Below are 57,671 nucleotides of genomic sequence, written 5' to 3' on the forward strand. Positions count from 1 at the left end.
TGCCTGCGATCAATTCGGGATTGGCTGATGATGCATATTGCGCCAAATTGCGTGATCCGGGAAAGCCGTTGCCTTCGGGGTTGCGCAACGCGCCAAGCGACACAGAGATCATGATTTGCTCGGCGAAATAGACCAGCATCAGCGAGACCAGAATTTCTGGCGCGTTGAATTTTGTCTTGCACAACGCAGGGATTAACCCCCAAAGAAAACCGCCCAAAGCCCCCGCGATGACCATCAACGGAAAGATGTACCAAGCCTCCATGGGGTAAAACGCAAGGCCCACAGAGGCACCGGTGATCGCGCCAATGATATATTGGCCTTCCGCGCCGATGTTCCAGATGCCCGCCTTGAACCCAAGGGACAATCCGATGGCGATTAATATCAGCGGGGCCGCTTTGACGAGTAATTGTGGGCGCGAATAGGCCGCAAAATCAGGGTTAAATAGCGGGTCCCAAAAAATTGTGCGGATCGCCACAAATGGGTCTTTGCCCATGGCCGCAAACAACAGCCCGCCCAAAATCATCGTGACGATCACGGCCAAAATTGGCGTTGCGACAACCCATGTTTTGGAAGGTTGCGGGCGTTTGACCAAAGAAATCATGCAGGCACTCCTTCAGTCGTCTGTGTGTTGCTTGCGGTGTCACTGCCACCCATCATCAGGCCAATTTCGTCGATGCTCAACCCTTTGGCGGCACGTGGCGTGCTCAGGCGGCCTTCGTTGAGCGCTGCGAAATGGTCGGATATTTCCATGAGCTCATCCAAATCTTGCGAAATACAAATGACAGCCGCGCCACCTGCTGCCAAATCCAGCAACGCTTGGCGAATACTAGCCGCAGCCGAGGCATCGACGCCCCAAGTCGGTTGGTTAACCACAAGCACTTTGGGATCTTGCATCACCTCGCGGCCAATGACGAATTTTTGCAAGTTGCCGCCCGACAAAGATCGCGCCGCCGCCGTGGCACTTGGGGTGCGCACATCAAAAGTTGCGATGATGTCGTTGGCGAAGTTTTCGGTCTTGGTCCAATTGATAAAGCTGTTTTTGCTCAGGTCTTTGCGAATGATCGCCGTGAGCGCTGTGTTCTCGATCAAGCTCATATTAGGGGCGGCAGCGTGGCCCAAACGTTCTTCGGGCGCAGCCAAAAGCCCAAGGGCACGGCGCGCATTTGGACCAAGCTTGCTGATCTCTTTGCCTTCAAGCGTCACGGTCCCTGTTTGGGCCCGCGCTTCACCTGACAGCACAGACAAGAGTTCGTCTTGACCATTGCCCGCCACGCCGCCGATGCCCAAAACTTCGCCTGCGTGCACAGTCAATGACAGGTTTTTCAACCGCGTGCCAAAGGGGTTTTTGGGGGCATAGTTCAAGTCTTTGATCGCGAGCAGTTCGGCGCCGCTGGTCTTGGCGTCGCGGGTCGGAATATGTAGTGTTTCGCCGACCATCAATTCGGCCATGTCGCGCGCACTGGTGGTGCGTGGATCACAGGTGCCGACGACTTTTCCCAATCGCAAAATGGTGGCGCCGTCACAGAGACTGCGAATTTCTTCGAGCTTATGCGAAATGTATAGGATCGAAGTGCCTTCAGATTGCAATTGGCGCAGGGTTTTGAACAGGATCTCAACCTCTTGCGGGGTCAGCACCGATGTCGGTTCATCCATGATCAACAGCTTGGGGTCTTGCAAAAGACAGCGAATAATTTCGACGCGCTGACGTTCGCCTGCGGACAGATCGCCCACGGTACGATCAGGGTCCAGCGGCAGGCCGTAAGCCTGTGATACATCGCGGATCGATTTGGCCAAGTCTTTCATCTTGGGTGGATTTTCCATCCCAAGAGCGACATTTTCGGCGACGTTCAAGGCCTCAAACAGTGAGAAGTGTTGAAACACCATCGCAACGCCCGCAGCGCGTGCGGCTTGAGGCGATGTGGGCACATAGGTTTCACCATGCAGCGTCATCGTGCCGCTGTCAGGTTTCGTCAGACCATAAATCATCTTGACCAAAGTGGACTTTCCCGCGCCATTTTCGCCCAAAAGCGCATGGACTTCACCTTTGGCAATCGAGAACCCGACATCATCATTGGCGATTACACCAGGGTAGGCTTTGGTCAGCCCTTGCAGTTTAAGAAGTTCCGTCACTTAGGCGCCCCCAGCATGTGTTTTCAGTGTCTCGATCTGCTCATTCATTGAGATTAGGCTTGCAGCAACCCCAACCGCAATGGCCTGTGGGTGTTTACCAAGCTTTGGTTGCCCAATTGGGCAGCATATGCGGTCTATTTGAGCGGCTGTGTGGCCCAAATCCGCAAGACGCGACCGAAAACGCGCCCATTTCGTATCTGACCCGATCAGGCCAGCAAAAACAAAAGGGTGCGATAAAATTTGGTGGCACAACTCTAAGTCGAGCGCATGAGAATAGGTCAGCACCAAATGTTCTGCGTCACTGGGCGCATGGGCGACCAAATGGGCCGGATTGGTTGCGATAAGCTGCTCTGTGCGTGCAGGTAAAACATCAGGAAAGCGATCCGCATGAGTGTCTATCCATGTCACCGAAAATTGCGGCAGGGGGGCCAAAACACTTGCAATAGCACGTCCCACATGACCCGCACCCCACAGCCAAATGGGGCGCGTGAGCGGGCTGACGGGCTCGATCATCCAGTCTTGGATCAAGCGCGGTGATACGATCCCCTCGCGACGGACCCCTTTGAGTGCCTTTTGCACAGCCATAGGCATTATATTTGGCCCGCGCGCATAAACGTCAGTTGGAATATCATCGGCTGTTTCGAACACTTCGGTCAGCAGCGTGACAGCACCGCCGCAACATTGGCCCATACTTGGACCCAGCGGAATGCGTTGCAGGCGTGGCGCTGAAAACGCTGATTTCATTGCCTCAAATTCCAAGGTGCCGCCGCCAATCGTGCCCGATTGTTCAAGCCCATTTGGGCCTTTCCACACAAGCATCGAAGCGCTAACTTCACGCGGTGCTGACCCTTTTACATCCGCCACAACGATGCGTGCGACCGGTCCGTGTGCGGCGATGGCCCGCTCTAATGAGTGTCGATCAAAGCTCATGCGCGGGCTCGCGAAATGGCGTTCAACAGTTCTTCTGGAGTGGCGGGGGCGTTGAGGGCAGGGTAGGACGGCCCACAAGAACTGACTGCGTTTGAGAGTGCCAAAAGTGCTGAAATTCCAAGATTAAACGGGGGCTCGCCCACGGCTTTGGACCGATAGACTGTTTTCTCAGGGTTGGGAGCATCCCAAAGCCTGACGTTGAACACATCTGGTGCATCGGACGCCGTTGGGATTTTATAGGTCGAGGGCGCATGTGTGCGCAGACGACCCGATGCGTCCCACACCAGTTCTTCGGTGGTCAGCCAGCCTGCGCCTTGCACATATCCGCCCTCGATCTGGCCGATGTCCAAAATTGGGTTCAATGAGGCGCCTGCATCGTGCAAAATATCCGTGCGCAAAATACGGTTTTCGCCGGTTAAGGTATCAAGAACAACCTCGGTCACGGCCATGCCATAAGCGAAATAATAGAATGGGCGGCCCGTGCCTTTGATCCGATCCCATACGATATCTGGCGTCTTGTAAAATCCGGTAGACGACAGGCTGATCCGGTTTTGATAGGCAAGTTGTGCTGCATCACTAAAAGTCAAACTATGCTCACCTGCCGTGACCATATTTGCGGCAAAGGTCACTGTATCGACGCCGTAGTAGTCTTTTAGAAACTCTGACATGCGCGTGCGGATTGTGGTGCAAGCAGCCTTCACCGCCATGCCGTTGAGGTCCGCCCCCGATGAGGCCGCTGTGGCGGACGTATTGGGCACCTTGGCTGTATCTGTCGCAGTGATTTTGATCGCGTCCATGCTGACGCCAAACTCACTGGCCGCGACTTGCGCGACCTTTTGGAACAGGCCTTGGCCCATTTCTGTGCCGCCATGATTGAGCTGGATCGAGCCGTCTTGATAGATATGCACCAAAGCGCCGGCTTGGTTCAGATGGGTGAGCGTGAATGAGATGCCAAATTTGATGGGAGAAATCCCGATGCCTTTTTTCAAGATTGGATTTGCATCATTCCAAGCGCGGACCGCATCGCGGCGCGCCTTATAGTTTGCATCTGCTAAAAGCTTGGCGGACAGGGCGTGCATGATCCCATCGGTGACAGGCATACCATATGGCGTGGTTTGCCCGCTCTGCGGCTCGTCGCCCATATCGGCATAGTAATTGACGCGGCGCACTTCGGCAGGATCAAGGGCCAAGTCGGCTGCGATATGATCCATGACACGTTCGATTCCCAACACGCCCTGCGGTCCGCCAAACCCGCGATAGGCGGTGGCGCTTTGGGTGTTGGTGCGCAAGCGGTGGCTCTCAATGCGCGCATGTTCTAACAGATACGCATTATCAGCGTGCAGCATCGCGCGATCGGCCACTGGAATGCTAAGATCGATCGACCAGCCACAGCGCGTCATTTGCACAAATTCGATCCCTGCGATTTTCCCCGTGTCGTCATAGCCGACAGTATAGGAAATGCGAAAATCGTGACGTTTGCCGGTGACCATCATATCGTCATCGCGGTCATAGCGCATTTTACAGGGCTGTCCGGTGTCGCGCGCTGCTATCGCGCAAGCAATCGCCAACCAGTTGCCTTGGCTTTCTTTGCCGCCAAATCCCCCCCCCATACGACGGGTTTCAACGCGCACAGCATGCATCGGAATATGCAGAGCATGGGCGACTTTGTGTTGAATTTCCGTCGGGTGCTGAGTTGACGAATTCACCAGCATATCGCCGCCCTCAAGGGGTGTGACCAAAGCCACTTGTCCTTCAAGATAAAAATGTTCCTGCCCGCCCATATCAATTTGGCCGCGTGTCACATGTGCAGCGGTGTCAATTGCTTTGGCCGGATCGCCTTTTGTATAAATCCGTGGACCTTCTTCAAAACGAGCGTTGGCGGCCATCGCGTCTTCATAGCTGAAGATTGCGGGCTTTTCGTCATAGGTAATGTCACCCAAACGCGCCGCTTTGCGGGCGGCCAAATGCGATGTGGCCACAACCAAGAACACAGGTTGCCCAAGAAAATGCACTGTGCCTGTCGATAGCAAGGGTTCGTCTTCCAGCGGGGTTGGCGAACAGTCAGGCACGTGATCAAAATCATCCGCCGCATAGACCGCGACCACACCATCAGCACTGCGCACGGCGTCCAAATCCATCGCTGTGATATCGCCATGGGCCACGTCGGATAGACCAAAGGCCAGATGCAATGTGCCGTTTGGCGTGGGAATGTCATCGATATAGCGCGCTTGACCCGTGACGTGCAGGCGGGCGGAATCATGGGGAAGGGGCTTGCCAACACTCACAACGCGTCTCCCCGTACATCCAGAACTGATACGTTATGGCCTTTAGACTCGGCAAAGACGCGTTTTAACATGTTTTGCGCTGTTGTTTGGCGGTATGTGGCCGAGGCGCGCATGTCCGTCATCGGTTGATAATCTTGATCGAAGGCAGGCAAGGCGGCATCAATCGTCGTGTTTGTCCAAGGCTTGCCGATAAGTGCCGCCTCAACACAGGTCGCGCGTTTGGGCGTGCCTGCCATGCCGCCAAAGGCGATGCAGGCGTTGGTGACAGTACCATCTGTGACGGTGATATTGAATGCGCCGCAAACGGCGGAAATGTCTTGATCAAAGCGTTTGGACAATTTGTAGACACGCAGATCAGTCAAGCCAGCTTTGGGCACTGTGATATGAGTTACAAACTCAGAGGCGGCACGGTCTTGTTTGCCGTATTCAATAAAGAAATCTTCCAGCGCAATCGTGCGACTGTCTTCACCGCAGCGCAGCGTGATGGTCGCTCCCAAAGCGATCAGCGGCGGTGGGCTGTCACCGATGGGCGATCCGTTGGCGATATTACCGCCAAGGGTCGCTGCCGCGCGCACTTGTTTCGATGAAAACCGGCGGAACATTTCAGATAAGGAGGGGCAAGATTGCGCGAAAAGCGGTCCTAAGTCTGCGATTGGGGTCATGGCGCCAATCACATAGGACTCGGGTGTTTCAGTGATCCCCTTGAGGTCACGCACGCCGCCGAGAAAAATCACGTCGTCTAAGTTGCGTAATTGCTTCGTCACCCATAGGCCCACGTCTGTCGCGCCTGCAATCAAGGTCGCGTTGGGATGCATCGCGTAAACTGCGGCCAATTCGTCAACAGATTCGGGCCGTTCGGCCAAAGCAGGAACATCAAACGGGACAGGCTGAGGTTTCGGGGCAGGAGCGATCTGTGCCGCTTTCTCAGCCGCGCGCAAAATGGGCGCATAGCCTGTGCAACGACACAAGTTTCCTGCCAAAGCATCCTCAATATCCGTGTCCCCCGCAGCGTGCGCCGCAGCCAAAGACATGACGATACCGGGGGTGCAAAAACCGCATTGTGACCCGTGCTCATCAATCATCGCTTGTTGCACTGGATGCAATGCGCCTTTGGGGGCAAGCCCTTCGACCGTTGTGATGGATTTGCCGTGCAGTTGCGGCATAAGCAAAATACAGGCGTTCAGGGCCTTTGGTCCGGCTTCATCTTCCACAATCACCGTACAGGCCCCGCAGTCGCCCTCGTTACAGCCTTCTTTGGTGCCTGTCAGTTTGCGCGTTTCGCGCAAATAGTCCAGCAATGTGTCCGTCGCGTTTTGCGATGTGGTCACACGTGTTCCGTTGAGGTTGAAAGTGATCTCCATGTGGTCGACCTGCCGCTTTCTTTTGATATGAAGCGCATCCGATGCGGCGGAAAATGCGGCTCTTTTGTACAGCAAACGTGCGCTTTGGTCTTTTTGCAAGGGATTCGGTTAAACATTTCGCTCAATGATTGTCCTTTTGGTCAAATAATGAGCGAAATTGCAGAATGTCACGAGAGTGATTTTACACTTGGCCCCGCCTGCCTGCTTCATGTACCTTGCCCAAATGAGCACACCCACATTTATTCATTTGCGCACCCATACCGAATATTCGCTTCTTGAGGGCGCATTGCGGTTGAAGAAACTCAGCGGCATGGTCGCTGAAATGGGGATGCCCGCCGTCGCTGTTACGGACACCAACAATCTATTTTGCGCGTTGGAGTTTTCCGAATATGCCTCTGGCGCGGGCGTGCAACCCATCGTTGGCTGTCAGGTGGATCTGGCCTTTGATAAGCCTGCCCCCGGTGAACAACTTCGCGCCCCTGCGCCCGTTGTTTTATTGGCCAAAAACGAGACGGGGTATGAGCATCTGATGAAGCTCAATTCCTGTTTGTATGTCGACAACAAAGACCAGTTGCCACAGGTCACAGTGGAGGAGCTGGAGCAATACTCAGGTGGATTGATTTGTCTGACTGGCGGTGCAGATGGTCCTTTGGGGCAATTGATCCAAGCCAGCCAGTTGCCAAAAGCAAAGGCGTTGGTTGACCGCTTGAAGGCGATTTTTGGTGATCGCTTGTATATGGAATTGCAGCGCCATCCAGGCGAAAATGGCCAATATACACTGGGTGAAATGGCGACAGAGCAATGGTTCGTCGAGACGGCCTATGCGATGGACATCCCGCTTGTGGCGACCAACGATGTGTATTTTCCCAAAACCGAAATGTTCGAGGCCCATGACGCCTTGATCTGTATCGGCGCTGGCGCTTATGTGGATCAATCAGAGCCGCGCCGCCGTTTGACGCCGCAGCATTATTTCAAAAGCCCTGCTGAAATGGCGGCCCTGTTTGCCGATCTACCTGAGGCGATTGAAAACACGGTAGAGATTGCCAAACGCTGCGCGTTCAAAACCTATAAACGCGATCCGATTTTGCCGAAATTTGCCGATGACGAGGTCGCCGAATTGCGCCGTCAGGCCGAAGAAGGCTTGCGCAATCGCTTGGCCATTATTCCTCACGCCGTTGAGGTCTCTGAATACGAAGCGCGTTTGGATTTCGAACTTAAAATCATCGAGGGCATGGGCTTTCCGGGGTATTTCTTGATCGTTGCCGACTTTATCAAATGGGCGAAAGATCAGGGCATTCCTGTTGGACCGGGCCGTGGGTCTGGTGCGGGGTCGCTTGTGGCTTATGCGCTGCTGATCACTGACCTTGATCCTTTGCGCTATTCTTTGCTGTTCGAACGGTTCTTGAACCCTGAACGTGTGTCCATGCCCGATTTCGATATCGACTTTTGCATGGATCGCCGCGAAGAGGTGATCCGCTATGTGCAAGAAAAATATGGCCGCGACAAAGTTGGTCAGATCATCACGTTTGGTGCGCTGTTGTCGAAAGCTGCTGTGCGTGACATCGGTCGTGTATTGCAGATGCCATACGGGCAGGTGGATCGCCTGTCGAAATTGATTCCCGTTGAGGGCGTCAAACCTGTCTCGATTGAGCAGGCACTCAAAGACGAACCGCGTTTGCGTGAAGAGGCGAAAAACGAAGAGGTTGTGGACCGCCTTTTGACATACGGCCAACAGGTCGAAGGCTTGCTGCGCAACGCGTCAACCCACGCGGCGGGTGTTGTGATCGCGGACCGACCCACAGATCAACTGGTGCCGCTTTATCAAGACCCGCGCTCTGACATGCCTGCCACCCAGTTCAACATGAAATGGGTCGAGCAAGCCGGTCTGGTGAAGTTTGACTTTTTGGGCCTGAAGACCCTCACAGTCATTCAGTCAGCGATGAACCTGATTTTCAAAAACGGACGCCCCTTGCATGTCGATGCGGCAGGCAACACGCTTTACGAGCCAGCGAAGGGTGGTGAAAATCAAATCAACTTGATTCCGCTGGACGACGAGAAAACCTATAAGCTCTATTCTGACGCCAAAACCGTGGCTGTGTTTCAGGTGGAAAGCTCTGGCATGATGTCCGCATTGCGCCAAATGAAACCCACCTGTATCGAAGACGTCGTGGCGCTTGTGGCGCTTTATCGGCCTGGTCCGATGGAAAACATTCCAACCTACTGTGAAGTGAAAAACGGCACCAAAGAACTTGAGTCCGTTCATCCGTCGATTGATCACATTCTGGCCGAAACCCAAGGAATCATCGTCTACCAAGAACAGGTGATGCAGATCGCGCAGGTCATGGCGGGCTATTCCCTTGGTGGTGCGGATTTGCTGCGGCGTGCGATGGGTAAAAAGATCAAGGAGGCGATGGACGCAGAGCGTCCGAAATTCGAGGCCGGTGCCGCCAAAAACGGTGTGCCTGCCAAGAAGGCCTCTGAGGTCTTCGATCTTTTGGAGAAATTCGCCAACTACGGATTCAACAAATCCCACGCGGCGGCCTATGCGGTTGTGTCCTACCAAACGGGCTGGCTGAAAGCGAACCATCCGGTTGAATTTATGGCCGGTGTGATGAACTGCGATATCCACTTGACGGACAAACTGTCCGTCTTTGCCGAAGAGGTGAAGCGCGGTTTGAATGTCGAAATCATTCCGCCGTGTATCAACCGCTCTTTGGCGACATTCGATGTGGTGGATCAAAAGCTGGTCTACGCGCTGGGCGCTTTGAAAAACGTCGGCGGCGATGCGATGCAATTGATTGTCGATGCGCGTGTGGAAGGTGGCAAGGACTTCGTTACCCTGTTCGATTTCGCCCGTAGGGTGGACATCAAACGGGTCGGCAAGCGCCCGCTGGAAATGCTGGCGCGGGCTGGCGCTTTTGACCAGCTTGATAGCAATCGTCGCCGTGTGTTCGACAGTCTTGATGGTCTGGTGCAATATTCCGCTGCGATCCACGAACAAAAGGCCTCAAATCAGGTGTCTTTGTTTGGGGAAGCGGGGGATGATTTGCCAGAGCCACGCCTGTCGCCTGTCAATGATTGGGTGTCGTCCGAACGTCTGATGGAAGAACAAAAAGCCATCGGGTTCTTCTTGTCTGGTCACCCGCTGGATGATTACGCTGCAGCTTTAAAGCGTAAAAAGGTCAAAACCATAGCCGAAGCTGAAGCCCAAGCGCAGCGTGACGGTGCGGCTGTGGTGCAGGTTGGCGTCATGGTGTCGGGTTTCCGCGAGATGAAGTCGTCCAAGGGCAATCGTTATTTCCGGATGAATATTTCGGACAGCACCGGACAGATTTCGGGCATCGCTATGTTCGCGCGCAAGGTCGAAGATTTGATGGCGGCCCGCGCGGTGTTTGAGCAAACGGATAAAGTCGTGGCCACATTGGAAGCCAAGTTCAATGACGGACAATTTGATCCGACGATTCGCTCTGTCGCTGTAATGGAAACCGTGGTGGCCGATGCCGGTGCGGCGGGGCTTAAGATTTTCTGTGACGAAGTGAATGCGGTCAGCACCGTGAACGATTTGTTAACCCGCGTGACCGCTGAGGCCAAATCCCGCCCCAAAGGCATGATCAGTTTTTGCTTGATGGGCGATGGTCTGCCCGGCGAAGTGGACATTGACGTTGATCAACCATTCCATATAACCCCCGAGATTAAAGGCGCCATAAAGTCGCTGGACGGGGTTGTCATGGTGGAGGACTATTGATGCGCGCATTGGGGGCTATTGCAGTCGTTGTGGTGTTGCCGGCGTGCCAAATGGGCCTGCCTGTCGCGCAAAGCAGTGTCGAGAGTAAAGCACTTGTTGCTGTGGATGATTCCACTGTCGAAACCGATTTAGCTGCGGCTTTTGAACAGGCAGCACTGGCCGCGCAAACCGATGCAGCACCTGAGAGAAAAAGCTTTTTGGGGTTTTTAAAGCCTAAGCCGCAACCCGCACTCGCGGTTCTGGCTGGAACGGATATCGAGGTTGTGGATGGGGCCTCGGCTGCGGATGAAAACGCGAAACCGGATGCGATAACAGTCGCAGAGAATACGCCTCAATCGCAAGGCAGCGATCCTATTCTTGAGACCACAACGCCTGTTAAATCGGGTCTGGGTGGGTTGTTCGGATTTTTGAAACCCAAGGCCACTGACGGTGTGACGCAGGCAGCGCTTAAGGCCCCTGTGCCGGATACGCCGCAAGATTTAAATGAAGCGCCGAGCCTTGCGCCTGATGATCTAACTGACGTGATCCCACAGGCAGAGACGGTGATTGAACCTGAATTGGCCCCCGACACACAAGCATTGCCTAGAAAACCACTATTCGGCTTTCTAAAGCCCAAAGATGGATCGACGAAGGCCAATAAATCGCATTCGACAGTCGCAGTCGGCGAAGTTTTGCCCTTTGGGACCGTTGGTATTTCCTGCGAAGCGCGCCCAAAGGACATGGGCAAACAGGTGGACCAGTTCCCCAGTTCAGGGGCACCCACTTGGCAAATTTTTGATACAGACCCCTCAAGCACCGCCCCGCGTACGCAGTTCATTACTGGGTTCAAAGATGGCTGTGCGCGTCAAGTGACCGCCGCATTGATCTTGTTTGGCTCGCCCAGTCTGCACGAAGTCCATCGCTATTCCAAAGCGCGCTCGAAAGTGTCTTGGTCAAAGGCTGACAACAGTTATGAGACTATAAAATCAAAAGTTTGCAGCGTTGGACGCAAAACCCCGTGCCCGTCAGGCAAAGTGGATAAACTTGAAAAGCATATGGCGTTTGTTTCCGTTTACAAACAGTTTGGCGATGCCAAAGGTTGGCTTGAACTGCTGCTGCATGACGGAAAAATAGAAACCAAAGAGCTGCGATAGGGTCTGAGAACCGCCAATGGGCTTACCAATGCGGCGGGCGTTGATCGGCCAAGGCCACGGTGCCGCCGCCATCTGCTTCGCGGCCTGCTTCACGTTGCATCAACATGGCCAAACGACGGGTCGAGACCTCGATCACCTGCTCTTGGCGCGCGACGACATCTGACAATTCCTCGACGGTTTTGGTCAAATGCGCGACCTGTTCCTCGAGCGCCATCATGCGGATCTCGGATGTGTCTGTATCGCTTGCGTGCTCAGTCATCTGTGTCGTCCTTTGAGGATCGTGGGTTTGAACATTGTGTAACTTAGGTGAAATCATCAGGGATTTCACCCCCAATTCGCGCCAATTGCTTGCTCTGATCCCCCCCTTGGGCTATGCCGCGCGCAAGTGCAACCACAAGTGCAGTAAGCAACGCTGCGCCGTGAGACCTCAGGAGCTGCCCCATGGCAAAGCCCAAAAAGACCCCACGCCCCAAGGCCATTACGCCAAAGGGCTTTCGTGATTACTTTGGCGTAGAAGTGAGCGAGCGCAAAGCGATGCTCGATCAGATTGCCGAAGTGTATCATTTATACGGGTTTGAGGCGCTGGAAACCTCTGCCGTTGAAACGGTCGAGGCCTTGGGGAAATTCTTGCCCGACGTAGACCGCCCCAACGAGGGCGTGTTCGCGTGGCAAGAGGATGCGGATCTTGAAAAGCCCGGCGATTGGATGGCCTTGCGCTACGATATGACTGCGCCGCTTGCGCGCGTCGCGGCGCAATACCGCAATGATTTGCCGTCGCCTTACCGCCGTTTTGCGATGGGCCCTGTGTGGCGCAATGAAAAACCTGGACCCGGTCGGTTCCGTCAGTTTTACCAATGTGATGCGGACACAGTTGGTGCGCCGAGTGTGGCTGCCGATGCCGAGATTTGTTCCATGCTGGCGGACACCTTGGAAAAAGTTGGCATTCCGCGCGGGGATTACATTATTCGCGTGAACAACCGCAAAGTTCTGGATGGTGTGCTTGAGGCCGCTGGCCTGCCTGATACAGAAGAATTTGCCTCTGTGCGCGGCATCGTTCTGCGCACAATCGACAAACACGACAAATTTGGCGACGCGGGCGTTATGGCGCTTTTGACCGACGGTCGTAAAGATGACAGTGGCGATTTTACCGAAGGTGCCGGACTTGAGCGCGCACAGGTCGAATTGATCTTGGGCTTTGTGAATGGTCGCCAAGACGACAACGCGGGCACCATCGCGCGGCTTGCAACCTTGGTTGAGGGCTCGCAAACGGGTGTGACAGGTGTTGATGAATTGCGCCAGATTGCGGACCTTCTTGAGGGGCAGGGCTATGGTCCTGATCGCATCGTGATCGACCCGTCTGTTGTGCGCGGTCTTGGGTACTACACTGGGCCTGTCTACGAGGCCGAGCTGACGTTCCAAATTGAGGACGAAAAAGGCCGCGTGCGTGATTTTGGCTCTGTCGCGGGGGGCGGTCGTTATGACGATCTGGTCAAACGTTTCACGGGACAAGAAGTGCCAGCTACGGGCGTTTCGATTGGGGTTGATCGCCTGCTGGCCGCTCTGCGCGCCAAAGGCCGTATGAATGACGCGCCGGCTGGGCCTGTTGTGGTCACGGTGATGGATAAAGCGCGTATGGGCGATTACATGCAGATGGTGCGTGAATTGCGTGATGCGGGTATTCGCGCTGAGGTTTACTTGGGCAACCCCAAGAACTTTGGCAACCAGTTGAAATACGCGGACAAACGCATGAGCCCCGTTGCGATCATCCAAGGTGGTGACGAACAAGAACGCGGCGTCATCCAAATCAAAGACCTGATCTTGGGCGCGAAACTGGCTGAAAACGCCACGCTTGAAGAATGGAAAGAACGTCCCTCGCAATATGAAGTGCCGTGCGGCGACATGATCGCTAAGGTCCGTGAAATCATCGAGATGTATTCCTAATGCCGTTGAAAACGATGCCAAAGTCCCGCGTTCGGGTCGAAGCTGCCCGCCTTAAGGCCTACTTTGAAACTCTGGGCGCTATAGATGTCGAAACCGATATCTTGCTGCCTGCTGAGGTTCTGCTGGATCTCTACGGCGAAGACATTCGTCACCGCGCTTATGTGACCAATGACCCTGCGCGCGGCGAAATGATGTTGCGCCCCGATTTCACCGTGCCTGTGGTGCAAACGCATATGGACAGCGGCGCTGATCCTGCACGTTATACCTATGCAGGCGAAGTGTTTCGCAAGCAAGACGATCTGCTGGATCGCGCTGCTGAATACATTCAAGTCGGCTATGAGGTGTTTGACGGCAGCAATCCTGCGGCTGCCGATGCTGAAGTGTTCGCGGCTTTCTCTGACATTCTATCACCGCTAGGTTTGCGTGCAGCGACTGGCGATATCGGGATTTTGATGGCGGCTGTGCGCGGTCTTAAAACCACCGAAACCCGTCGCAATGCTTTGCTGCGCCATATCTGGCGTCCGCGCCGTTTTCGCGCGCTGATGAACCGATATTCAGATAAAGGCGCCGAGATGCGCGAAGAAAACTTTGCCCGTGTGCGCGCCAATATGGCGGCCAACAATGCGCCAGCGATTGGATTGCGGACCGAAACCGAAATTTTGGATCGGGTTATGGCGCTGTCGACAGATGCGGCTGAACCCTCAATATCATCTAGCGAAATTGAACTGCTCAACGATATTCTGTCCCTCAAAGAAACCGTGCCCCATGTTTTGTCAGCCTTGCGTGATATCGCTGTGGATATGGACGCGATCTTACCCGCAGTGAATCAATTGCGCGCCCGCGTCGATGCGCTGGATGCACGCGGTGTTGATGTTGAAAATCTTGAGTTTGAAACAGCTTATGGGCGCACATCGATGGAATATTACGATGGATTTGTCTTCGGGTTCTACGCCGAAGGTCGCGCCGATCTGCCCCCTGTGGCTACAGGCGGACGCTATGATGCTTTGACCTCGGTTCTGGGGCATGGGCGGTCTATTCCGGCAGTGGGGGGCGTGATGCGACCCGCGATGATTTTGGCTGTTCAGGAGGGTGCATTATGACCATAAAACTTGGTATCCCGTCCAAAGGCCGCTTGATGGACAAGACCTTTGATTGGTTTGCTGCGCGTGGAATCACGCTGAAACAAACCGGTGCAGAACGCGAATATTCTGGTGCTGTCGAAGGCATCGATGGGGTCGAGCTTGTGTTGCTTTCTGCCTCAGAAATCCCACGCGAACTGGCCGCTGGGCGTATCCATTTGGGTGTGACTGGGTCGGATTTGGTGCGTGACAAACTTGTAGGCTGGGACACTAAAATTGGTGAAATGTCAGTCATGGGTTTTGGCCACGCAGACTTGATTATTGCTGTGCCAAAAGCTTGGGTTGATGTGGATAATCTGGATGATCTGGATGCCGCCGCTTCGGCATTTCGCAAGCGTCACGGATTTCGCCTGCGCATTGCGACCAAGTATCACCACCTCGTGCACGAGTTTTTGAAAGCCAATGGCGTGGCTGATTATCAGCTGGTGGATTCTCAAGGGGCCACTGAGGGCACAGTGAAAAATCTAACCGCTGAAGCTGTGGCGGACATCACGTCGACAGGGGAAACCTTGCGGGCGAACCATCTTAAAATTCTGACTTGTGAACCTGTGCATAAATCTCAGGCGACTTTGTTTAAAAGCCGCACCGCGCCGTGGTCTGACGCGGATCGTGCAACAATGTTTGAATTGAAGCAAAAGCTGGAATTGGGTGACTGATTGGATTAAAACAGACCTTAGAACAGGCCGAGGTCCGCTAAGGTTTGTGCCAATTCTGTCGGCAGCTCGTCTTCATGTTCGCGGCCCTTTGGCATATCGGCAGGTGCGTCTTCGGGTTTGAGGTAGCGCCAGCCTTGGAACGCACGACGGGGCGCGTTTTGCGTGCGGATCAAGGGCTTGGCCAAAACAATACGACAACGTTTGATGCCATCGCCGCCATTGTATTCATCAAGGGCCAAGACCTCTTGTCGCGCTTGAATAACGCCTTTGATCACCCAATACAGCGAGCCGCCGTTTAACAACTGTGCCTCTTGTTTGGGCCGCATGCGCGTCACGTGGCCCGTGGCATCGCCCGATGTGGCCGAAATGTGTCTATCGAGATCATCAAAAGAATCGATGCCGACACAAAGCTTCACAAGATGTATGTGTTCTGGCATTGTTAACCCCTAGGTATAGTGATTTTTCTTATTTTTCACCTCGACTCTTAGCATGGTGCTAGGGTAAATCACAGGCCTTCCAATAACGACTCGCACAAGATCGGACCGACCATATGACGCGCTTTGCTGCCCCCATCGCTGAACAAATCTGGGACATGAAATACCGTTTGAAAGACGCAGATGGGACTGTCGTTGACCAAAGTGTCGAAGACAGCTGGCGTCGCGTGGCGCGCGCTTTGGCCGCCGTTGAAAAAGATTCCGAGGCGTGGGAAGCAAAGTTTTACGATGCATTAGAAGGCTTTAAATACCTACCAGCGGGCCGCATTTTGGCAGGCGCGGGCACTGGACGCGCAGTGACTTTGTTCAACTGTTTCGTTATGGGCACCGTGCCAGATTCTATGGGCGGCATTTTCGATATGCTCAAAGAAGCCGCGCTGACCATGCAGCAAGGCGGCGGCATCGGCTATGATTTCTCGACCATACGTCCAAAAGGCGCAGGCGTCTCTGGTGTGGCGGCGGATGCCTCAGGGCCATTGTCCTTTATGGATGTGTGGGACGCGATGTGCCGCACGATCATGTCCGCAGGGTCGCGCCGTGGTGCAATGATGGCGACGATGCGTTGTGACCACCCCGATGTGTTGCAATTCATTGAAGCCAAACAAGATTCCGCGCGTTTGCGTATGTTCAACCTGTCCGTATTGATCACTGATGACTTCATGGAAGCTGTGAAAGCGGGCGGGTCATGGGATTTGAAATTCGACGGCAAAATTTATCACACTGTAGATGCGCAAGATCTTTGGAATAAGATCATGAAAGGCACCTATGAGTATGCCGAACCCGGTGTGATTTTTATCGACCGTATCAACAAACTCAACAACTTGAACTATGTTGAAACCATCGCCGCGACCAACCCCTGTGGTGAACAACCATTGCCGCCTTACGGTGCGTGTTTGCTTGGCTCTATCAACTTGGCAACTTTGGTCAAAGACCCGTTTGAGGCGGGTGCCGAGATGGATGAGGACGCCCTGTATGATCTTGTCGGCACAGCTGTACGGATGATGGACAATGTGGTTGATGCGTCTCGTTTCCCACTTGAGGCGCAGCGCCAAGAAGCCCAAGCCAAGCGTCGCATCGGTCTTGGTGTGACCGGCCTTGCGGATGCTTTGCTGATGGTCGGGCAGCGTTATGGTTCCGAAGAGGCCGCGGCCACTTGTGAAAAATGGCTCAAAATGATCGCGCGGGCGTCTTACATGGGGTCTGCGTTATTGGCCAAAGAAAAGGGCGCTTTCCCACTCTTTGACAAAGACAAATACCTCGCCTCTGGGTCTTTGAAGGATATGGACCAAGACGTCAAAGACGCCATCGCAGAACACGGCATTCGCAACGCTTTGCTGACATCTATCGCGCCAACAGGCACGATTTCTTTGTACGCGGGCAACGTGTCATCGGGCATCGAGCCAGTGTTCGCCTATGCCTATACCCGCAAAGTTTTGCAAAAAGACGGATCACGCACAGAAGAAGAAGTCGTTGATTACGCTGTCAAAATGTATCGCGAAAAGTTCGGTGTTGACGCGGAACTGCCTGACCACTTCGTCAACGCACAAACGCTTGCGCCGCTCGATCACGTGCGTATGCAGGCGGCCGCGCAAAAATGGGTCGACAGTTCGATTTCCAAAACCATCAACTGCCCAGAAGACATTTCATTTGACGATTTCAAAGAGGTCTACATGGCTGCTTGGGATCAAGGCTGTAAGGGCTGCACAACCTACCGTCCAAACGATGTGACGGGCTCTGTTTTGTCGGTGTCTGAGACATCTGAGAAGACACCAGAAGCGGAAACCGGCGCGGAAGTTGTGTACTTGGCCGAGCCACTGGAGCGTCCACAACAGCTTGAGGGCAACACCTACAAGCTGAAATGGCCTGACTCTGAGCACGCGATTTACGTGACAATCAACGACACTATCCACGGGGGGCATCGCCGTCCGTTCGAGATTTTCATCAACTCGAAAAACATGGAACATTTCGCATGGACCGTGGCTTTGACACGGATGATTTCTGCCGTGTTCCGCCGTGGCGGTGATGTGTCTTTTGTGGTGGAAGAACTCAAAGCGGTGTTCGACCCACGCGGTGGCGCTTGGATTCAAGGCAAATACATTCCGTCCATCTTGGCGGCCATCGGTGGCGTGATCGAAACACATCTGATCGAGACGGGCTTTATCGCAGGCGAGGGCATGGGACTGAAAGCTGATCCTCACGCTGAAGTCGTGGCGATGGATGCCGGTCAAAGCAAACCCAAAGGCAAAGCGTGCTCATCTTGCGGCCAATACACATTGCGCATGGTCGAAGGCTGCATGACCTGTTCGTCTTGTGGCCATTCTAAATGCGGCTAGAGGTGGCTGGGCCCGATGTTGTTGACGTCCGACATCTAAATTGCGCTTTTGCGACAAAAAGCGCATTTTTAGAATGGCTTTAGGAACAGGCTGAAAACCCGATCCTCAATGAACAAAGGGCGGTGCAAATGCATCGCCCTTCTTGTTTTTTACGGATTTTGGGGAGGCTCACTCTCAGAGGTCCATCACGTCCTCCTTCAGGTAGACGTAACCGTAATCGACTCCATCCGGTGAAAACGGAGAAATGTTGGCCTGCCGTAACTGGGCAGAAAGCCTTTGCCACGTCGTTCCTTTAGCCTTCGACAAGGTCCGCAATGTCACGAACTTCGCGTGAAACGCCCTTGCATCGTCGTCTGTGATGTAGCGTTGACGTGCTTTCGTTTTTGGGTTCCGGATCTGTGTTGCCGGTACGTGGCCATTTTTTACAAGCCGGTTCAGGAATACTGGCTGACCCAGACCGATTGCTTTGGAAAAGAGATGCAGCGACATCGCCGCCGGTTCTTCGGAGCCAAGAGCTTGGGCGACCTCTTCGTGGTAGACATGAACCGATCGGTATCCTTCAAATTGGACATTTCGTCCTACGCGCTGGATGCGGCCATCGGAGAGCGCTCGAATAATGTCTCCTGGTCCGCACTTCAGCCGATTGGCGGACTTCGAGATATGCTCCCAACCGTGTTGCGCTTGATAAAGCGTCTCGGCACCATCCAAGATACTTTCTAGGAATTTTTGACCTTCTCGAGGATCCCAGACGTGTTTCGTGTTGGCGCCCGACAAACTTGGGGTCAGGACACCGTCTTTCACGAGCAAATCGAATTGAGAACGGGACATACCATGAGCTGTAGCAAAACCCTTTGCGGTCATGAATTGTGTGAGGGGCGCCAGTATCTGCTCGGCGTGCCGGGCATCAAAGACAGCCCATGCATCTGGCATGGTGGGATCAATCAGGTCTTGGGCTTCGAGCATTTTGCGTAGTCTACGACTGTCGACACCAGTTGCTGCAGAGGCTGTCGCTACTGAATGCAAGCACCTCTCCGTCACCGGCTCGCCCATTAGTTCGTCGCCGGGACCCAAAGGCCATGTTTGCTTCAAATGTGTAGCTAAAAGGGACCGGAACTTCGCATAATCCGGTTCATCAACATAGTCGTGGCTCAACCTGTCATAAAGAATTGGGAAGACCGCCTTGGGACCAAGCCTTGGCTCTGCCGTTCGGTTTAGCTTTAGAAAGGCGTCGAGAATTGCCTGCTCACCACGAGAGACAACTTCAAACCCCATTTGATAACATGCCCAGTCAGATTCATGGGCTACTTGCTGCGGGGAGATTCCCTCGAGACGTAATAACGCATACCCCAAAAGGCGGCAGAAGTTGCTGGCGGCATGGAGTGGGAACTGGTTGATCCAAAGGGCTTCAGGTTTTGCGCCACTAAGCCTGCCCTCGAACCAAACGTCAAAATCGGTAGGGTCTCGGTGTTCGCTGTCCGGTCGCCCCTTCTGAACTTCTACGGCAATATCCAGAAAGCGCGCAGATGTGTCGTAGCGAAGGGTAGGCTTTGGCTCAACCCAAAGGGTGACAAGTGCCTGATTGTGTTTCTGGCAAAGTGATACGTGCGGGATAAGCCAGTTAGCTCGGTAGGTCATCGCCCGGTGAGCAGGTAGCTGAGATTGTTCGATGTCTTCTTTTAGGCACGCGATGCACCCACGCACATGGGAGGTCAGCAGATATCGACTTGGAAAAAGATGCCCAGCAAGGTTCCTTCGCGACGTCGATGCCGCCGTCTTACGAGGTTGCCATACTTCAAGCTGGTCTCTCGTTGTACCGGTCACCTCTGCAAGAGCATCAAGGGCCTCCGATGCGCCTTCCAAAACCTTTGGAAAAAGCGCCCCTATATCCTTCCCGAAATCGACAGCACTGGATCCACCGATAGCAGCCACCCGGGATAGGAAAGCAAAAGCAGGTTCTCTCGGAGCGGGATTGAGGTGAAGAGGTGAACTTGTGTGGCTGGGCATTGCGTCAATATTAGCCTTTTTGTTTAAGAACGCGATTTGATGCTCGCAGTTCCAACTGAACTATGTGTCTGATTTTGCCCTGAAGTGATCCAACTTCTCCGGGCAACTTGGCTGCGATTTGCTGATACTCACATCGTTTATCCAGCCGGAGCCAGTCTACACCCTTGTCTGCATCGGTCTATATTGAACAGCGGGCACCTCTGTTGTCCAATGTTTTCCACCGCTTCGAGCTGGCTTGGTAGCCTGGAGCTCACGGCAAACGTCTTTATGCGATGCTTGGAATCGTAGACAGCGTCCGTTTCGTCCTCTTGTAGCGTTTTCGCAATCTGCAGTCTGGCGTCCGCGCCTCGGATATCTCCAGACTCAAAACTCTTGGGGCACGTGTTCAAGCGGAGTAGTTGCTCCGGGCGTCGTGTGTTGCAGTCATTGCGCAATGTTGGTTATTCATTAGCTTTGAGAATCACCCTTGCTAGAAGCACTCCAAGTCTTGTTTTCGCACACACGCTTGGCGCGGCATCTCGAGCGGCAAATTCACGAATATAGTCATAATACGTCTATCTGGCCGCAAAAACGGGTATCAGATCAGTGCATTGCCTGCGAAGCTTCACCGGGCTGATTTGAAATATATTCCTTTTTTCGCAATAACTTAGCGCCCGGAATGTCTATTTTTGGGGTTTTGCAGGCCGAACTGGCGCGGTATGTTCTCCCTATGTTCCGACGCTCAGCGGCCACCATAATAACCATAACCAAAACGCACGCGGATTACGCGAACGATGCCGTGTGCCTCGGAGAACGATATGCAAACGCAAACACGACATGAAACAGATTGGCGCCAAGCCGTATATGATGCCCTGGCTCGATATTGCGCCATAGCAAATACGCCTGAAGAAACCACAACCACCGAGAGTTCGTCGGCGAGCGGTGCCGCTCAAGCTGAATTCAGCGATGCCGATTTCCGTGCGTTTGCAGAAGAGGAACTGCCTCTAACACAGGTCGCGGCTCTTTGCCTTGTCGCAAAAGCATGCGCGCAGAACGGCAATATAGAGAGAATCTGGCAGCAAGGAGCCACGGTGATACTGCACACAGCAATAGAAAGCAGCCGGATCTCTTGGGCTTTGAAGCGTCTTCTACCGGACCGTTTTGAGTTCGGTTGGGATTATAGAAGCGAGGCGCAACCAATGTTTCGGATGGTCCGTACTGCAAGCGTGGATCCGCGCGGTCCAACTTACGATTACAGTATCGTAGACGCATTGACGCGTAATGACGACCCAATGATCTTTCTTGCACCGTCGCTTGACGATCTACATCCTGCCGTCGCAATGTTTGATGCCAATCTTTTGTGCATTGACGGGATCGACCGCGATGTTCTGCCGGTCCTGTTTGCGCTGCGGTATCCTGCGCTTACGGATGAACAGATCAATCTCCTGGTAACTCAGGTGCCAGACCTAAGGGGGGTGTCACTGGCGGACCTAGATTGTGTGATCCTGGTATTTCGAAATAACGACCACCGCGCCATCCCGACTATGATCGCCCGGTTCCTGAAGGAAAGTGTGGACGCTGAGGGCTCAGCCAAATCTCAGTCTTGGCAGCCCCGTTCCATTGTGCCCTTGGCGGATCTCGTCGGGCTTGGGGCGGCAAAGTTGGCTGCGCAAGACGCTGTTACGTCTCTGCGTGATTGGAAGGCGGGCACACTGCCGTGGAGTGCTGTGCCGCGTGGCTTGCTGCTGTCTGGTCCCGCTGGGACCGGAAAGACTGAGCTGGCGAGATCTTTGGCAGGTGAGGCCGGAATTCAACTTGTTACCGCCAGCTATAGCCACTGGCAAAAGGCAGGGAGTTTGAGCCACTTTCTTGCCGCGATGGACCGCAGTTTCAAAGACGCGATGCGGCAGGCCCCGACCGTCCTCTTCATAGATGAAATCGACGCGTTCTATACGCGAACCGACTTCCGTGGTGACGGCCGCAATGACTCCTACGATGTCAAAGCCATCGCCGGTTTGCTCGAGAAGCTCGACGGCATCTCCGATCGTGAAGGTGTTATCGTTGTCGGAGCTTGCAACCACTTGAAATTCGTTGATCCGGCGATCCGTCGGGCGGGTCGTTTCGATGTTGTTGCCGAGATTGGCTTGCCCACACTTGAGGAGCTGGGGGTCATTCTTGGGCAGCATCTTGGTGAGCGTTCGTTGGGGATTGATCTGACTGTGTGTGCCGCGACAGCCCTTGGGCGCACGGGTGCCGACTGTGCCGCCGCAGTTCGCACAGCTGGCGCAACGGCGCGGCGAGAGAGCCGAGCGCTAACAACCGATGATGTCATTGCCGCTCTTGAAGGAGACGCGCCCAAACTTTCGGATGAAGAATGGTTCCGGCTCGCCGTACATGAATGTGGGCATGCACTTGTCGCGACTGCGCTGAATGTAGGGGCAGTAGAGTATGCTCGTATTGGCAGTTCAGGTGGTGAATGTAAGATTATCAACACGGGCGTGCTGCAGACTGAGAATGACCTTCACATCTCTCGTTGCGTTGCATTGGCTGGCCGCGAAGCTGAGCGCTTGGTTTTTGGGTCAATTATTGCGGGGTCTGGAGGAGAGGTCGACAGTGACATTGCAAAGGCGACACGTACAGCTTCTGACCAGATATGTTCATTTGGAATGGGAAGTCTCGGGCCGATTTGGCTTGCGTCTGCTGGCTCTCAAACATCTGTGCGCGAAGCAGTTTCCAGTCATTTGCCCGAGGTGGCTGAGTTGCTTCACGCGGCAGAGCTAGATGCCCGAAATGTCCTCATTGCACATCGGGATTTGTTGGTTGAGATGGCTATGCGACTGTCCGAAAAGAAAGTACTCCATGGGGATACTCTTGAAGGTTATCTCTCTCAGATTGCTTCGAGCGATGGAGTTGTCTGATCGCGGGGATCTTCTCGGTTTGGATCGATGTGCGGACCTGCACTATTATGACCAGCACGGCAACGGATGCCATGGCCAGGATCCACAATCGGATGCAAGTTATCCTCAACTCTGCTGAGCGCGAGGCATGGATCAGAGGATCTTGATATCTGCATAGCGGCAGCGCTTAAGAGTTGGCCCGTCGTACGCATTGGGCTGGTAGGCGAAGGAGCAAGCTGCATTGAGCGCGCCGAATATCGGTACGCTTATGTTCTCAGTTAACGAAATGAGTCGCTTCCAATTTCATTGGGTTGCCTATGGCCCAAACCTGCCATTGGTCGTTCCTATCGTCGCTGCATTGCAGCTTCCCCGAAGCAGACATTGACCCGTTAGCGCAGCATCTTGACGTGCGGGACGGCGGCATCGCGGGACGAAGCTGCCTTTGAGAGTTTTCTCATCAATGACCGCATCCAGCCCAAAGCGGCTGTGGCGCTTCAGGGATGAATTGACAAAGCCGACATTCATGGCAATGTGTCCCAGCGACGAGAGTGCGGACAAAGCAGGCCTTAGAAAATTGTTTTTCAATGTCTGCTTTACACATTCCCTTCGTAACGAAGAATGCTTTATCTTATTGAAAACGATCCGAGGAATTTGACCGCATGGATACAATGGCTTGCGCAGAGGCGACCTCGACCTATCCTGTGGTTCTTTTCTCGATTGGGATGGTAGCAATGGCCTTCCTAGTAAGGTCAAATGAGAACCTGACTGTCATGCAGACGGTGTCTGCGATGATCGGTATTCGTCGAACGCAAAGAAATCTTCTCATCAACGCCTTACACGCAGCGACATTGATCATCCCACTGGCTCTCTGGGTGCTTCTAATTCAGGGTTGCAATGTACCGCCATCTTAAAAGCAGACACTCATGTTACCCGCAGCGATATATACATCGGGCTCACACCTGCCGTTAGCTGCATCTTTGCCGAATGGCGGCTTTGGCGCAACGGCGAAAGTTTGCAAAGGTCACAATCTGCGCATAGCTGACCTTGATGGCTGGCGCAGCATTGTTGGTTAGGCTTTCGCGGTCTGGAATAACCGCTTTCACCGATCTGCAAAAAGAGGTGTGTAGGTGCAGCTAAGGTCCGGTTTCCGCCCAAGAGTCCCCGTAACTCAGACCCTTATGCAATTTAAAGCCAAGCCAAGAGAAGAAAAGTTTGCTTTGGGTTGCCCTCGATGCGATCCTGCGCTGATAGCATAATTCTCCAAGGGGCTTAAAATGTGTGGACGTTTCGTTGATCCCAACCTGCGAAATACGGAGATTGATATGTCGCAGATTAAGATCGATCCGATCCAGAGGCGCTTCAACGTTAAGCCAACCAACCCCATTCTGATATTCGCCGATCAGCCGTTGGAAGGTGTCGCAGCGCGTTGGGGGCTTATCCCGTCCTGGTTCAAAGGAAATGATCCCAAGGAATGGAAAGCGACCACATTCAATGCTCGGATCGAAGAGGCGCGTGAAAAGCCAACCTTCCGCGCTGCCTGGCGATATGGACGGTGTTTGATCCCCGCTGGAGGGTTCTATGAATGGACAGGCCCCAAGGGAAATCGTAGGCCCAACTTCTTTGCACCGGCGGGCAACGATGCCAATTTCTATTTTGCTGGGCTGTTCTCGATTTGGAATGATATGCGGACCTGCACCATCATGACCCGTGCGGCAACGGATGCGATGGTAGGGATCCACAATCGTATGCCTGTGATCTTGAACTCGGAAGAGCGTGAGGCATGGCTAGAGGGTTCTGCGGACCTCAATATCGGGATCAGGGCAGCACTAAAGACATGGCCCGTCGAGCGGTTTGGATTGATGGATGAAGGGGTCAGTCTCATCGAAGCCGCTGAATAGCCATGCCCAAATTTTACCTGTCAACGAAATGGGCGGACCAAGTTTTAATTTGAGGCGCTCATATTATGGGAAAACTGCCATTCATATGTCGCAGTCTGGACCCGTCACGCTTTAGTGCCACCCCAAGTGCTCGTTTAAGCCACCTTGCGTTCGAAAGCGACCGGGCTTTTCCAACCCAATGCTGAGTGTCGGCGGCGCGGATTGTAAAAGCCGTTTATCCTGATTATAACGCCCGTTCCAAATGTTTCAGATATCGTTTTAGCGCCAGCTGAACTAATGGGATGAACTGCCTCCCGACCAAACCACTGTTATTGTGGCGGGCATGAAAGTGGGGATTTCGCACTCTGAATTAACCTGTAGGATCAGGGCCGCGAAACTCGCGCCGGCCCCCGCCGGAGGAGGCGCGAGTATTTATTACCGTCAGGTTTGTCTTAAGCTGTGAGCTTCATGCCGCAGCCTACATAGTGTAATTCAACAAATATCTTTCAGAGCTATGCCATCAATACGGGCGCGGGTCAGATCACCATTTCTGCATCAACGACACGTTGTCTTTTTCGGCTGAATGAGCCGACTTTCGCAAAAAACCCTCAATGACCGATTTCGAGGTAGGCAGAACAATTTCTTGCGTTCGTATGTTCGCTTACCCGCGTGTTTGAGGCGCACAGATAGAAAGGCCGATCATGCGCTGGTTTCAGCGCCGGGGCCACTGGTTCGGAGCGACCTTGCCAGGGGCGGTTGTTGCGTTGCAATGATACCAGTACCCACAATTGTTTTGATGGGCTATAGCGGTGATATGCCGCTCGCTTTCGAACGACATATCACCGGCTTGCATCACTGAATCGGCCTAGGCAGTTTCGAGCAGATCGACATGGTCAGTCAGAATCGACGTAACACCAGCGCTCAGGAATTTCTCTGCAACGGCTGCGTCATTGATCGTCGCCACACCAATTTCGATATCTTTGAAGGGAATGATTTCAGACGGATCGGTGACCTCGGATTGGACATGTAGAATGTGGCATTTGGCCTCTTTAAGGCGCGTGTGGGGATCGGCGGGCAAGAATTCTGTAGCAAGAGCACGGGGCACTTCCGGCAATGCGGCGGCGCAGCCCACGGTGATCCGCTCGGAAAATCCAGACAAGAACAAGCCTCTGTCGCCCAATGGCCAAGTGAGTTCCAATTCTTTGACAACAGCCGCGATCAGTTCGGCTTCGCGGCCAGAGTTTTCCTTCAATTCAAGCTGGAGCGACAGGCCACAGTCGAGAACGCATTGCAAATAGGCGCGTAGGTTCGGCACCTGTTCACCGGCGAATTCCGGTGAGAACCAAGACCCGGCGTCGCAGGCACAGACCTCTTGTTCCGACATCGACATAACCCGCCCTTTTCCTGACGTTGTCCGCTCAAGGGTTGCATCATGGATCATCGCCAAGCCGCCATTTGCGGTCAAGCGCACGTCCGTTTCAATCCAGCGCGCGCCCATTTTTGCGGCCAGTTCAACGGCAGCAAGTGTGTTTTCAGGAGCAAAGGCGGATGCGCCACGGTGTGCAATAAGAGGGCTATCTACGATCGTCATGTCTCGCGTACTTTCATAAGTTTGGTTTGATTTGGTGTGGTTGCAGGCCCATCTGGGAGGACGTGGGCCTGCAACTTTTGCGGTTTAGAGCGGACTAGCGTTCTAAGACGACGTCTTCTATGAAGCGTTCGACCATGGCGTCACCAAACGGATTTGGAGCCCAAGCACGCTGACGATCGCGCATGCTGTTTGGGATCAAAGCCGCGCTATCGTCCGCATTTGCGTTCATTGGCATGCTACCAAATGTCTGATTGAACTGGGTCTGTATCTCAGGCGATGTGAGCCATGCCATAAAGAGCTGCGCTGCCGCTGGATGTGGGGCGTTCTTGGGAATGCCGACAAAGTTGCCGCCGCCATTCATACCCATCTCAGGGATGTAGAACGCAAGGTCAGACCGGATTTCACCGCTGCGCTGCAAGCCTGCCATGTGGTCTTCCCAAGCCGGGACGAGCATGAATTCTCCATCTGAGAGCCGTGTAAGGCTGTCGGCGTTGGATGCTGTGATTTCGTAGTTCGCGGCGTTCTCATTAAAGAAATCAACGCCTGCATCAAGCATAGCCATTTTTTCGTCGCTAACGGCGCCATCGGTGAAATCAGCATCAGACAGATTGCGGAAAATGTTGCGCAAGAATGAGGGGCCCGATCCGCCGTTTTCGTAATTGAACCCCATTTGTCCAGGATTGGCGGACCAATAGGCTGCGAAGTCTTCGACGGATTGAGGCAGATCATCAGCCGAGATTTTGGCAGGGTCATATGCGATACCCGTTTGGTTGCCCCAGAACCCAAGTGCGGCCCCGTCTTTGCCAATCCCAACGATTTCCGAAATGCGGCCATCGTCGGCAGGCAGAGCATCAAGCGCCATCAACATATCCGTGGGGATGCTGTCTGCACGGTCGTTGCCGAACGCAAGCACGTCGATATCACCGGCCTCGCGACCTGCCTCAGCAAGGAACTTGTCGATATTGGTGCCGTGGTCGCCGTCAGGGATCGTGACGGTAATGCCTGTCTCGTCGGTGAACTGCTGGGAAAACTCGCGGAACCTGTCCTCAAAATACCAAACGAACCATGTCACTTCACCTTCGGCTTTCGCTTGGGTTTCAATGTCGGTCCAGTCAGCGGCGTGGCTGTCAGCCAGCAGCGGAGTTGTTGCAAGTGCAAAGACACTCGCCGTGATAAGGGTCTTGATCATAACTGTTTCCTCTGGGTTGGTTTAATCATCTCGTTACCCCTTGCCTGATGACAATGCAGGATTGGCCGACTTCAACAGTCTTTCCAAAAACAGCATCAAGATCACGTTGGGGACAGCGAGAATGAGGGACAACACAGCCGCATTGGGCCGGTTGAAATCTTGTCCGAGCGAGGCATACACAAGTGTCGGTACGGTCACGAAACCGGGTTGGCCGACAATGTAGGCGATGGCGAATTCCTCGACGGATTTAATGAAAACGATCAACAACGTGGCCAGAACACCCGGCTTGAGCGCTGGCCAATACGCAACCCGAAAGACCGCCCAAGCAGAGGCCCCCAAGTCGCGTGCCGCGTTGATGTGATCTTGGCGCACCTGCTCGAAACTGACGGACATGATGCGAATGGCGTAAGGCAGGAACAAGACGGTGTGGGCAAACAAAATGGCCGAAAACCGATATTGAGCTAAACCGATTTGATACAGGATCGACGTGAAGAAGATCGCCGTCACAAATGTTGGCACGACCAAAGGCAAGAGTGCGGCAATCTTGGCAATTTCCTTGCCGCGAAACTCATAGCGCCCCAAGGCGAATGCGGTTGGCATGGCAATCACAAACGTCACAAGTGCAGCCAAAGGGGCCAACGTATAGGAATTCAGCAAGGCTGGTTTCAGCAATGAGTTTTCCCACATGAATTCCCAGCGATACGCAGACATGACAGGGGGCAACAGATGGTCTGGCGTCCAAGGCGCAGCAGGATCAACAAACGACCATAGGATTGCCATAGTGAACGGGATCACCAACCACAACGTGGCGACTGTCATCAGCAGGATCATCAAGGCCCGGTTCAAGGTGTGTGGCGTAATCATGACCGAGCCTCCTTGTTGCGGATTTCATACCACGCGAGCACGCGGCCAATAGGCCGTTTGCGAAAGATCAGGCGGGCAGTGACGGCCAACACAATGGCCCCTGCTAGTGACAAGGCCATCAATGTGACACCGACACCTGCCGCTTCGTTCCAACGGCCACGGCTGCGGAAAAAGTCCATATATTGCGCAAGAGATTGGCGGTTGGTTGGGCCTACCGTTGTTTGGAATGTGAAGTCTGCCAACGCATCGATAAAGATGATGATTAAGGCCGCTTGCATTGCGGAGACCGTCAGCGGGGCGATCACGCGCCGGAACCGCTCAATCGCGCCTGCGCCCAAGTCTTGGGCCGCGTTTAACGTGTCTTGCGAGATGGATTGTACTGCACCCGTCAAAAGCAACAGGGCGAATGGCATGTTTTTCCAGACCTGTAAGAACAACAGCCCCCAAGCGCCGCTGTCGTTTTGCAAGCGGCGGGGCGCATCGAACAAGCCGGTCCAGATCATGAACTGATTCACGATGCCATTGAAGCTGATGATGTTGAGAAACAAGAACGCCGCAACAATCCCGTGGATCATCAAAGGCGCCTTTAGGAGCGCTGAAACCGTCAGCGACCCTTTGAATGGTTTGCGTAGCCACAGTGCGATTGGGTAAGCGGCAGCGACGGACAGCACAGCAGCCCAAAATCCGATGAATAAGGAATAGCGCACGGCGGTCCAATAGGACTTTCGGGCCAACAGTTTATCCCAAGATTCAAGGGTAAATCCGCTTTCCCCGCTTAGATTGTAGAACCCTATGCTTTGCGCAATCGCAATATAGATAACCGCGCCGATAAACACGACAATCAAGCCGATACCCGGCAGTAAAAGCAATGTAATCAACCAAGGAGAAGGACGGATCATGACGCGACCTGTGACACTGTATCCGACAGGAAAACAATGTTGTCTGGTAGAATGTGAAAGGACATTTCGTCGCCCGCGACCAAAGTCGTGCGGGTTTGCTGAACGCGGAATGTCTCTCCGTCTGCGTCGAAAAACAGATCGGTATAAGCCCCCTCAAACGACCGACGCCCCACTTGGGTTGTTACGATGTTTGCAGGCCCCATCCCCATCACTGCGGCTTCTGCGCGCCATGCGATAAGGACCGTATCGGCGACAGGTGCGGTGTCAGAGCGGACCATCAACTGGCCTAGCGGCGTTTCAACCTGCCACATGCTGGCGTCTGGCTGAGCGATCACCCGCGCCTGCATCACATTCGCAGAGCCCACAAAGTCGGCGACAAAACGGGTCCGAGGACGGTGATATAGATCTTCGGGTGTTCCCGCCTGTTCAAGTTGGCCTTCGTTCAGGACGAAAATCTTGTCCGACATGGCAAGCGCTTCGTTTTGATCATGGGTCACGTATACAGCCGTCAAACCAAACTTTTGCTGGATCGAGCGGATTTCATGTCGAACGCTTTCGCGCAGCTTGGCATCCAAATTCGACAGAGGTTCGTCAAAAAGGATGACAGAAGGGCGAACGGTCAAAGCACGGCCCAAAGACACTCGCTGTTGTTGGCCACCCGACAGCTGGTTTGGCAATTTCGCCAAATGAGCACCAAGATCGAGCTGCTGGACAACATCGCGCAAACGCTCGGCCCGTTCGGACGGGGGCATGCCTTGCTGACGCAAACCAAAGACGAGGTTTTCTTCAACGCTCAGGTGCGGAAACAGCGCATAGGATTGAAAGCACAAAGCGGTATCGCGCTGTTCTGGTGGCATCTCTGTGACGTCTTTAGCGTCAATAAAGACCCGACCTTCGGTCGGTTTCAGAAACCCCGAAATGACATTGAGAAGTGTTGTCTTCCCGCACCCTGACGGCCCTAGAAGGGTCAAAAATGACCCAGTAGGCACGTCAAGATCAATGCTCTTGAGCGCTTCAACCTCGCCGAAACGAACGACGATATCCTTTGCAGCCAAACCCAGCATACATCCTCCTAAACGATTTTGCTGCATACTCGATGGACAGCTTTATTATTACACTTTGTGTGCATTGATTTAGTACGCTTTATGTGTAAAATTGATGACGCTAACAGATTTATTCTCGCCGCCGTTCCGAAAATTTCTGGAATTTGGCGAGAAAACGTAGGAAACATAATGAAAAAAGACGTTTCGACCATCGAAGCCCTAAGCGACAATCAACGCGATTTGTTGAGCTTGATCCGTCAAAATCAGCCGGTTCGCCGCTCAAAGTTGACCGATCGGACGAATCTGACACAGCAATCGGTGCATCGAATCGTCACGTCACTAGAGGATATGGGCTTGATCGCTTCGGCCATCGGTGAGGTATCCGGCCGGGGCAAGCCAAGCCCGCTTATATCATTGGTTGACCGTGCGCGATTTGGCCTTGGTATTCTGGTCAATACTGACTCTGTCGTGATTTCGGTTGTGGGCTTGAATTGCGAACCCTTGGCATCGCGCCATTGCGACATCGACGTCAGCAGACGGGGGCCTGCTTTGGATGCGATAAAAACGCAGGTCGATATCCTTCTGGATGAAAATAACATCGACCCAAATGATCTGGTTGGGATCGGCTTTACCTTGCCAGGTTTCTTTGTCGAAAGTCATGCGCAATTGAATGCGCCTGAAATCCTAAGCGATTGGTCTCTTGTGGATTTCCGCCCCGAAATTCAAGCGCTGTTCAATTTACCCGTTATACTTGAAAACAGTGCGAACGCGCGTGCGAATGGCGAAATACTGGGGCCGATCGGCAAGACGTACCGCGATTTCGTTTATCTTGGGTTCGACTACGGGTTTGGTGGATCAATCGTCATTGACGGTCGTCTGCATGCGGGGCGTGCTGGCAACGCGGGCGAGCTGTCGGCCATTTGGACCGGCGAAGAAATTCAACAACGACCAGCACTTGGTATGCTTCTTAAGCATCTTAAGAAACACGGGATAGATTTAAGTGGTATCGAACAGTTACGCCGAGAATTCGATCCGGCGTGGCCCGGTTTGTCCGAATGGATTGATCAAACCATGCCGCATTTGAACCGGCTGATCTTTGGATTGACCGGAATTATCGATCCCGAAGCCATCGTGTTCGGCGGGCAAATCGCCCCAGAGCTGGCGCAGATTCTGATGGACAGCGTCGCCTTCCCAACTGAGTTTCGCTACGGGCGTCCGCCGCCACTGCCAGATCTGGTACTCGGGTCCACCATCGACACACCCGCAGCGAACGGCGCCGCACAACTTCCATTGAAACAACTCTACTTTAGGTAAAATAATGCACTCCAATGAACTAAATGCGCGACGCTGGGCCTGCGAAGCTATCCTGCGCACCACAGGACAAGCGGCCCGCGCAAGGTTTATCGCAGGCGATTTCAAGACAGACCTAAAGGGCGCGCAGGATTTTGTGTCAGAGGTCGATCGCACAACCGAACACAGCATCAAGCATGCCTTACAAGAGCATTTCCCCACCGACAGTTTCCTCGGCGAGGAAAGCGGCGGCGGTCTTGGCGACAGTACTTGGATCGTTGACCCTATTGACGGAACATCAAATTTCGTGCGCGGAACGGCGTATTGGTGTTTATCTGCAGCTTTGGTCGTGGACGGTGTACCCGTCATTGGTGTGATCTATGATCCGATGCTGGACGAGATGTTTTCGTGTCAGGCAGGCAAAGGCGCGACTGTGAATGGCCGACCAATGTCGGTTACAAAGAACTCTGCGCCAACGGACGCCGTTTTAGGCCTCAGTTTCAATTTTCAAACAAAACCAACAACCGTGAGCCGTGTCATTGGTGATCTGCTCTCAAACGGGACTAGCTTTCGCATGATGGGGGCTGGGGCACTATCGCTTGCCCATTGCGCGGCGGGCCGCACGGACGGCTTTTGGGAGGAGTTCATGAAACCATGGGACGCCGCTGCCGGATTGCTTTTGATTGCCGAGGCCGGAGGCATTGTGTGCGACTACGGAGCTGACGATGGCTATAGTAAAGGCAACGCCGTCCTTGGCGCGACGCCCTTGCTGGCAGATTACTTTTCCGAATTGACAGGGGTGCCGCTAGCAAGTTCCAAAGCAATCGCGCCGTGAGTATCCATGGCTAGCTGCGCAATGCACCAAGGTCCGGTTTGGACCGTCCAGCGGCACTAAATCTGAGATGCCTATTGAGTACAGAATGGGCGGGTTCCAGTCTTGCCCGAAATAGGTTTCAATTCATTTAGTGCTTCCGAAATAAAGGGATTCTTGATCAAACACTTAACTTTTCTTAAGGTTCCAACCCTCACCGGACGCCACATCTAATTATGATGTTCGGTCAAAATTGGAACCTAACCGGTCCAAGTTGAAACCTTGACCGGGAAAGACTGGGGTCTTGGGCTAGACTGGCCATTCTCTTTTATTAATTGTTGAGTTTCTGCCGTACTTAGGTGAAATACCAAAATTCACACATTCTGAATTCAAGCTACCGCGCGCTCAGCTTAAATTGCGCAGCCTTACGACAATCACAAACCTCTACCGCCCTGAGCCCTTCAGGCAACCAATTGAACCTGTAGAGCCGTTTCGACACCACATAGATCGCTAAGTTTCTCTTCAGTGCGTCACTCACGGCCATAAGCAGACATTGGCTTATAGCGCAGCCAACGGCAGTTTTTGTGCATCACCACTGTAAAACAGTTATCATCCTAAATAGCTAATAATCGGACAATCTGGCCGGTGGTCTCCACGGCATGATGTCACCAAATGTGCCAATTCGTCGTGCAGGGATTGTAATTCGCGTTGTTTGATTTCGATTTCTTCCAAGCGTTTTGACGCGATGCGTTTGACCTCGGCACTTGTGCGCGCTTGATCTTGATATAGCCCTAAAAGTTCGCGGCATTCTTCGATGGAAAAACCAAAGGCGCGTGATCTGCGGATGAATACCAGCTTACGAACAGAGACTTCGTCATAAGTGCGGTAGCCTGCATCAGATCGTGCAGGCGCTTTGACCAATCCGATATCAGCATAATAGCGCACCGTTTTGACGGATAACCCCGCCGCTTTTGCTGCCGATGAAATATTCATAAAACCGCCCTTGACCTTCCAGTTACAGGAGACCCTATGTTGTGTGCAAAGGACAATCAAGGGCGCATCGCGTCCGCAAAAGGACATGCAAAATGATCGCTAAAAAAACGAATAAAACCGCCATACTTTATCGCATGGTTATGACAGATCACATGTGTCCCTACGGTCTCAAATCCAAAGACCTGTTAGAGCGCAACGGCTTTGTTGTTGAGGATCGGCACTTGACCTCGCGCGATGAAGTGGAGGCATTCAAGGCCGAACATGATGTCGAAACAACGCCACAGGTTTTTATTGATGGCAAACGCATTGGTGGCTTTGATGACCTAAGCGCATACTTTGGCACAGCAACGAAACCCAAAAATGCGACAACTTATAAACCCGTGATTGCACTTTTTAGCATCGCAGCGCTGTTGGCCGTTTGCGTGACATGGCTGTCTCTTGGGACCGTTGTCGCGGGGCGCACCTTGGAGTGGTTCATCTCGATTTCAATGGTGTTGTTGGGCCTTCAAAAACTGCAAGATGTCGAACGCTTTGCAACGATGTTTTTGAATTACGATTTATTGGCACAGCGCTGGGTTCGCTACGGTTACATTTATCCTTTTGTTGAAACTGGCGCGGGCCTTTTGATGATGGCAGGCCTATTGACTTGGCTTTCCGCACCCGCTGCGCTGTTTGTTGCAAGCATCGGGGCGATAAGCGTCTTCAAGGCCGTCTACATCGACAAACGTGAATTGAAATGCGCCTGCGTTGGCGGGGACAGTAATGTTCCGTTGGGATTCGTCTCACTGACTGAAAACGTGATGATGGTGGGCATGGCTGTCTGGATGCTCTCTAAACTGTGATGCGCAATGGTTTGACCTTCCACCTAGGGGAAGCTGTAGCACAGTTAAAAATGATGGAAACGAGAGGCTTTAATGAAACATAAACTCGCAATTGGCGCACTTATTATTGTGGGTGGGATAGCCTATCTGACCTCGCCAAAAGATGTGCCAAGCGCATCATCCGCGCCTCAGTCCAATGCTACACAAGGTGCGTTGGCACAAGTCCTCATACCAGAGGTACTGTCGCAAAATGCTCAAATTGGAAAACGTGCGTTTGATGCCACCTGTGCCGCGTGTCACGGGACAAACGCGGCAGGGCAAGTCGGGGTTGCACCACCTTTGGTTCATAAAATCTATGAACCAAGTCATCATGGTGATGATGCCTTTCAAAGGGCTGCAGCCTCAGGCGTGCGCGCACATCATTGGCGGTTTGGAGATATGCCTCCAGTTGACGGTGTGACGCGCGGCGACGTGACCATGATCATCGCTTATATTCGCGAACTACAGCGCGCAAATGGAATCAACTGATGACTTTGAATAGACGGCAGTTTTTAGCTACGGCATCGGCATTCTCAATGCTGCCAATGCCCCTTTGGGCCGCGACAAGCACGGCTCATTTGCGTGCAGAGCCGGTAACGCAACAAATCTTGCCCAATGGTGGCCCAGCAACACAGATGCTTGGGTTTAACGGGTCCACACCTGGTCCAACAGTGCGCCTGCCGCGTGGCAAGCGCGCAAACATTAAGGTTGAGAATGGCTTGGATGAGGGGACTTCAGTCCACTGGCATGGCATTCGCTTAGAAAACCGGATGGACGGAGTGCCCGAGTTGACACAAGAACTCATCCTTCCGAATGACAGCAAAACCTATAGCTTTACGCCGCCTGATGCCGGCACCTTTTGGTATCACTCGCACTACATTTCGCAAGAGCAAGTGGCGCGGGGCATGATGGGGGTTTTGATCGTCGAAGACGATACGCCACCAGACGTAGATTACGACATCAGCGTGCTCATTTCGGATTGGCTGATGCAAGATGATGGCAGCTTGAACGACGCGTTTAGCGACATGCACTCCATGGCTCATGGTGGATATATGGGAAATTTCGCACGTGCGTTTTTATCACAAACGCAGGTCAAGCTAGGGGATCGCGTGCGCTTTCGCCTGATCAATGGCGCTACAAATCGAATATTTCCAATGGCGATTGGCGGCATCAACGGTAAAATCGTTGCACTTGATGGTATGGCTTTAAACGCTCCACGCCCGATAACCGAACTGGTTCTTGCGCCAGCACAGCGCGTTGATGTGATCGCTGATATCAACGGCCCCGTCAGCTTTGATATGGTGTCACGCCAAGGCGCGTTTAAATTGGCGGATTTGGTTGTTGAAGGCACTAATACAGTCCGTCAAATAGCTCAAATTGAACCTCTGGAACCGCATGGTCTTTCTCGTCCAGATGAGCCCAGGCAACACCTGACCTTGCAAATGCAAGGCGGAGCCATGAGCGGGCGGCATGGAGGCGACAATATCTGGGCTTTCAACGATACCTCAGATTTACCGCAAACGCCCTTTGGCACCTTTCAACGTGGTGAGACGGTGAAAATCACGATGGTCAATGACACAGCATTTGCCCACGGCATTCACCTACATGGGCATCATTTCTATGAGGTTGAAGCGGATGGCAGCTTAGGTGACTTGCGTGATACCACGCTTGTAAATGCTGGTGAAAGCAAAGATATCATCTGCGTTTTCGACAATCCTGGCCGCTGGCTGTTGCACTGCCATATGCTTAGTCATGCCATCGGAGGAATGCGCACTTGGGTCAATGTCCTATGAAAATACTTACATCGTTCTTAATCGTTTTCGCATCAAGTGCTGCGGCAGATCACGAACTTGACGCACGCGACTTAAATAAGGGTCGCGAGCTTTATGTCGAATCTTGTGCTGCCTGCCATGGCCCTGATTTAAGGGGGCAGCCCGATTGGAAAATCCCAAACGATGAGGGCATTTTGCCAGCACCGCCGCATGACCGGACAGGGCACACATGGCATCACGATAACGCTTTGCTGTTTGACTACACAAAATTTGGTGGAAGCGGAACTTTGGCTTTGCGAGGCATCAACGACTTCAAAAGCGGAATGCCGGCATTCAAAAACACGCTGTCAGACGACGATATCTGGACCATATTGGCCTATATAAAATCAACTTGGCCAGAGAGGGAGCAGCAAGTCCAAGCCAGCCGCAATCCACCCCATTAATACGTAAACTTCAGACATCAATATGTAACATGTCAGGCCTTCAATTTCAATTTTTTAGCATAGCTGACATTGGCACATGCTGCAGCGAAAGGCAGCTCTCCGCCAATTCTGTTGAAAAACTCTGTCACGGCACCTGATAGGCAATTTTTGTAGGAAAATGTTCTGAAGGCGTTGCAAAGCAGCCGAAGACTCGGCATTTGGCTCGTGAATTTAGAACATTGTTCTGCATTTCGAAGAGCGCTGAGAGCTTCAAGGACTTTTTCAACACAATCCGCCAGAAGTGTAGATCGATGCGAATGGCCCAGAGCCGACCTTCGTGAGGGAAGCAGCCGCTGCGGTGTGGATTACCGAAAGCCGACGTTCGAACGTTGCATCCCTGTATCCGGTATCAATGTTGTCCACGTAAGTGTTTAGCCTGACAGGTCTGATAGGTTGGGGGTCAATTCCCCTTCATGTTCTCTGTCTCGGTGGCTTTCTGGAATACGTCTCGATCAAGCCAATCTCGTCACTCAGTTTAATTTTGCTTTGATAGGGTGTTAACGAGGCAAATGAATTTTCGCGTGATTGCATTAATGAAAACTTTTGGCGGCTTGCTTTTTATCGGCATTCCGGTGACGGTCGGACATCGGATTTTGGTTAGGGTAAGTGCATGGCGAGTTTTCTCAAAAGGTTATTCCGCCGCGCTCCCAAGTATCGCGCCCAATCAGATCCTGAACTTCTTCCAAGCTCCCCTCAGCCTGGAAGGGATATTGCGTTCTGGAACACACCCGGCTCCAAAAACGCAGAAAGCGATACATTTCAGCAGGAGAATATGAATCGCAGTCTCTCTGATGGTTCATTGCCCGACCAGCCATATTTCACACAAATGGAACACCTCAGAAGTGAAGTCACCGCGAAGGATTATCAAAAGGCGGCTGCGGCGGCGCGTGCAAGCCTGCCTTGGATTCGGAAATGGTTAGAGAACCCCCGCGGAGGTGAAGACAGGCTCGTGCTGTCAATTCCGGCATTGTCTCAGGGCGGGACAATGATGGCCTTCGTTGGCGACGAAGATGGACTCATGGAGCTTCGCAAGCTGGTTCAGGAATTTGACCATCTGGAACCTTTTAGGAATGAGGCCGAAAACCATTTCACTGATATGGATCTGTTCAATCAGCTCCGGCATACGATCACGGCCAAGCCTGGCCTGCTGCAGAACCGTTTGAAAACGGAACTGGATGTCTCTGACGGTCGCAAAATCAGCCGTCTTGTTGCATATCTCGACAAGGCTGGTGAGATCCATCGCGCCAAAAGCGGCAACACCTATGCCCTTTTCATGCAAGGCGCGGATATTCCGGATGTGGTCGCCGCAACCATCTACGCCGAGCCCCTCTTGCCAAGCTCTCACCGCCATGAAAAAAGTGCTACCAAAGCACGCGAAATTAGCCTTGATAATGTCAAATTTTTCCCGCTGCCACCATCCCCGCCCAGTTGGGATCATTCGGTAGAGCTCCCACTATCGGGCGAGGACTTTGAGGATCCACAGGGTGCATGGGCGCAAATTGTAGTTGAAAAGATTGAAAAAGCGAGCCGACCCGACCCAGCATTCCGCAAACATTACACCACCGCTTGCGGGTCGATCTCCTTTGATGATTTGGCAAAATCACAAGCAAGTTTGGGCAAGGCGGGCGCAGTGGTTCTTTCGGACACCGCAGGTTGCATGGGGACGCCGTCAGCTCTTATACGGGATGTGGCGTGGATTTCGACCCATCCAGATGGTGAAGGCTTTGCATCGCGTTCCAAGAGCGGCGTCCTGACGGTCTATAATGGCGATCTCGATGTCGACTTCGAGACCAATCTGGGGCTGGCTCCGGAGGTCATCGCTAATGCCGCGCGCCTCGATCATGTGGTTGCCACTTCTGGGTTGCGATGTATCGCCCTGACCCCGGATCGAAGCCAATATATGTTCACTCATATTGACGAGGCGTGGTGTATCAGCCGCGAGGGCAAGATGGTTTGGGGCGTCAGGGTTCCTCAAAACGAGCCCCGGACCGTGGACCTTGGCAGCATTCGCGTTGGCACTTCGTCCCAGATCTCTGATGCGCTCAAGACCATGTCTCTTGAAATGCCCATATCACATGAAATGATCCGAAAGAGGTATAGGGAACTCGCTCGCAAATCCCACCCCGACATCAACCCAGGAGGCGAGGCAGTCATGAAGAAGCTGAACGTATCCTACGAGCTCCTTACAGGCATTGATCCTTCCGAATTGGAAAGGATCAATGACGCTTCCGATGACCGCGTTGAATTCATATTTACTATGACATATGCGGGCTATCCGGACCGGATCAGCGAGATAGCGTTTTCGGGTTCTGGCGATGCGGCTCTAATTGCCACATCCTCAGGTCGCGTCATTCGTGTGGATGGTCAGGGCATCCCAGAGGTAGTTTATGAGCTCGGGGCCTACCCGCATCGGATCATTGAAACCGAGTCGTATCTTTACCTTAAGACCTTCAGTCGATTGTATGTGCTGGACAACGATAAGCTCGTGGCTCTCGAAGACTGTCCTGTCAAATGTGACTTTCTGGTCAGCAAAGGGCTGCTCCTACTCGTCGAGAACAAGGGGATCAGGGTCTTTACCGAAGATGGCCGCCCGCTGGGCGTAGCCTTGACTAAGTCACCCATTCGCAGAGCTTACATAGACAGAACGGATCTTGTTATTGAGACACGGACGCAGCGCGCTCGGTTCTCGGGCCTAAAAGCCCCTTAACCTTTTGCGACCCGCCGCGAATATCTAGTTCCCAGCCCTTGTGTCGATTGACGCGAACGGCCCAAAGCTGCCATCCGTACACATCATTGACGCTGCAATGCAGCTTCCCCGAAGCGGACGTTACATGCTAGTATGCGGAGATTGTATTTTGGAGTTTAGATAGTGACGAAACTGCCTGTAAGAGCTCTCCCACCCAACGATACTGGACGTCTGTTGGTTCGCATAAACAGTAAGCACCGATCTGGTATCCCGCGTTATGGCATTGCGCAACTAATGAACACCGACAATGATAAATCTGTAAAAGCCCTTGTTCTTGGCCATGATGATGACACTGCCATCTTCATGCCGTACGACATCAGAAAAGCCCTCGGCACAGACAAGGGTGCAGACCTCGAATTTACAGTCCAGAAAACTGGTTGGTTCGGCAAGATTTGTTGGCTTCTCGGGACCCCTGATCCATCGGTTCATGTACCGGCATGGCTTGCACTAATATCTGTGTGTTTGGGTGTCTTAGGAGTCGCAATCGCCATTTGCAGTTGACGGCCCAAAGCCGCCGTTGGCTGGATACCCATACGCTGCGCTGCAGCTTCACGGAAGCAGACATTGGAATCGAAATGCAGCATTTTTGTTGATTATAAATCGGCTGTGCGGAAAAGCGACACATCCGGCAAATTGTCCTAAGGCTGCTTCGCGACAAAGACCTCTACTGGCACAAGCAACAAAGGGTTATTCGCTTTTGGATCGGTGTTCAGCGGGCGTGGACGCAGTATCGGGTCTTCGCGTGTTTTTATACCAACCGAACCCCACGCCGCAGGTCAACCCGATGCCGGCAGGCAAGATCGCGAATATAGCGATAATCACCAGTCCGATACCCTCCCAGCCTGTGCCCTGAGCGGCATATTGCAGATATCCGAGAAGCAGCGCGATGCAGGCGATAACGGCAACAGGCTTCCACCAGTAATGCTTGCGCATCGCGTAGCCGATGGACACCGAGATGGCGAAAATCACGAAAGAGCCCAATGGAAGCAGAATTTCATTCATAGCAGATTGCCCTCTTTCAATGTGATGCGTGGTGTCTATCAGGTAACTTGCGCCATGAAAATTCACTTCCTGTCCCTATGCGCCCCGCCATAGACGTTACTGCGAATGGCGGGGCGATATGACCCCGTAAATATGATCGCAAAATCCACCAACACCTGCAATGATGGGGCGATTTTGTAAGAGATGAGATCGTATGCCTATGCCCTACCCGTTGCTTTATGACGATGGAATCGCCGCTTTGCCCGCGTTTCGGACGCTTGCATATTTGGATGGCACGCCCGATGATCCACAGATTGCTTTAGCTGTCGGCGAGATGTTCGAAGCGTTCGTCGCGCGATTTGGGGACGATCTGGGGTTGCTGTCCATGCGTCTTGTGGGCCGTTCGGGAAAGCCGTCGAAGGTCACGCCAAAGGCGCTGCACGCCCTACGCGATTGGATCTCGGCGCCGGATCGGTTGGACTCTGGCGCGGGGGTGCGTCTGGGCTCGCTCAACACCGAAGACCTGCCCCCCGCCATGCCGTGGTTTCGCCTTGAGCAGCGCTACGATGATCAAACGCTCGTGGAAATCTCGGTCGCGCCGGACGCGCCCGATCTGCTGGGTTTTGCAGATGAGATCGCAGCCGCATTGGCCACGGCGCCGATGATCTGTGCAGCGCAGGGCTTTGGGTTCTTTTTGCCCACAGTCTATGACAGCCTTAATTGGCTCCTGCCGCGTCTTGCTGGTCGCTATAAGACTGCGCTGTTGCACACGCTTGATATGCCCTCTTGCGGGTTGCGTCGCGCCCATTCGGCGATGCCCTATACCGACAATATGCAGCCCGGGATTGCGGACATCGGATGGCGCACGTTCATAGGGCCAGAGTATCTTGATCGCCTGCCAAAATCCTTTGACCTCCCCCGCGATGTGAGTGTTGATGCACGCGATGCGATGCTGATCCTAACAGCGAGTGACGCACCGATTTGGGGCGACGTCCAGCAGGCGGAAAATATCGACAGTTACCGTGCGATTGCCTCCGCACTCGCCCCTGTGCGCTATCCCTTTGCCATTGCGCTCAATCAGAACTTTGGCGGCGATACGGCGGCGGCCGATCAGGCTGATCTAATCAAAGCCCATTATCAAAGGCTGAATTGATCGATACTGTTGTTCGGATCTTTCACAACCTGCTCACCCCCTAAATCTGTCATGAACAGATTTTACAGCACGCATTTGAAGCAGCTAGGTGTTGATTGAACTGCGCCCCGCAAGAAAAACAAAAACGGCCAGCGTCCATACACACCACGGCGCAAGGCCGGTTTCGGATAGGGTTCCGACAATTGCGAAAGGAAGCGCGATGCCCGCTCCCAAGAAGACAACGCAAACAGCGCCAGCAAATTCAAAGAATGTTGCGATTACGCTACTCTTACCGCGAAGAGCCGCGTTCAAGCGCGCATGGCCGCCGTGCGGATGTTGCGCAGCAACAGCTGGAGCGCGCAATCTTCGCATTGGAGCGTTCAGGATGGAAGCGAGCCAAATCGCAGCACTTAAGCAAACGCAAGCAAATTGGGAAAGTTATGCAAAAGCTCAAGCGAACTTGAATCTGTGACGGTGAGCCGGACTGGCGAATTGAAGCGAATGCTCGAAGAAATGCGAGAGAGATATGGGGATTAAACGCGTTTTGCGTGAACGGTTTTTCGGTCAACTTCAACTTCAAATTCGATTCCGTCTGCGCGAATCCTATAGAAATGAACCGCCATGCTTAGGTATTCAGTTCTAGGCCCATCCTGAATTAATTGACCATCAGAATGATCTTCTTCTTTGAACCTGCGGTCTCTCCAAAAATACTGAAGGCATTCGATTTTCCTGGGAACGCCCCCCATGTCGTCAAAAACGGCTTCCACGGCCAATGCTGCCGCTGCATTTCTTCCCAAGACCACGTCAGGTCTGGAAAAATACTTTTTAATTGAGTTCGCGGCATTCCTCCACGCTTCCAAATTCTCAGATGCGGGCTTCGCAAGAAAGAATGTCGCCACTAGTGCAGGCCAATACTCAGTTGCGATTTGGACGATTGTTGCAAATGCAGGGAGTGAATAACCAGGGGCGACATCCACTGTCCGTCCTCAAATTTTTTAGAAAACTCCTTTTCTAGCTGTGCCTTATACCACTCATATTGCTGTTCTTCATCAAGGTCGCTTGGTTTCCCGTAGCTATCATCGACAATGCAAACGAGAATTTTCTCTGGGCCTTCGTAAGCTTGGCCGCCATGTTTTTGCATAATCACCTTTCCAGCCACACGGACTTAACAATGGTCGGGGCCCTTTTCGGCCCGTCTCTGTGCATAAGATCGCGTTCCTGGCGCTCTATGTCCAGTCCTACATGCTCGAAGTGTCCAGCTCCCCTCAGCGGTCCGAGATGATTTCCCAATCCCGCACGGGGTGGCCCCGGCTGAGCTTCGTGACCCGCCCCAAAAAGACATTCGCACTAGACGCTGCGCTGAACCCGCTGCAGGTGCGAAAGAACTCGCCAGATTTTCCCGAAAGCGTGACCGCTCGCCGCTACCTTGATCTAACCGACCTGCATCGGCTACATTCTGAGGTTCAGTAGTTCGGGGATTGGGTGGAGGAAAAGAGCACGATTGCAAGAGGCGGGAATGTCGTGGTTCTGAAAAAGGAAGGAAACCCCATTTGAGTGATAAAGATTACAGCCAAATGAGAAGTGTGGCCGACGAACCTCATTGGCAGGAGTTTGTAACCCGGACAGGAGGAGAATTGGTTGCGCCCCTTATTACTCGGCAGAAAGTTCAGAACGCTGACTTTCTATTTCGACATGATCGAGTCGTTATTGAATTGAAGGTTCTCGAAACGGAGTTTTTGGATACTCCGTCCGTTGTCAGCAAGATTGAAACCGCTTTTGATCGAAATCCAAACGGTGACCCAAATGACTTAACTGCGCCACTGGGGCGAGAGTTGCTCAAAATTCTACGCGCCCCGTTGCAACGGATCATCAAGAAGGCAAACCGACAAATTCGAGAAACGAAACAGGAGCTTGGTTTGGCTGGTTGGAGGGGCATTATCGTGATGGTCAACGATGGCTTCCGCGCGCCTGCTCCTGACTTAGTCATGCGGTTGTGCTCTGACATCCTCGCAGGTGAAAGCTACAGTAGCGCCGATGCGTTCATCTACCAGACAAACCACTACATCGAAGTTCCAGAAAACCCGTATGCGCTTCTTCTGTGGGCGCCGCTCTATGCTGAAAAATCGGGCCAAGATTTGGTTGAATTTGTGAATGATCTCGGTCGGCAGTGGCGCAAGTTTGCGGAGGATGCGGATGGACCATTCGATTATAGCGAAGAGCAGGAGTTTATGGACCTTTCGCGGTCAGAAGTTGTGGCAGGGCCAACGCGGCGCTGGAAAAATGAGGGCGACTAGCAGGACAGCGCTGGATGCAACGCGATGAATTACTGCTAAGCGCCGTTTCGCCAAGCTTTGCAAAGTCTGCTTTTGCGCATCCCGGGTTCGAGCAAGGCGCGGCGAATGACCGCTTACCGCTCGAAGTGTCGATCGACGCGAACGGCCCAAAGCCGCCGTCTGCAAACCAACTGCAATGCTGCAGTGCATCGCACCAAAGCGGACGTTCATTGCGCCGAAGCCGAAAATATGCTGGATGGTTACCAGACAGCTTGAAGGTAACGTCATGACGAGAGAAATGCCTTGGGAACCAAGTAACCCAATTGAAGTTAGCCCTGTAGAATACGAAAAATATGTTGTTTCATGGCTCAGTGCGACTGAAAAACAGCTCAAAAGCTTTTCCGTTCAACACCTTGAGAAGTTGCCTGGCAGCGCGGGCGACTACATCATCGATGCTGTGGCGAGATTCAAAGTTTTCGACGATGCCGAGATATCAGTGCTAGTAGAATGCAAAAAACTAAAGCGTTCAGTGGAGCGTGATGTCGTCATGATCCTTAAGGGCAAAATGCAGGAGACCGGCTCGCATAAAGGTATCATCTTCTCAACGTCGGGGTTTCAGCGTGGCGCTATCGAATATGCGGCAGAACATGGGATCGCGCTGATAACGTTCGTCGATGGAGTACACACCTACGTCACGAAGAGTGCAGAAGATGTCCCGCGTTCGTATCTTCCTGCTGATCTGCCAAAATACGCAGGTTTCTGGCCGACCCCAACTGATACGGGGTTAAGCATCTCCACCATTTCATCAACAAGCGTTGAAAAACTGAACCTATGGTTGGCTCTCTAAACGCTGCTCTTGACGGCCCAGACCTGCCGTTCGTGGATCAAGCTGCGGATGGCCGCTCCCACCTCAAACAAGACATTGGTCCACAATGCTTCAAGATGCGGCGCGGAGGTATGATCGGTAGGAAGCTGACCAAAAATTCAGAATTCTGCACCAAAGATCGGTCCAAATCGAACAGAGAAAAATACCCCATCCGGCTTTTCGATACTCATGGCGCGTGTATTGAGACATCCAAGTGTTTCTTAAGAGCGGCTCGAGCATTGGACTGAATTGCGATGCTAAGTGCTGCCCGTAAGTTCTGCATCTTTGCGCCGTCCAAGTGATCTGAGAGGACGCCAACAAGCGAAGTAATTGAGATGTCAACGGCGCTCCGCTCACGGGCCGACCATTTGCCCAGATCGGCCAAACTTGGATTTGCAATGTTCGTTTTGCCGTCTGCAGTTGTCATACGGAACATCATGTTTGAGCCATGCACAGCCTTCGAAAGAGTGCCATACTCATTGTCGAGTGCTGCCTTTAGGTCTAGCTCCTTAGCAAGCTTGTCGAGCTTAGGGTGCTCCGATATATACTCGCGCATTTCTTTCGGCGACATCCTGAAGTCCCCAGCGCTCCATTTTACGAATTCAACCGGATGGTCCAAATAGTAGATGGCTGCCATCGTATTTTCCATAAAGCTCCGGAGAGCTTGGAGCGCCGACCGCCAGCTTCCAAAGCTCGCGTTAACATGTGATATCAGGGCATCATTGTGGGCCTCAAAGAAAAAATGGGCAGCTCCTTGGGGGAAGTGAGGCTCCACGATGTCTAGCTTCAATGCATTGATCGCTGCTATCCTTGCATAGCTTTCGACCAGCTTCTTGTTTCCTTGAAAATCAGCGATGTTACTAGTGATTGAAACGGAAACCTTTTTCGAAAATGCTATATAGTTTGCATTTATCTCGTCGCCCACATCAACCATTTGATAGCAGGAACCTAAGAGCGTTCGATAATTCAGATGGCTCATCGTCGGAGCTACTGTTTTTCATCGCGATCCTTTCCCGCTCTGCATCGTTATCCGCAAGGTAATTCAAAATCTTACCCATGATATCGCGTGCCGCATCGCGCGGACGAATATCGACCGGAATGTCGAAATCACGGGCGGTCTTTTCCCAGTCCGATTTTCTAAATTTTGAGAGTGCAGCCAACACCGAGAGACTGACACCAATGTCGTCCGAGGGTCTCTCGGCTGAGGTGGCGAGTGCGGAGCCGAGTTCAGTCAATTCTTGGTTCGGCAAGCTACGAAGCACCTTGCCCAATTGCGTCAGGGCTTTTGCAAGATCGTGAGTTTTCATTTCTTAAGCCCTACTTTTTTTAAGATCTCTTCCGAGACCGCGGCAAACTCTCTTTTAGCCGCCGCGTCACCCATTTCGAAAACAGACCTATTCTTTGCGGTCGCTTCAGTAATTACTGAACGCTCCTTGATTTCCGATTTCAACATATTCCCGGAAAACTGTTTTCTAAGGTCGGCAGTTGTCCGGTCCCTGAAGTTTGACTGCCGCCCGACTCTGGAAAGCACTATACCCGCATTCTTGATTTCGAGTTCCATGTCCTCGCCGAATTTCTTCACCCGACCGATCAGCAACGCGATTCCCAAGCTTGACAAGAAGTCGGGTGAGACAGGTACGACATAATGGGTGCTGATCGCCAAAGCATTCTGCGTTGGTAACGTCAAGTTAGGAGGGCAATCGCATACAACAATGTCATAGTCTCCCATGATGTCCTTGAGAGATTTCTTCAAGAGTTTTTCGCGAGCCGTGCGTGCGCCGATATCAAGATCAATAGTGAAAAGACTTAAATCGGAGGGAACCAAATCGACACCCTCGAAGACATCTTTCAAGATTACATCGCTCGCCGTAACGTCACTGCCTTCCGCATGATCGGTATTCCTAACACCTAAAAGGTCGGCAACAGTACCTTTTGTCTTCTTGTGAGCCCCCCATTTCTCCGGAGATATCGAAGAGAAAGTCGCGTTAGTTTGCGGGTCAAGATCGACAAGCAGAGTCTTGTAGCCTTTCATTCCGCAAAACGCCGCAAAGTTTACGGCAATTGCCGTTTTGCCAACGCCACCTTTCAGATTCACACAGGAGATCACCACTGTCATCGTTTTTCCCAGACTTTCTAAACGTTTGAACTTTTGTCGCACCTATGCTCGAAGCCGTCAACTGAGTCCTTCCCTCAGTATTTGTCTCAAGAGTGGACAAGCACGGAGACGCAACTGTTTTGATCGCCTCATGCTGAAAGGAAGTTCTTCGAGAACCGGGGCAAGTGGTAGAGGGTCTATGCAAACGGTTGGGGCGAAGCTTGTCCCCAGTACACCGGTTCGCTTAGGTTTGCGCATACTTCAGGTCACGGGCTGCTGTACCGCCAAGCATCTGATACCAAAGCCCGCATTGGACTAGCTGACGACGCCGTATCGAACTCCAACGTTAAGTAATGACCGCGCAGGGGTTCTCCTTGGGCTCAACAACCAGTTAAGTGATGTCAGGGTTCTGCGTATTGCCGCCATTGGTTCAAACCGCAGCGAATGTCCGCAACCCGCCCTTGGTGTCGATCGAAGTGAACGGCCCAAAGCTGCCGCTCGTGCGAAAACCGTCTAATGACCGCTCCCAACCCTGAGCAGACACGAATGGTGGGTCTTGTCGCACTTGCAGCATCCGCAGGCTGGGGCGGATATCGGACATTCGCGGCAATGCCATTAGCGTTATAAATTCAAAAGCCACGCCAGCGTAATAGCGACCTCAAAAGCATCATAAATAGTGCATTTTAGGTCGGGATCAGCCTTACAGTAGCTCACGTTACTCTGCTTTTGGAGTACCGTTTTTTTTGAAATTCACCATGAATGTTGTGCCCTCGCCTAGAACACTTTTATAGCCAATCGTTGCATCATGCTGCGTTAGTATTTGACGGCAAATATGCATGCCAAGCCCTGTTCCCGACGTTGTGCGGGTGTCAGAATTGTCCACCTGTTTGAACATGCCAAAGACCAGCTCTGTAGACCCTTTTGGAATCCCAACCCCTTGGTCTTTAACAGTAATTTGCGGCCCACTTTCAGGGCAACTCAATTCAATTTCGATTTGCCCACCTTGGTTGGAAAACTTGAACGCGTTTGAAATAATGTTGCCCATAACGCGGTCTAAAAGGCTTTTATCACCGCGTACAACGCAAGGCCTACTTGTCGAACATCTAACCCTTAAAGTTACATTTTTGTCCGCCGCATAATTTCTGTATGCATCCGCTGAGTTTTCTATGAGTTTGGCCAAATCAACTGGAACAAACTTGATATGGCTCTTTCCCAAATTGTTTTTTTGAAGCTGCAATATATCATTAACTAAGGACAAAAGCCTGTCGCTGTTTTCATTGGCAATGGTTATTAAGTGTCTGTATTTCTCAGGAGATGCGCTCACTTCACCGAGCTTCATTAAGCTAAGTGCCCCCTTAATCGACGTTAACGGCGTCCGAAGTTCATGACTGACGGTCGAAAGAAATTCACTTCTGGATTTTTCGGCTGCTACTAATTTTGTTGTAGAATTTTGAAGTGAATCTGTAAGATCACTCAATTCCGTGTTTTTAGCTTTAAGCGCGTTTGAATAATCAATTAACTCAAGCTTTTCACGATGCGACACGAGAAGAGCCGTGATCGCTTTACCCAGTTTGTACAGCGCGACCTTTGTCGTTTCTGAATGAATGCGAGGTGTCGTATCTAAAACGCAAAGCGTTCCAAGGCGCTTCTCTGGCTCTGGCTCCAGTATTGTTCCCAAGTACGATCGAACCTTTGGGTCATTTACGACAAAAGGGTTGGCCACGAAGCGATCATCAAGGCTTGTGTTGGTTATCTCAAACAGTTCGCTGCCCATGATCGCGTGCGCACAGAAAGAAACCTCTCTCGTGGTGTGACGCAAGTCGCCTAGGCCAACACTTGCAAGGAACCGTTGATGCGTTTCATCCACTAACGACACCAAGGCGATAGGAACCCCTGCTATTTCAGCGGCCAGCTCGCATAACCCCTGAATTTCATCATAAGGAAGAGACAGGTCAAGCCTCAAGTCCTTAAGACACGCTATCCTCTCGGCCTCGTTGGCAGGAATTGGAGGAAAAGACGGGTCTAAAAATCTTGATTCGAGACCTGTTTTCATCTTGCGCATTATGAAGAATCCTTCCGAATCAATCTTTCAAAAATGTAGATTAAACACACCGAAGCACAACTATAGGGCGAAGTCAGGAGGCGCGGTCACATTTTTTTTACCGCCAGACAAGTTTCGCGTACGCAGTGAAGGGCCGATTCGATGAGGCTGCAGCGCAGCATTGCCTAACGCAATGAGTGTCTCTTATGGGCCGTTCATCCCATCAAGGCGGATTCCTGATAACGACTTTTCACAGGTCACTCTCTGCGCATAGCTGACCTTGGTGCAGACCGCAGCGAATGTCGGCTTCTCTAATTGGGTATTTAGGTCAAGCTCTTTTTCCTTGTTTGTTTGGGTCTTTGTCACTCATCCGGGTCACGCTTCTCTTCGCAGTCTGGTTTGATGTTCGAATGGCATCGCTGCAAGCATATGTCGGATCGGCAGTGGAGAGCCCCGCTTTCCGGCGCGCTTCAAGATGCGCAGCAGACATTTTCGGCTTCTTCCACGAACCTCGTCCGGTGAGGGACGACCCCGTTAGGATTGTGGATTGGCGTTTTCGTTCATGCCATGTCTCCCACTTGATCCTGGCGGAATTCTGAGCCGTCGATCCACATGCGGTGCATTAGGACGGCCAACTTACGTGCGACAGCGACGACGGCGCGGCGACGTCCTTTTGTGCGCATCAATCGCATACCCCAAGATTTAATCTGGGAGCTTGCCATCGTTCGCATAAGCAACGCATTGGCAGCTGCATATAAAACGGCCCGCACATCTCGATCCCCAGCCTTGGATATCCGTCCCGGATTGTCATGCTCTCCTGACTGATATCTTCGCGGTGTAAGCCCAAAGTGTGCGCCAACGGTGCGAGATCTTTTAAAACGGGTTGGATCATCAACCGCTGATTTAAAACTCAACGCTGCGATTGGGCCAACGCCAGGAATAGTCATCAATTTCATGCAGACATCATCTTGACTGGCTGCCCTCTTAACGCGCCGATCTAGTTCCAAATAATGTTGATAAAGAACGACCCTCGCATCGAGCAAGGGCACGAGAGCATGTGCCAGAACGTCGTCGATCTCGATCATCGGCCGCACAACGCTGTCGAAGCTACCATGCTTAACTGTTTGAGGCAGCCGGACGCCAAATACCTTCAAAAGCCCGCGAACTTCGTTAGCCAGATCCATCGTCTTCTTTAGCAAGGCTTTGCGTGTACTCAGCAACGCACGGAGGCCATGTGCTTCACGGCTCTTCATATGCACCGGACTGAACCAGCCAGTGCGCAGTATCTGTGCGATGCCACGTGCATCTGTTTTGTCGGTCTTATTCCTCATCGCTGATAGAGCGGCATTCACTTGCCGTGCCTCCATGCAGACAACATCAAAACCCTCAGCGGTCAGGCCAAAGAAAAGGTGCTGGCTCATGGCTCCCGCTTCAAAACCAACACGTTCAATCGTATGTGGAAAGTCCACAAGGCATTCAGTTATATCACTGACCTCGCATGGCACTTCTCGCTCGAACAGAACCGTTCCCTTGCCATCAACAATGCAAAGCGCACAGGACCGCAACGACACATCTAATCCAACATAGTATTCCACCATCTATCTCCCTTGTTCACAGCTATTCTGTGATCTTAATGGGAGCTTGGCCTAAAAGCGAAAGGCTGCCCAATTACGCATGCTCTCCGCCCATTCTGTTGAAAAACTAAAGTTTGCGAGTGCAGAACTGGGACTTCCAAATTCGGCGCCAGTGCCTTTTTGATCAGACTTGGCACATGTGTTTCCACTTAAATTAACCACACCTTTTGAAAGTGGGACGCAAGATTTGCAACCTCTTTTGGAATTGACTCAGTAAAGGTTACACCGAGGCAGGTCGCTGCCCGCGTTGCGCCCACATAGAGAAATTTGGCGAACAAATCGGGATGCTTCGTAATTGTCTCATCCAGTCCGACAAAGAAGACTGCTTCGAATTCTAGGCCTTTGATATGGCGGATGTCGAACACTCTGACATCTCTATCGTTCCCTACCACCTTTCCATCCTTGCACGCGACTGCCGAGAGGCTGATCTCTTCCAAGCGGTCGTTCAGCGCTACAGCTAGGGGCTCTACTTCAGCCTCTTCGTTCATAAGAACCGGGATCGTTGTGGAGCGCTGTAGCATTCGGTCAATCTCGTGAATTCGGTTTGTGAGCCAGTTGGAGACCTGATCAAAATCGGAAAGAGTATCCTGCCATACCGGCGATAAGCCTTCTGCGTCGAGGCGATCCGGCAAGATTATGTCTTCGTCTTGCGACCCACCTAGTGATGCAACATCCTTCGCAAGGTCCACGAGGCGTTGGCTTTGCCTATACGACACAGTGATCGACTTCCGCTCGATACCTTTGGTAATCCAGTCTAGGGCTTCATTTGATTTTAGCCCCCACGATGTCAGGCGTTGATTGATATCTCCGCAGAGGAAGAATGAGCTGGAAATTGGGTGTGAAATCTCGTGCATAGATGCAAGTTGGACGCGGGAGAAATCGGTTGCTTCATCAATCACAACCTGCGCGCGTTGCATCGCACGCACCCTACCTAGGAGACCTCCCTCCGGCAGACTGCCATGTTCATGCCTTCGATAGTGCCCTAACAGTTCATTGGCGATTTGCAGCGCGGCGAGAACAACAAGGTCAAGTTCGTTCCAAAAAATATCAGAGGGTTTGGCGGGCGCAGACTTATCAGCGGCGTTTATCAGTTGGGTGGAACCGTCAGATCGTTTATGGCTGCGGGAAACGCAGGCCACCTAAATTGGACCTGATCTGGCTTCAGAAAAGCCCGTTGTCGGCTCTCGAACTTCCAACTGGCAACTGTCGCACTCGAATGCCATTATTTTCGAATGGATGATCTCGCGACCGAAATTCATTGGAAATCTCTGCTTTTGGCATTGCCGAAAAACGGCGTTTCAAGGCATTTCAGCACAGATGAGGAGTGTGAACTGCGCCTGCTCGAGGTATTGTTCCCAGATGGCGTTATATGTCTCGACTGCGGATCAAACCAGCTTTCCCATTTAGCTGATCGGCACTTCTACCACTGCAAAGAGTGCCGAAGCCAGTTTTCCGCGCGACAAGGAACGATCTTCGAACGCAGCAATCTTCCATTGTTGAAGTGGTTCATATGCGCTGAAACCGCCATCAAAGCTCATGCTGCGAAAAAGCTTCACGTCAGCTTTTCTATTTCAGCGGTCATGATGCGGCTGTCTGTTGCGCGGAAGACCTCGCAACGCCTGCGGGCGACGGTCCCGCAAGAGCTGTTGGCCCCTGATGGAGGGGTGTTGGGCCGCTGCGTTTCTACGCAAAAGATTGATCTGCCGAATTCATGTGAACCCGGAACGGCAGGACATCTTTTATGGCTGGATTCCGCACTTGAGCGGCAAGTTCGCTTTTAAAGTGACTGCTGAATAAAGTAGCCCCTTTCGCTCGTGCCCGCTGTATACACCTCCCAAAAAGCGCATAATTAAAATTTTGTCGACGGGATGAAAGGAGGTTTGCCGCGACTTTTGAGTGAATTTGAGCGGAGGTGAGATAGTGATCACGGCATTAGTTTGGAGCCAAGCAACCCGGCTCGGAACCGGCGTCGTTGATACGGGCAGCGAATATTCAACGCTGAGATAAAAGCGGCAATTGTTGCGAAGGTGGACGTATATCTATGGGCTCACGGGGGGCATGGACTAACTCTTTAGCTTCTGGATGCGACATGCCTGGATTCGAAGCGTGATTCTTACCTAATGTAATATGCTGATTTTGAATTTCAGGGATAAAGGGCGCGAGGTTGATTGTGCCAGATTGTCGCAGCTGTTCCGTCGTTTGAAAAAATGATTCTCAATGAGGTGAAAAGGACTGAATGCAAAAACATGGAGAACGAATTTTTGCTGAATGGAGGCGGTAAGCCGATCTTGTGTCTCTCGACAAGCCGCCCCCGACATGAGGACGGATGTCGCAAGGTCGGTCAACATATTGATGCTCTGGCGCCGACTGTGACTACACTTAGATCTTTCGTTTTCGCAACGGATCTCGCGAACTATAGCAAATTCTCGCGAAATTTCTAGTCGCGAAGAGCGCTTTCAATCGCCCTCGGTCATGGCCTAGGGACATGCTGGAAACCGAAGGCCAACCACAGATCCGCCCCAAATAGGAGGACGCAATAATGATGACCTAAAGATGAAAACGCTCGTCCTGCGCCAACAGGACAAGCATTCTACAAAGGCGGAAGTGATCCACCCCAATCAGGTGAAACGATAGCAATAACGGCTTTCGAATTCAAGGATCTCTCTGCCCTCCATAACGAATCTTCACAACGCATCGTCCTGCTTAACCTCGGGACGTGACCGGCCCCCGACTGGTCTCTGCTTTGCTGAGGATTCCTCCCGACGCCCGAATGCCCGGGCCTCGGTTTTCCCCAAATTTCCGATGCAATCGGAGCTGGAATACGAGGACAGATCATGGAAGATCTTGATACCAATATGGCCAACCACCCTTACGGCCACCTTTCCCATCTTTGGGAGGGAGATGTTCTGCCGCCGCCACTGGCAGATCCTGATGAACCGATGCGCGTGCTGCCGTCGTATCTGAACAAGCTGGAACTCGGCAAATCGAGCAGCTCTTGCAAGGTGGCTTACACGACGCGCCTTCACCGCCGGGCTGCATTGCAGCAGTTTTGGTGCGCGTCCTTTGAAGAGGCTCAAGTGTATGAAAACATCGCGGCCAATCCAAATGTGATCGCCTTTCGCGAACAGTTGACCCGCACGCCTTATGTCGATCTGGCGGGCAAAGATACGCATACTCTGTGGGACTGTAACGCCTTGATGAAGACCGGCGTTACGGTGCTTGTGTCCGTCAAATACGATGAGAAGGCCAATCGCAAGTCTTACCTCGACGAAGTGGCCAACATTGCCGAGCAGTGTTCCGCTGATATCGCCGATAGCATTCGGGTCGTGTCTCGCTTTAGTTTTCACCCGGCATCTCGCCAATGTGCAAAAGACATCCACATGGCACGCCGTGGCTGGGATCCTGAAGCGGATCGGATCGTCCTGGAAGCAGCCAACGAACTGGGATCTCGGTTCACCTTCGAGGGCCTGATCGATGCCTCTCGCATTTCTGACGCTGGGCGTGGTTACCGCGCAGCCGTGCGCCTGATCGGCGATGGCGAAATCGGTAAGCACAAACTCGACCTTTTCGAAACCGAGACACAGCTTTGGAGCACTGCCGCATGATGTACTTCGCAAACATTACGGCATCTGACCGCGTGACCTTTGAAGGTCGCGAGGTCACTAAAATTTTGCCCGTGCAGGACAAGAAGAGCAAAGAAATCACTTATTTCCAGGTGTCGGTCGTCAATGATGAGGGAAATGTGGACCTCCGCAAGCTCGAGACTGCGGAAGTCCCGTACCTGTTTGATGAGGAGTTGCTGGTTGTAGAGAAGGGGTTTTACAGCGTCGCTCGCCAGGAAGAGCGTGCCCTCTATGGAGCGACAGAACTCTTTGGAGCCACAAAAAAACAGCGAGATGCTGTCGACCTGGTGATGCAAACCTGCACTCTGATGGAGCGTTATCGGAACCTTGGCATGAAGCTTACCCGGGATGGGGTGGGAGAGTTTCGTGCTTTGATGAGCGCTGACTATGATGCCTATCAGGCGCGGAAACTCTATGGCACTCAGAAACCGAATTCATCTCAAAAGCTGAAACGGCTGCCGAGTGCAGACGCCCTTTTGCGGAACTACCGGAGGTTTCGGAAAGCAAACAAAAATCCGAATATCTTTCTGGCACCGCGCAAGGTCCAGATCGATGCTGCCACCCAAGTGCAGGCGGACTTCATCTTCGTCCTCGAACGCCTCGGAGAATATGCGGATGCAACTCGTCCGTCAAAGGAAGAAGTCATCACGTCGCTGATAAAGGTACTGGAACAGATTAATGCTCAACGGGATCAGATGGGGATCACGGCGAAGTTCAAGATCAAGTGCCAAAGGACCTATGAGCGCTGGATTGACAAGTATCTTGATCCATTTCTCGTCGTTCTTCAGCGAGATGGATTGGCCGAAGCGCAAAAACAATTTGGGATTTCGGAGGGCGGTCGCCAATCGACGGTGCCGGGAGAAGTGGTCCAGACAGATGCGTGGAGGTTCCATCTGGTCACTTTGGATGCCACTCGGGAAGAGTTGAACCAAATGACCGATGAGGAGCGTGCAGATGTCAAACGAGTTCGTAGGTGGGTTGTGTTTCTCATGGATATCGCAACGCGGGCAATACTGGGCTTCTCGATTTGCCGAACACCGAATGAAAACGCCTCATTGGAGGCATTGCGCATGGCCTACATGGACAAGACCTATCTATTCCGTGAGATCGGCATCAAAGGCTCTGACTGGGATTATCGCTGCCCAATCCAAGAAATCGTCAATGACAACGGGTCGGAGTTCGGAAAGCAACCTTTCGGGGGAGCTCTGTTCTCTCATGCGGCCTATCTTCTCTCTTCCACCCAGATGAACACGGTTGCCGGTGTGTCCAACCTGCGTGGCCATATCGAGCGCTTTTTCTGGACGGTCGACTTGAAATGGGCGCGGTATTTGCCGGGTTATACGGCACAAAACCCGCAGGCGCGGAACGACCGTAAGCCGAATGCTGAGGCCTGCATCGCCGATGACGAACTGCACGTCACGCTGCTTGCGTTTGCCGCTGAGTATCACAAGACACCGCATCGCAGCCTGAACCGCCGGACCCCTGCGGCTGTTTGGGCAGAACTGACCAAAGGTGCCAAATACGATTGCACCCAGATGCCGTCTCCGGGCCAGTTGCGCGAGGCTTGCGGGTTTTACGCCAAGGCCAAAGTCGGAGAGGAAGGCATCCGTTTCGCGGGGACAGTTTACAGCAACGAACGGATCCGCAATGAGCGCAAGGCCCGCTTGGTAGACCGCATTGCGCCCGCGGGAGAAGACCTCGAAATCAAGGTTGATCCCTTCGATCTCGGTGGAATTTCTGTTCTCAAAGACGGCGAATTGATCTCGGTACCCTGTATCGACTCGAGTATGCGCGGCAAGTCCCTGCGTGTCTGGCAACAGGAACGTCTCCTCGCCCGGCAGCGCATCAAAGCGGAAAACCTTGCGCAGGAAGGTGCCCGCGAAGAAGCCGCGGCTATCTGGAGAAATCTGGCGAAGACCATCATGCGTCAATGCGACATCGGTCTGATGGGGTACTCGCAGTCTGAGGTCGAACGCGCCGCACGTGAACTCGATTTCGGAAAAGGTCACCACGAGAAACCTTTCGTCGGGCGTGCTGAATACGATGACCCAATGGAAGAGGGCGGATTTGAGGTCGGTAGCATCCAGGAAGAAGCGGAGCCAGACACGCCCACTGGACTGGACCGTTTCCGTTCCAGTGCGAAGGCCCGCAAGAACAAAGCCAAGAAGAGGAAAGCGTGATGACTGTTCAACTCACCGATCAATCCCGGAGCGAATACGATCAGCAAAATGAAGTTGCAGGCCGTATCGTTGCTCTTGAAGATCACTTCGAGAAGACGGAGGTCTACTGGGAGTTCCGCAAGCGGTTCTTTGGGATCTTGGCTCAACGTGAAGCTCGTCTGAAGGTTGGAAAAACGGAGCAAAAAGGGGCCGCATTGATCGGCCCCGCGGGGGCTGGAAAGTCGCGGCTTGCGAAGGAAGTCATCGCCGAGCACCATGCCTTGGCCGAGGATGCAGGCGATCGTCAGTTTGGCTATCGCATCCTCAGCGTCATTGTTCCTGGGCGGGCAACGGTCAAGGAAACCTTGACCGAGGTCCTGACTGAGCTTGGAGTTCCGGTGCATGCGCGGCGGGATGATGAATACCTCGGCCGTCTGGTCATGGAGTATTTCAAGGAATGTGGGATCGCCGGTTTGCATCTGGACGAGGTGCAAGATAGCGGTCGGTATAAGACCTCAGATAGCATCGAAGTCTTCATCAAACGTTTCCGTAATATGATGCAGCATTCCAACTGGCCGATTTGCATCATCCTTACGGCTACGCCTGAGGGGCGTGATTTAATCAACCACGATCCGACGCTGACCCGTCGTCTTCGCCCCATCGAGATGAAGCCCATGACATTCGCAAGAGATGGAGCGCTGCTCCGGAAGACGATCATCAAATTGTTCCATGACGCGGGCGTCCGGGACGCTGGCATTCTTCAGATCGACGAATTCATTAAGATCTTGATTCATGCGGCAGTGGGGAGGTTTGGCGTGGCTGTTGAAATGACGATCGAAGCAATCGGCGAATGTCTCGAGGACGACAACGATGAGATCGACATGTCATATTTTGCCGACGCTTATGCGTTGCGTATGGATTGCGATGAAGAGTTGAACCCCTTTGTTTCGGAGTACTGGAAGCTGATCGATACGATGAAAGCATTGCAACGGTACGACGACAAAAAGCGCGAAGCGGTGAAGACGTTGAATAAACGGCGCCGACCTTCTGCTGCTTAAGCGGAAACCGCCAAACTTCCTTCAAAAGCCGCCCTTCGGGGCGGTTTTTTTGTGTTCCGCATTCAGACAAGTGGGGCAGGGGCCAAGGCAGGGCGCATTTACGGTGTCTGAGAACGCATTTGAGGTGTCGGAAGACGCGTTCTTACATGTCGCGTGTTGACCTAACATATTGATTTTATTAGTATGAAAGTAGGGCAGGAACGCAATTTAGATGTCGGACGTCAGTTGTTGTTGTTATAGCGGGCAATTGAGAACCATTTCATCCAAAAAAACGACCATTGGGTGGGTCTTTAATGACCACTGACACCTAAGTTATTGAAATTATTGAGTCTGAGGATTGCCGGCCCGAAAGGGTCGGCATTTTCG

Annotated in this window: 47 protein-coding genes and 1 pseudogene (1 of these 48 only partly in view); 23 read left to right on the top strand and 25 right to left on the bottom strand. The window is 52.7% G+C overall.

All coding sequences use genetic code 11. From position 1 onward, the window contains the following. The 5 genes in view from KO497_RS03170 to KO497_RS03190 are tightly spaced (each overlapping or abutting the next) and all read right to left on the bottom strand, a layout consistent with a single transcriptional unit that may run on beyond the window. Positions 1-601, bottom strand: the 5' portion of a protein-coding gene (locus KO497_RS03170; RefSeq protein ID WP_215942508.1) for an ABC transporter permease. 485 nt of this gene lie to the left of the window's left edge; only the first 601 of its 1,086 coding nucleotides appear in the window; its start codon is at positions 599-601; the stop codon falls past the left edge of the window. Next, a complete protein-coding gene (locus KO497_RS03175) occupies positions 598-2,130 on the bottom strand; it encodes an ABC transporter ATP-binding protein (protein WP_215942509.1) in 1,533 nt (510 codons plus the stop codon). The genes KO497_RS03170 and KO497_RS03175 overlap by 4 nt, the downstream gene beginning before the upstream one ends. After that, positions 2,131-3,060 carry a xanthine dehydrogenase accessory protein XdhC gene (xdhC, locus tag KO497_RS03180; protein ID WP_215942510.1) on the bottom strand — a complete coding sequence of 310 codons (930 nt, stop codon included), beginning with the start codon at positions 3,058-3,060 and terminating at the stop codon, positions 2,131-2,133. It lies immediately after the preceding gene. Then, positions 3,057-5,345 (bottom strand): xanthine dehydrogenase molybdopterin binding subunit, encoded by a 2,289-nt coding sequence (gene xdhB, locus KO497_RS03185; protein WP_215942511.1) that lies wholly within the window; start codon positions 5,343-5,345, stop codon positions 3,057-3,059. Before xdhB ends, xdhC begins: the two co-directional genes overlap by 4 nt. Continuing rightward, entirely contained in the window at positions 5,342-6,706 is a 1,365-nt protein-coding gene (locus KO497_RS03190) for a xanthine dehydrogenase small subunit (protein ID WP_215942512.1), read from the bottom strand. Before KO497_RS03190 ends, xdhB begins: the two co-directional genes overlap by 4 nt. A 223-nt stretch (positions 6,707-6,929) precedes the next feature. Between KO497_RS03190 and dnaE the strand changes: the two genes are divergently transcribed. Both dnaE and KO497_RS03200 read left to right on the top strand, forming a co-directional pair. Then, on the top strand, positions 6,930-10,451 hold the full coding sequence (gene dnaE / locus KO497_RS03195) for a DNA polymerase III subunit alpha (protein WP_215942513.1): 3,522 nt from the start codon (positions 6,930-6,932) through the stop codon (positions 10,449-10,451). Further along, a complete protein-coding gene (locus tag KO497_RS03200; RefSeq protein ID WP_215942514.1) occupies positions 10,451-11,584 on the top strand; it encodes a hypothetical protein in 1,134 nt (377 codons plus the stop codon). The genes dnaE and KO497_RS03200 overlap by 1 nt, the downstream gene beginning before the upstream one ends. A gap of 22 nt (positions 11,585-11,606) precedes the next feature. Here KO497_RS03200 and KO497_RS03205 read toward each other — a convergent pair whose 3' ends face one another. Then, positions 11,607-11,843 (bottom strand): SlyX family protein, encoded by a 237-nt coding sequence (locus KO497_RS03205; RefSeq protein ID WP_252729487.1) that lies wholly within the window; start codon positions 11,841-11,843, stop codon positions 11,607-11,609. 182 nt (positions 11,844-12,025) lie between these two features. Between KO497_RS03205 and hisS the strand changes: the two genes are divergently transcribed. Genes hisS through hisG form a run of 3 tightly spaced genes read left to right on the top strand, consistent with a single transcriptional unit; the run spans position 12,026 to position 15,320 of the window. After that, positions 12,026-13,525: a histidine--tRNA ligase gene (gene hisS / locus KO497_RS03210; RefSeq protein ID WP_215942515.1), complete on the top strand. Its 1,500-nt coding sequence runs from the start codon at positions 12,026-12,028 to the stop codon at positions 13,523-13,525. After that, positions 13,525-14,625: an ATP phosphoribosyltransferase regulatory subunit gene (locus KO497_RS03215; RefSeq protein ID WP_252729488.1), complete on the top strand. Its 1,101-nt coding sequence runs from the start codon at positions 13,525-13,527 to the stop codon at positions 14,623-14,625. The genes hisS and KO497_RS03215 overlap by 1 nt, the downstream gene beginning before the upstream one ends. Continuing rightward, a complete protein-coding gene (hisG, locus tag KO497_RS03220) occupies positions 14,622-15,320 on the top strand; it encodes an ATP phosphoribosyltransferase (RefSeq protein WP_215942516.1) in 699 nt (232 codons plus the stop codon). Before KO497_RS03215 ends, hisG begins: the two co-directional genes overlap by 4 nt. A gap of 17 nt (positions 15,321-15,337) precedes the next feature. Here the strand turns inward: hisG and KO497_RS03225 are convergent, their stop codons facing one another. Further along, positions 15,338-15,757 (bottom strand): DUF1489 family protein, encoded by a 420-nt coding sequence (locus KO497_RS03225; RefSeq protein WP_215942517.1) that lies wholly within the window; start codon positions 15,755-15,757, stop codon positions 15,338-15,340. A 113-nt stretch (positions 15,758-15,870) separates the two neighbouring features. Between KO497_RS03225 and KO497_RS03230 the strand changes: the two genes are divergently transcribed. Beyond that, the gene (locus tag KO497_RS03230) at positions 15,871-18,147 is read left to right on the top strand and encodes an adenosylcobalamin-dependent ribonucleoside-diphosphate reductase (protein ID WP_215942518.1); all 2,277 of its coding nucleotides are present in this window, start codon (positions 15,871-15,873) and stop codon (positions 18,145-18,147) included. A gap of 174 nt (positions 18,148-18,321) precedes the next feature. Here KO497_RS03230 and KO497_RS03235 read toward each other — a convergent pair whose 3' ends face one another. Further along, entirely contained in the window at positions 18,322-20,151 is a 1,830-nt protein-coding gene (locus tag KO497_RS03235; RefSeq protein ID WP_215942519.1) for a TniQ family protein, read from the bottom strand. 797 nt (positions 20,152-20,948) lie between these two features. On the opposite strand from KO497_RS03235, the gene KO497_RS03240 reads away from it, so the two are divergent. From KO497_RS03240 to KO497_RS03250, 3 genes are all read left to right on the top strand, one after another. Beyond that, on the top strand, positions 20,949-23,048 hold the full coding sequence (locus KO497_RS03240; protein WP_215942520.1) for an AAA family ATPase: 2,100 nt from the start codon (positions 20,949-20,951) through the stop codon (positions 23,046-23,048). Between the two features lie 47 nt (positions 23,049-23,095). Next, on the top strand, positions 23,096-23,194 hold the full coding sequence (locus KO497_RS19360; RefSeq protein ID WP_354668081.1) for a hypothetical protein: 99 nt from the start codon (positions 23,096-23,098) through the stop codon (positions 23,192-23,194). 1,107 nt (positions 23,195-24,301) lie between these two features. Further along, entirely contained in the window at positions 24,302-24,925 is a 624-nt protein-coding gene (locus KO497_RS03250) for an SOS response-associated peptidase (protein WP_215942522.1), read from the top strand. Between the two features lie 587 nt (positions 24,926-25,512). On the opposite strand, the pseudogene KO497_RS19365 reads toward KO497_RS03250, so the two are convergent. The 6 genes and pseudogenes from KO497_RS19365 to KO497_RS03280 all read right to left on the bottom strand — a co-directional run. Beyond that, positions 25,513-25,713: pseudogene (locus KO497_RS19365) on the bottom strand (hypothetical protein); the annotation flags it as partial. A gap of 56 nt (positions 25,714-25,769) precedes the next feature. Further along, positions 25,770-26,495, bottom strand: coding sequence for a glycerophosphodiester phosphodiesterase family protein (locus tag KO497_RS03260; protein ID WP_215942524.1), 726 nt, complete (start codon positions 26,493-26,495; stop codon positions 25,770-25,772). A gap of 94 nt (positions 26,496-26,589) precedes the next feature. Continuing rightward, positions 26,590-27,684, bottom strand: a complete 1,095-nt coding sequence (locus KO497_RS03265; protein ID WP_215942525.1) for an extracellular solute-binding protein — start codon at positions 27,682-27,684, stop codon at positions 26,590-26,592. Between the two features lie 33 nt (positions 27,685-27,717). Next, positions 27,718-28,548 (bottom strand): ABC transporter permease, encoded by an 831-nt coding sequence (locus KO497_RS03270; RefSeq protein WP_252729490.1) that lies wholly within the window; start codon positions 28,546-28,548, stop codon positions 27,718-27,720. Next, a complete protein-coding gene (locus KO497_RS03275; protein WP_215942526.1) occupies positions 28,545-29,447 on the bottom strand; it encodes an ABC transporter permease in 903 nt (300 codons plus the stop codon). The genes KO497_RS03270 and KO497_RS03275 overlap by 4 nt, the downstream gene beginning before the upstream one ends. Continuing rightward, positions 29,444-30,511, bottom strand: a complete 1,068-nt coding sequence (locus tag KO497_RS03280; RefSeq protein WP_215942527.1) for an ABC transporter ATP-binding protein — start codon at positions 30,509-30,511, stop codon at positions 29,444-29,446. Before KO497_RS03280 ends, KO497_RS03275 begins: the two co-directional genes overlap by 4 nt. A gap of 168 nt (positions 30,512-30,679) precedes the next feature. On the opposite strand from KO497_RS03280, the gene KO497_RS03285 reads away from it, so the two are divergent. Next, positions 30,680-31,804, top strand: coding sequence for an ROK family transcriptional regulator (locus tag KO497_RS03285; protein WP_215942528.1), 1,125 nt, complete (start codon positions 30,680-30,682; stop codon positions 31,802-31,804). Positions 31,805-31,808: 4 nt separating this feature from the next. After that, complete coding sequence (locus tag KO497_RS03290; RefSeq protein WP_215942529.1) at positions 31,809-32,615, top strand: inositol monophosphatase family protein; 807 nt, start codon at positions 31,809-31,811, stop codon at positions 32,613-32,615. Between the two features lie 585 nt (positions 32,616-33,200). On the opposite strand, the gene cueR is transcribed toward KO497_RS03290, so the two are convergent. Continuing rightward, complete coding sequence (gene cueR, locus KO497_RS03295) at positions 33,201-33,584, bottom strand: Cu(I)-responsive transcriptional regulator (RefSeq protein ID WP_215942530.1); 384 nt, start codon at positions 33,582-33,584, stop codon at positions 33,201-33,203. A 92-nt stretch (positions 33,585-33,676) separates the two neighbouring features. Here cueR and KO497_RS03300 point away from each other — a divergent pair, with 92 nt between their 5' ends. The 5 genes from KO497_RS03300 (at position 33,677) to KO497_RS03320 (ending at position 39,405) form a co-directional block, all read left to right on the top strand. After that, positions 33,677-34,426, top strand: a complete 750-nt coding sequence (locus tag KO497_RS03300) for a MauE/DoxX family redox-associated membrane protein (RefSeq protein WP_252729491.1) — start codon at positions 33,677-33,679, stop codon at positions 34,424-34,426. A gap of 72 nt (positions 34,427-34,498) precedes the next feature. Further along, positions 34,499-34,933 (top strand): c-type cytochrome, encoded by a 435-nt coding sequence (locus KO497_RS03305; RefSeq protein ID WP_215942531.1) that lies wholly within the window; start codon positions 34,499-34,501, stop codon positions 34,931-34,933. Beyond that, on the top strand, positions 34,933-36,237 hold the full coding sequence (locus tag KO497_RS03310; RefSeq protein WP_215942532.1) for a multicopper oxidase family protein: 1,305 nt from the start codon (positions 34,933-34,935) through the stop codon (positions 36,235-36,237). Before KO497_RS03305 ends, KO497_RS03310 begins: the two co-directional genes overlap by 1 nt. Continuing rightward, a complete protein-coding gene (locus tag KO497_RS03315) occupies positions 36,234-36,659 on the top strand; it encodes a c-type cytochrome (RefSeq protein WP_215942533.1) in 426 nt (141 codons plus the stop codon). Before KO497_RS03310 ends, KO497_RS03315 begins: the two co-directional genes overlap by 4 nt. Positions 36,660-37,308: 649 nt before the next feature. Beyond that, a complete protein-coding gene (locus KO497_RS03320; RefSeq protein ID WP_215942534.1) occupies positions 37,309-39,405 on the top strand; it encodes a J domain-containing protein in 2,097 nt (698 codons plus the stop codon). A 464-nt stretch (positions 39,406-39,869) separates the two neighbouring features. Here the strand turns inward: KO497_RS03320 and KO497_RS03325 are convergent, their stop codons facing one another. Next, complete coding sequence (locus KO497_RS03325) at positions 39,870-40,028, bottom strand: hypothetical protein (RefSeq protein WP_215942535.1); 159 nt, start codon at positions 40,026-40,028, stop codon at positions 39,870-39,872. 103 nt (positions 40,029-40,131) lie between these two features. After that, positions 40,132-40,446 carry a hypothetical protein gene (locus KO497_RS03330; protein ID WP_215942536.1) on the bottom strand — a complete coding sequence of 105 codons (315 nt, stop codon included), beginning with the start codon at positions 40,444-40,446 and terminating at the stop codon, positions 40,132-40,134. A 193-nt stretch (positions 40,447-40,639) separates the two neighbouring features. Here KO497_RS03330 and KO497_RS03335 point away from each other — a divergent pair, with 193 nt between their 5' ends. After that, the gene (locus tag KO497_RS03335; protein WP_215942537.1) at positions 40,640-41,578 is read left to right on the top strand and encodes a hypothetical protein; all 939 of its coding nucleotides are present in this window, start codon (positions 40,640-40,642) and stop codon (positions 41,576-41,578) included. Positions 41,579-42,090: 512 nt separating this feature from the next. Here the strand turns inward: KO497_RS03335 and KO497_RS03340 are convergent. After that, positions 42,091-42,534 carry a hypothetical protein gene (locus KO497_RS03340; RefSeq protein WP_215942538.1) on the bottom strand — a complete coding sequence of 148 codons (444 nt, stop codon included), beginning with the start codon at positions 42,532-42,534 and terminating at the stop codon, positions 42,091-42,093. Between the two features lie 573 nt (positions 42,535-43,107). Between KO497_RS03340 and KO497_RS03345 the strand changes: the two genes are divergently transcribed. Together KO497_RS03345 and KO497_RS03350 are read left to right on the top strand one after the other, a co-directional pair. Further along, a complete protein-coding gene (locus KO497_RS03345) occupies positions 43,108-43,851 on the top strand; it encodes a hypothetical protein (protein WP_215942539.1) in 744 nt (247 codons plus the stop codon). Between the two features lie 265 nt (positions 43,852-44,116). Then, positions 44,117-44,677, top strand: a complete 561-nt coding sequence (locus KO497_RS03350; RefSeq protein WP_215942540.1) for a restriction endonuclease — start codon at positions 44,117-44,119, stop codon at positions 44,675-44,677. Positions 44,678-44,882: 205 nt separating this feature from the next. Here the strand turns inward: KO497_RS03350 and KO497_RS03355 are convergent, their stop codons facing one another. From KO497_RS03355 to KO497_RS19370, 7 genes are all read right to left on the bottom strand, one after another. Then, positions 44,883-45,629 (bottom strand): hypothetical protein, encoded by a 747-nt coding sequence (locus KO497_RS03355; RefSeq protein ID WP_215942541.1) that lies wholly within the window; start codon positions 45,627-45,629, stop codon positions 44,883-44,885. Continuing rightward, positions 45,622-46,002: a hypothetical protein gene (locus KO497_RS03360; protein WP_215942542.1), complete on the bottom strand. Its 381-nt coding sequence runs from the start codon at positions 46,000-46,002 to the stop codon at positions 45,622-45,624. The genes KO497_RS03355 and KO497_RS03360 overlap by 8 nt, the downstream gene beginning before the upstream one ends. After that, complete coding sequence (locus KO497_RS03365; protein WP_215942543.1) at positions 45,999-46,811, bottom strand: ParA family protein; 813 nt, start codon at positions 46,809-46,811, stop codon at positions 45,999-46,001. Before KO497_RS03365 ends, KO497_RS03360 begins: the two co-directional genes overlap by 4 nt. A 409-nt stretch (positions 46,812-47,220) precedes the next feature. Beyond that, entirely contained in the window at positions 47,221-47,391 is a 171-nt protein-coding gene (locus tag KO497_RS03370; RefSeq protein WP_215942544.1) for a hypothetical protein, read from the bottom strand. A gap of 114 nt (positions 47,392-47,505) precedes the next feature. Continuing rightward, a complete protein-coding gene (locus tag KO497_RS03375; protein ID WP_215942545.1) occupies positions 47,506-48,852 on the bottom strand; it encodes a GAF domain-containing sensor histidine kinase in 1,347 nt (448 codons plus the stop codon). Positions 48,853-49,391: 539 nt separating this feature from the next. After that, a complete protein-coding gene (locus KO497_RS03380) occupies positions 49,392-50,426 on the bottom strand; it encodes an IS110 family transposase (protein WP_215942566.1) in 1,035 nt (344 codons plus the stop codon). A 188-nt stretch (positions 50,427-50,614) separates the two neighbouring features. Then, positions 50,615-51,604 carry an ATP-binding domain-containing protein gene (locus tag KO497_RS19370; RefSeq protein WP_215942546.1) on the bottom strand — a complete coding sequence of 330 codons (990 nt, stop codon included), beginning with the start codon at positions 51,602-51,604 and terminating at the stop codon, positions 50,615-50,617. A gap of 93 nt (positions 51,605-51,697) precedes the next feature. On the opposite strand from KO497_RS19370, the gene KO497_RS03390 reads away from it, so the two are divergent. From KO497_RS03390 to KO497_RS03405, 4 genes are all read left to right on the top strand, one after another. After that, positions 51,698-52,246 carry a transposase gene (locus KO497_RS03390; protein WP_215942547.1) on the top strand — a complete coding sequence of 183 codons (549 nt, stop codon included), beginning with the start codon at positions 51,698-51,700 and terminating at the stop codon, positions 52,244-52,246. 1,053 nt (positions 52,247-53,299) lie between these two features. Continuing rightward, a complete protein-coding gene (locus KO497_RS03395; protein WP_215942548.1) occupies positions 53,300-54,070 on the top strand; it encodes a hypothetical protein in 771 nt (256 codons plus the stop codon). Beyond that, positions 54,067-56,268, top strand: coding sequence for a hypothetical protein (locus KO497_RS03400; protein WP_215942549.1), 2,202 nt, complete (start codon positions 54,067-54,069; stop codon positions 56,266-56,268). The genes KO497_RS03395 and KO497_RS03400 overlap by 4 nt, the downstream gene beginning before the upstream one ends. After that, positions 56,268-57,305: an ATP-binding protein gene (locus KO497_RS03405; RefSeq protein WP_215942550.1), complete on the top strand. Its 1,038-nt coding sequence runs from the start codon at positions 56,268-56,270 to the stop codon at positions 57,303-57,305. The genes KO497_RS03400 and KO497_RS03405 overlap by 1 nt, the downstream gene beginning before the upstream one ends. Positions 57,306-57,671: the final 366 nt, after the last annotated feature.

Origin of the sequence: Pacificibacter marinus (genome assembly GCF_018860665.1) — a bacterium.
GTDB classification, from domain to species: domain Bacteria; phylum Pseudomonadota; class Alphaproteobacteria; order Rhodobacterales; family Rhodobacteraceae; genus Celeribacter; species Celeribacter marinus_A.

What these genes read in the sequence shown, in the direction of transcription:
- KO497_RS03260 (WP_215942524.1), bottom strand. Translation starts at nt 26,495, where the DNA reads ATGACGATCGTAGATAGCCCTCTTATTGCACACCGTGGCGCATCCGCC.
- KO497_RS03315 (WP_215942533.1), top strand. Translation starts at nt 36,234, where the DNA reads ATGAAAATACTTACATCGTTCTTAATCGTTTTCGCATCAAGTGCTGCG.
- KO497_RS03285 (WP_215942528.1), top strand. Translation starts at nt 30,680, where the DNA reads ATGAAAAAAGACGTTTCGACCATCGAAGCCCTAAGCGACAATCAACGC.
- KO497_RS03375 (WP_215942545.1), bottom strand. Translation starts at nt 48,852, where the DNA reads ATGCGCAAGATGAAAACAGGTCTCGAATCAAGATTTTTAGACCCGTCT.
- KO497_RS03330 (WP_215942536.1), bottom strand. Translation starts at nt 40,446, where the DNA reads ATGAATGAAATTCTGCTTCCATTGGGCTCTTTCGTGATTTTCGCCATC.
- KO497_RS03250 (WP_215942522.1), top strand. Translation starts at nt 24,302, where the DNA reads ATGTGTGGACGTTTCGTTGATCCCAACCTGCGAAATACGGAGATTGAT.
- KO497_RS03275 (WP_215942526.1), bottom strand. Translation starts at nt 29,447, where the DNA reads ATGATCCGTCCTTCTCCTTGGTTGATTACATTGCTTTTACTGCCGGGT.
- KO497_RS03370 (WP_215942544.1), bottom strand. Translation starts at nt 47,391, where the DNA reads ATGTCCGATATCCGCCCCAGCCTGCGGATGCTGCAAGTGCGACAAGAC.
- KO497_RS03350 (WP_215942540.1), top strand. Translation starts at nt 44,117, where the DNA reads ATGACGAGAGAAATGCCTTGGGAACCAAGTAACCCAATTGAAGTTAGC.
- KO497_RS03265 (WP_215942525.1), bottom strand. Translation starts at nt 27,684, where the DNA reads ATGATCAAGACCCTTATCACGGCGAGTGTCTTTGCACTTGCAACAACT.
- hisS (WP_215942515.1), top strand. Translation starts at nt 12,026, where the DNA reads ATGGCAAAGCCCAAAAAGACCCCACGCCCCAAGGCCATTACGCCAAAG.
- KO497_RS03235 (WP_215942519.1), bottom strand. Translation starts at nt 20,151, where the DNA reads ATGCCCAGCCACACAAGTTCACCTCTTCACCTCAATCCCGCTCCGAGA.
- KO497_RS03355 (WP_215942541.1), bottom strand. Translation starts at nt 45,629, where the DNA reads ATGGTTGATGTGGGCGACGAGATAAATGCAAACTATATAGCATTTTCG.
- KO497_RS03205 (WP_252729487.1), bottom strand. Translation starts at nt 11,843, where the DNA reads ATGACTGAGCACGCAAGCGATACAGACACATCCGAGATCCGCATGATG.
- KO497_RS03310 (WP_215942532.1), top strand. Translation starts at nt 34,933, where the DNA reads ATGACTTTGAATAGACGGCAGTTTTTAGCTACGGCATCGGCATTCTCA.
- KO497_RS03390 (WP_215942547.1), top strand. Translation starts at nt 51,698, where the DNA reads ATGGATGATCTCGCGACCGAAATTCATTGGAAATCTCTGCTTTTGGCA.
- KO497_RS03400 (WP_215942549.1), top strand. Translation starts at nt 54,067, where the DNA reads ATGATGTACTTCGCAAACATTACGGCATCTGACCGCGTGACCTTTGAA.
- KO497_RS03230 (WP_215942518.1), top strand. Translation starts at nt 15,871, where the DNA reads ATGACGCGCTTTGCTGCCCCCATCGCTGAACAAATCTGGGACATGAAA.
- KO497_RS03320 (WP_215942534.1), top strand. Translation starts at nt 37,309, where the DNA reads ATGGCGAGTTTTCTCAAAAGGTTATTCCGCCGCGCTCCCAAGTATCGC.
- dnaE (WP_215942513.1), top strand. Translation starts at nt 6,930, where the DNA reads ATGAGCACACCCACATTTATTCATTTGCGCACCCATACCGAATATTCG.
- KO497_RS03240 (WP_215942520.1), top strand. Translation starts at nt 20,949, where the DNA reads ATGCAAACGCAAACACGACATGAAACAGATTGGCGCCAAGCCGTATAT.
- KO497_RS03200 (WP_215942514.1), top strand. Translation starts at nt 10,451, where the DNA reads ATGCGCGCATTGGGGGCTATTGCAGTCGTTGTGGTGTTGCCGGCGTGC.
- xdhC (WP_215942510.1), bottom strand. Translation starts at nt 3,060, where the DNA reads ATGAGCTTTGATCGACACTCATTAGAGCGGGCCATCGCCGCACACGGA.
- KO497_RS03325 (WP_215942535.1), bottom strand. Translation starts at nt 40,028, where the DNA reads ATGCTGCATTTCGATTCCAATGTCTGCTTCCGTGAAGCTGCAGCGCAG.
- KO497_RS03360 (WP_215942542.1), bottom strand. Translation starts at nt 46,002, where the DNA reads ATGAAAACTCACGATCTTGCAAAAGCCCTGACGCAATTGGGCAAGGTG.
- KO497_RS03280 (WP_215942527.1), bottom strand. Translation starts at nt 30,511, where the DNA reads ATGCTGGGTTTGGCTGCAAAGGATATCGTCGTTCGTTTCGGCGAGGTT.
- KO497_RS03225 (WP_215942517.1), bottom strand. Translation starts at nt 15,757, where the DNA reads ATGCCAGAACACATACATCTTGTGAAGCTTTGTGTCGGCATCGATTCT.
- KO497_RS03395 (WP_215942548.1), top strand. Translation starts at nt 53,300, where the DNA reads ATGGAAGATCTTGATACCAATATGGCCAACCACCCTTACGGCCACCTT.
- KO497_RS19360 (WP_354668081.1), top strand. Translation starts at nt 23,096, where the DNA reads ATGACCAGCACGGCAACGGATGCCATGGCCAGGATCCACAATCGGATG.
- KO497_RS03365 (WP_215942543.1), bottom strand. Translation starts at nt 46,811, where the DNA reads ATGACAGTGGTGATCTCCTGTGTGAATCTGAAAGGTGGCGTTGGCAAA.
- KO497_RS03405 (WP_215942550.1), top strand. Translation starts at nt 56,268, where the DNA reads ATGACTGTTCAACTCACCGATCAATCCCGGAGCGAATACGATCAGCAA.
- KO497_RS03215 (WP_252729488.1), top strand. Translation starts at nt 13,525, where the DNA reads ATGCCGTTGAAAACGATGCCAAAGTCCCGCGTTCGGGTCGAAGCTGCC.
- KO497_RS03190 (WP_215942512.1), bottom strand. Translation starts at nt 6,706, where the DNA reads ATGGAGATCACTTTCAACCTCAACGGAACACGTGTGACCACATCGCAA.
- KO497_RS03290 (WP_215942529.1), top strand. Translation starts at nt 31,809, where the DNA reads ATGCACTCCAATGAACTAAATGCGCGACGCTGGGCCTGCGAAGCTATC.
- KO497_RS03305 (WP_215942531.1), top strand. Translation starts at nt 34,499, where the DNA reads ATGAAACATAAACTCGCAATTGGCGCACTTATTATTGTGGGTGGGATA.
- hisG (WP_215942516.1), top strand. Translation starts at nt 14,622, where the DNA reads ATGACCATAAAACTTGGTATCCCGTCCAAAGGCCGCTTGATGGACAAG.
- KO497_RS03270 (WP_252729490.1), bottom strand. Translation starts at nt 28,548, where the DNA reads ATGATTACGCCACACACCTTGAACCGGGCCTTGATGATCCTGCTGATG.
- cueR (WP_215942530.1), bottom strand. Translation starts at nt 33,584, where the DNA reads ATGAATATTTCATCGGCAGCAAAAGCGGCGGGGTTATCCGTCAAAACG.
- KO497_RS03300 (WP_252729491.1), top strand. Translation starts at nt 33,677, where the DNA reads ATGATCGCTAAAAAAACGAATAAAACCGCCATACTTTATCGCATGGTT.
- KO497_RS03335 (WP_215942537.1), top strand. Translation starts at nt 40,640, where the DNA reads ATGCCTATGCCCTACCCGTTGCTTTATGACGATGGAATCGCCGCTTTG.